This window comes from Kushneria phosphatilytica, from assembly GCF_008247605.1.
GTDB lineage: Bacteria > Pseudomonadota > Gammaproteobacteria > Pseudomonadales > Halomonadaceae > Kushneria > Kushneria phosphatilytica.
The window spans coordinates 2811348-2869018 of the sequence record NZ_CP043420.1; the positions used below are offsets into that span (position 1 = coordinate 2811348).

Here is a 57671-nt window from a genome sequence, read left to right on the forward strand (position 1 = left end):
TTCAGCCTCAGCTGGTGCTGTTGCAGAAAACCCTGCTGAACATCGAGGGGCTGGGGCGCACGCTCTACCCCGAGCTGGATCTGTGGCATACCGCCAAGCCCTATCTGGAACGCTGGATGCATGAACGCGCTGGCCCAAAGGGATTCTGGGAAGAGCTCAAGAAACAGGCACCCGAACTGGTGCAACGGGTGCCCCAGTTACCAGTACTTGCCCATCAGGCAATGTCACAGATCGAGACCGAGCGTCGCCAGCGTCGCGAGCAGACCGCCGCCCTGAGTACGCTGCGAGACACGCTCAACGGTCTGCGTCGGGGCACTCATCGATTCCGACTGGGACTGATGTTCATTGCACTGGCATTTGTCTGGCAGCCGCTCTGGGGATGGCTGAGCCACCAGCCCTGGCCAGTACTGGTGGCTGCCGGCATCGGCCTGGTATTGATTGTCTGGCGCTGAACCGTTTGCCGAACAACGAAGGTCCGGAAGTGCATCGACAGCCGGCCAGGCTGGGTGTTATAAGCGATTCAACGACGCCCGTCAGGCGTCAGGGGAAGAACAGCATGAGCAGCGATATACTCGATCAGCTGGCCGAAGTGCTCGCCAGCCGCCGCCACGGTGATGCTGACAGCTCTTATGTGGCCGGGCTGCACCAGCGAGGGCTCAACAGGATTCTCGAGAAGGTCGGTGAAGAGTCTACCGAAACCCTGCTGGCGGCACGTGACGCCGAATCGGGAGGTGAGGCCGAGCGTCAGGCGCTGATCAACGAGACCGCCGATCTGTGGTTTCACAGTCTGGTCATGCTGTCACACCTCGATATCGATCATCGGGCAGTACTCGAAGAACTGGCGCGCCGTTTCGGTGTGTCCGGACTCGACGAAAAGGCCGCCCGCAACGCTTCCTGATCCCGCTTTCACGCGGAACACGATCAATTGAGTGGTAATGGAGAACGCTTATGTTGGGTGGCATCAGTATCTGGCAGCTTCTGATCGTACTGGGCATCATCATTCTGATCTTCGGTACCAAGAAACTGCGCAATATTGGCGGTGACCTCGGCGGCGCCATCAAGGGCTTCAAGCAGGCCGTCAACGATGGCGAGGATGAGGCCGACAAAAAACAGAACGTCCAGACACGTCAGGTCGAAGACCAGACGACACAGGGGAGCGTTCATGAAACGCCGGCAGAGAAGCGGGAGAACGTGACAACGCACGCTCCTGACGATCATGACAAAGAGTCCCGGAACTCATAAGCGATGTTTGACGTCAGCTTTCTGGAACTGGCGGTCATTGCAGTCATTGCGTTGATCGTGCTTGGTCCCGAGCGGCTTCCTACTGCCGCCCGGGCTGCCGGTCTCTGGATCGGACGCATTCGTCGCACCATTGGCAATGTTCAGCGGGAAATTTCCAGCCAGCTTGAAACCGAAGAGCTGCAGCGTCAGATGAAACAGAAGCGCGACCGGGTCGATCAGGGGCTGTCGAAGGTGCGTCGTGAAGTTGAAGGGCTGGGCGACAACTCGCGCCAATCCGATCCTTCTACACCTCGTGATGAAAAGGACGAGGCCGCCAGCGACGCGTCGAGCCAGCACGCTTCGCCAGAAGATACCGGCCCGATCTCTTCTGCCACCGACGATAATCGGGCTACTGCCGCCCCGGACGCCGACAGGAACGATACCCCCCGATGAGTCAGTCGCAGGATCCCGACGAACAGCAAACGCCACTGGTCGAGCATCTGATTGAGCTGCGCTCACGTCTGCTCAAGGCCATTATTGCCGTGGTCGTCGTGTTTGCAGCGCTGTATGCCTTCTCCAATCAGCTCTACGAGTTCGTGGCGCATCCATTGATGGCGCTGTTGCCCGAAGGGTCGCAGATGATTGCCACGGAAGTGGCCTCCCCCTTCCTGGCGCCGTTCAAGCTGACACTGATCGTGGCCCTGTTCGTGGCCATCCCCTTCGTGCTCTATCAGGCCTGGGCGTTCATCGCGCCGGGGCTTTACGTGCACGAGAAGCGGCTGGCGATTCCGATTCTGGCCTCCAGCGTGGCACTGTTTTACTGCGGCGCTGCTTTTGCCTATTACGTCGTCTTTCCGCTGTTGTTCAAGTTTTTCACCAACACCGCGCCCGAGGGTGTTCAGGTGATGACCGATATCAACGCCTATCTCTCCTTTGTGCTGAAGCTGTTCTTCGCCTTCGGCCTGGCATTCGAGATCCCGGTCGCCACCTTCCTGCTGATCCTGACCGGTGCGGTGACAGTCCAGTCTCTCTCCAGCAAGCGCCCGTATGTCGTCATCGGCTGCTTTGTCGTAGGCATGCTACTGACACCTCCCGATATTATCTCGCAGACGCTACTGGCAGGCCCGATGTGGCTACTGTTCGAGGTCGGCATCCTGTTCGGACGGCTGGTCCGTCACCCACGTGGTGGCCGTGATGAAAGTCGCCAGGAACAGGACGATGATAGCGCCTGACAAACAGCTGCCGATCAGACGCCAGTTGGCATCAGCGGTAGCGCTCATCCGCCGCCATGTCGATCAGGCGGTCCACCAGCCGGAAAACGCCGGTAGAGACCGTCTCCATGTTATCCGAAAGCAATGAAGCCGGCGTACTGAGCACCCGATGGACCGGATCAACGACGATCTCGTCCACGCTGCAGCTCTTGTGCAGGCCACCCATGGCGCTGATGGCACCGCTCAACTCGGCATCATGGCCTACCGTTACCGGAATGGCCTGCTCAAACAGACGTGGAATCAGTAGAGAGGCCATGCCCATCAGCGCGATTGGCCGATAGTCAGAAAAGAACGAATGCAGGCAGAGGGCCAGTTCTTCCTGCACACTCATGCCAATACCTTCACGCGCATAAGTCGACAACTGGCGGCTTATGCCGCCGCCCCCCGGAATGAGAATACCGGCATGGGCCTTCGGATCGAGCGCGCCAAGCGGCGCGACATCCCGGCTCACCAGACGCTTCGACTCTGTCAGCAGCGTCGTCTGCTCGTGTCCGTCATCATCACGAAAGGAGTTCGCATTCTGCTGATCGATCTCAGGCGCAAAACCATGCCAGGCGATACCACGCTGATCGAGTCGCCACAGTGCCAGTAGCGTATCCACGGGATCCGATCCATCTACACGCCCACAACCGGCCAGAACCACCGCAATCGGTTTTTTCATCTCATTGTCTCCTTCGCCACTCAACCGGCTTCCGCGCTATTGCTGGTGCTCGTTACGCCGTTTCCAACGTCGCAGCACGGGGACTGTTATACTGCCTGTCACCTGTCAATGCTGATCAAGTGGAGCGTTTTCGTGCCACACATGACCTTTCGTCAATTCCCTGCCACCCGCATGCGGCGCATGCGCAAGGATGATTTCTCGCGGCGCATGATGCGCGAAACCACCCTCACCGTGGACGATCTGATTCTGCCGATGTTCGTTCAGGAAGGCGAACAGCGACGTGATGCCATTCCTTCCATGCCGGGGGTTGAACGGCTCTCCCTCGATCTGCTGCTGGAAGAAGCCGCCGAGCTGAGTGAGCTGGGTATTCCCGCCATCGCTCTGTTTCCCGTGATTGATGCCGAGGGCAAGACCCTGCATGCCGAGGAATCCTACAATGCCAACGGGCTGATTCAGCGCAGTGTGCGCGCACTCAAGCAGGCCCATCCCGAGCTGGGCATTATTACAGATGTGGCACTGGACCCCTATACCAGCCACGGGCAGGACGGCATCCTCGATGATGAGGGCTATGTGCTCAACGAGCGCACCGTCGAAACCCTGATCAAGCAGGGTCTGTCTCATGCCGAGGCCGGTGCCGATTTCATCGCGCCCTCCGACATGATGGATGGCCGAATCGGTTCAATCCGGGAGGTACTCGAGCGCGAGGGCCTGATCAACACCCGCATCATGGCATACTCTGCCAAATATGCCTCACGCTACTATGGTCCCTTCCGTGATGCCGTGGGCTCTACGGCCAATCTCGGCAAGGCAGACAAGTCCACCTATCAGATGGACCCGGCCAACAGCGACGAAGCCATACACGAAGTGGCCATGGATATCAGCGAAGGTGCCGATGCTGTCATGGTCAAACCCGGCATGCCCTATCTTGATGTGCTGCACCGCGTCCGCAATGAATTGCAGGTGCCCACCTTCGTTTATCAGGTCAGTGGTGAATACGCCATGCATATGGCTGCCTTCGAGCGTGGCTGGCTCGATGAACGCCAGGTCATCATGGAATCACTGGCGTGCTTCAAGCGGGCCGGCGCCGATGGCATTCTGACCTATTTTGCCAAGCGTGCAGCCCAGTGGCTCAAGCAAGCGTGACCGGCCGTGCATGAGCCGGAGAGTGTCATCAGTTCGTCATCCGGCTCATGCAGACTGACCGCCTCGTTGTGCGCCCGGAATTAATCCGGGGGCAGGCTTATCGCCAGATCAATGGAGAGACAGCGTCATGGCAGCCAGTTCGGCCAATGAAACGGATTATCAGGGCGAAGCCGGGGAAAGCACCACGACGGGGCTGCGCATCAATCGCAGCAAGACCGGGGTACGCGCTTCGACGCCATCTGACAATATTCCCGAGCTTGATGATCCGCGGCTGTACTTCAATCGCGAACTCTCCACCCTGCAGTTTCATATCCGTGTCCTGGAACAGGCGCTCGACGAGAGCCACCCCCTGCTGGACCGACTGATGTTCCTGCTGATTTTTTCCTCGAATCTCGATGAGTTCTTCGAGATTCGTGTGGCCGGGCTCAAGCACCGGATTGCATTCGGTCACGAGGAACCCAGTGTCGATGGCCACTCCCCCTCATCGGTCTTTGCCGAAATCGCACGCCTGGCGCACGAGCAGGTCGAGCGCCAGTACCATATTCTCAACAATCACCTGATACCGGCGCTCGCAGATCAGGGCATTCATTTTCTGCGCCGTACTCAATGGACCAAAGCGCAGCAGGCGTGGGTGCATGAATATTTCGACGATGAGATCATGCCAGTGGTCAGTCCCATCGGGCTCGATCCCTCTCATCCGTTTCCACGACTGGTCAACAAGAGCCTCAACTTCATTGTCGAACTCGAGGGGCACGATGCCTTCGGCCGCACCGGTGGCATGGCCATCATTCCCGCGCCGCGCTCGTTGCCACGCCTGATCCGCGTACCCGACTCGCTGGGTCGCGAAGGATGTCAGGAATATGTCTTTCTCTCGTCAATGATTCATGCGCATGCCAGCAAGCTGTTCCCCGGCATGACCATCCGTGGCTGCTACCAGTTCCGCCTCACGCGCAACGCTGATCTCAGCGTGGACACCGAAGATGTTTCCGACCTGGCCTCGGCGCTCAAGGGGGAACTGCTGGCCAGACGCTATGGCGATGGTGTGCGCCTGGAGGTCGCCAACAACTGCCCCGAGCATCTCAGTGACTTCCTGCTCGCTCAGTTTCGGCTGGATCGTCGTGATCTCTATCTGGTCGACGGACCGGTCAATCTCAGCCGCCTGATGTCGATGATCGGTGACAGCGATCGCCATGACCTGCGCTATACCCCCTTCACGCCGGGCCTGCCGAAGGTTCTGAAAAGCGATGAAAGCCTGTTCGATATCATTACTCGCGAGGATGTCCTGCTGCTGCACCCGTGGGAGTCGTTCAGTGTTATCGAGAACTGGCTCGCAGAAGCGGCACGCGATCCCAATGTACTGGCCATCAAGCAGACGCTCTATCGCACCGGAGCCGACTCGGGCGTAGTCAATGCCCTGGTCGATGCGGCACGTAACGGCAAGGAGGTCACGGTCGTTATCGAACTGCGTGCACGCTTTGATGAGGCCGACAACATCGCACTGGCATCACGGTTGCAGGAAGCCGGTGCCAATGTCATCTATGGGGTGATGGCCTACAAGACCCACGCCAAGATGCTGCATATCGTGCGTCGTGAATCCGGCCAGATCCGACACTACGCCCACATGGGCACCGGCAACTATCATGCCAAGACAGCACGACTGTATACCGATTACAGCCTGATGACGGCACGCGAAGCGCTCTGTGAAGATGTGCATCACGTCTTTCAGCAGCTTTCGGGAATGGGCGAACCCCGCCATACCGAGCACATTCTGCATGCGCCCTTTATTCTGCACAGCCGCCTGATCGAGATGATTGATCGTGAGGCGCGCAATGCGCACAAGGGGCGCAAGAGCCACCTCATCATCAAGTGCAACTCGCTGACCGAGCCACAGCTGATCCGAGCGCTTTATCGGGCCTCGCAGGCCGGAGTGCAGTGCGATCTGATCATTCGTGGCACCTGTTGCCTGCGACCCGGCGTTGCCGGCGTATCGGAAAACATCACGGTGCGTTCGATCGTGGGCCGTTTCCTCGAACATACCCGGGTCTATCACTTTCATAATGCCGGGAAGCCGGAGACCTGGTGTTCGAGTGCCGATTTCATGGAGCGCAACATGTTCAATCGGGTCGAGACCTGCTTTCCCCTGCTGGATCGACGTATCGCCAAACGCGTTCGCAAGGATCTCGATACCTACATGCTGGATAACTGTCAAAGCTGGCAGTTACAGAGCGATGGGCATTACGAGAAACGCCAACCGGGTGAAGGAGAAGCGGCCATCAGCGCCCAGGAGACCCTGCTCTACGCTTACTCGGCCCGCGCCTGAAGACATGGGGCGGGCAAAACGCCCAGCCCCTGTCTCGCAACACTTTTTCAATCCATCCGGGCACATTCGCCTGACAGCCCACGCTGCTCGGTAGCGCTTGACAGTGCTCATCACCTGCCACCCGGCCGGGTGGCAGGTGTCTGACGGCCCTAAACGCCGACCGGTCCACCATCTTCCTTCTGGATCACTACTGTCGCAGCCCGAGGACGCACCTGCCCCTTGGTCACCTGTGTGGCATCGTCACTGGCCGGCCAGTTGCCCGGATGCTGAATGTTGATGAACAGCGCCGTTCGATCCGGCGTCGCAAAGATCCCGGTCACCTCACAGGCATTGGGGCCCACGGCAAATCGCCTGAGCTGCTGGCCTGTCTGACGGGTGTCGCCGCGCGCCAGGGCCCCCGGCACGATCGCCAGTACCTGGTCATTGGTGGCCTGAGCCACGGCATTGTCGCGCCCCTTGTCGATGCCATTGTCGGTTTCGATCCAGAGGATACCTTCACCATTCTCCCCGCGCTCATCGAACCAGAGTCCATCGGGGCTGGCGAACTCATTGGCCTCGGTCAATCCGGAGCGATTGATCTCATTACCTGCGCCGGCCGGAGCACCGAACAGGAAGACTTCCCACTCAAAGCGATTCGCCCTGTCCGTTTCACGCCAGCGCATGACCTGCCCGAAATTGTTGTCCGGGCGCGGATTGGCAGCATTGACCGGCGCCGTATCAAAACCGGCACCGAGGGCTCCGAGCCCGGCAGCGCCATCGGTAAAGGTCGGCTCGGTGTCCTGGGCGGTACGATCCGAGTTATTGGTCAATGACATGTAGACATCGCCGGAGCCCGGATCGACGGTTCCCCACTCGGGTCGGTCCATGGGCGTCGCGCCCAGCAGATCGGCGGCATCGCAGGTATTGATAATGATGCCGGCCTGATCGCCGAACACCTCTCCCAGGGTGCGCTCGCCATTGGGGCCACCCCCGGGGATCTCACTCTCCGGCGTCAGGGCCAGCCAGTCGCCGCTGCCATCCTCGTTGAAACGCGCTACATGAAGCGTCCCTTCATCCAGATAGCTGGCACCGATGCTCTGACGGTCGTAGTGCTCGCCCGGACGGTTGGCATCACGCGCATCCCAGCGCTTTTTCGAGACAAACTTGTAGATGTACTCGTTGCGAGCGTCATGACCGGTATAAAAGGCCAGTGGCTCGCCTTCGACGACCCGTCCGGGCCAGCAGCCCTCATGCCGGAAACGTCCCAGAGCGGTCCGCTTGTAAGCCCGGCTATCGCTGTCGTAGGGATCAATTTCCACCACATAACCGAAAGCCCGCGCTTCGTTGCGATAATCCTCCCGGGCACTGGCGCCACGAGGCGTATTGTCGAAGCGGCTGAACTCACCCTCCTGCCCCTGTTCAGCGGTCTCCCAGCCATAGCGCCCGCGCCCGGTGGGCATCCCGAGGCGCTTCTGATCGGCCGTTCGCTCACCGCTGTTGGTAAAGACCTCGGGCCAGTTTTCCTCGCAGGTCAGATAGGTCCCCCAGGGCGTATGGCCACAGGCACAGTTGTTGTTGGTACCACGCACCCGAGTGCCATCCGGCGACCAGGCGGTCATCACCATCTCGCTGCCACGGACCGGACCGGCCAGTTCCATGGACGTCGCCGAGGTAAACCGCCGATTGTGTCGATCCCCGGTGACCGGCGCCCAGTGTCCATCGGCATCGCGTCGAATGCGTACCACGCTGACACCATGGGCATTGATCTCGGTACGGACTTCATCAGCCGGCCGCGCCCCCTGTTTGGGGTTGGTGGCACCATTGCTCGGTGCCCACAGGGCGCTCTGATCGATGTACTCGTGATTGACGACCAGCAGGAAATCGCTCGAGGCCTGTTCAGGGTCCAGAGGGAAATGGTACATGCCATCGTGGTGCATGCCCGTTGCCCGGGCCTGAAGCTCGGGTGTCAGTGAGAGATCGGGCGACCAGGCGGTGCCGTCAGTGGTCAGCGGTGTCCCCCAGGGGATCAGGACCTGAGCGCGATAGCCCGGTGGTACCACCACGGCATCGGTCATCGAACCGGGAATCGATTCGAAACCCAGACTCAGCGATTGCCCGCTGGCCGCCGCGGTTGCTGCACGCACGGCACCTGGCAGGCCAAAACCGGCGAACAGGGTTGCCGCAGCAACGCCAAGGCCTCCCTGCATGACCCGGCGGCGGGACATGCGGCGATCCAGAATGGTGGAAAACGGCGTGTTCCGACTGAGATTATGGTTATCGTGATTCTCGATTTCGGCACTCATGGGTACTCCCCGGCGATAGTGTGGATAACACGGTCCTGATCCACCTACGCTAGGCGCGAGGCATGACATTCTGGTGACGCCGCCATGCCGAGCCGGGTGCTCACCGCTCGGCATGGCCATGTCTCAGGCCGGTACTCCCGCCGTTGTCGAGCCGCTCAACGATGCTTTCGCCAAGCGTTCTGCGGCATCCAGCAGCACGCTTCGGGTCTGGGCCCAACCCAGGCAGCCATCGGTGATCGATACGCCATGCTGGAGTTCGTCACTCAACGCCTGTCGACCGGCTTCCAGATGGCTCTCGATCATGACACCCGTCAGCGCCTGCTGCCCTGCCAGACGCTGCTCGATCACCTGCTCGAGCACTTCGGGTTGACGAAAGGGATCCTTGCCGCAATTGGCATGCGAACAGTCGACCATCAGCGAGGGGCGATGGCCGGCCAACTCGAGCGCCCGACAGGCTGCTTCGACACTTTGAGCGTCACAATTGGGTCCCTGGCGACCTCCCCGTAGTACCGGATGGGTATCGGGGTTGCCGGCTGTCTCGATCACTGCCGGGCCGCCCTGCTCATCGACACCGAAGAATCGATGACCGTGCGCGCTGGCGGTCATGGCATCCAGCGCCACACCCAGGCCACCATCAGTGCCGTTCTTGAAGCCCAGCGGAGCCGGAAAACCACTGGCCAGTTCCCGATGTACTTGTGACTCCGTCGTACGTGCCCCGATTGCCGCCCAGCTCACCAGGTCATCGATGTAGGCCGCTGTCATCGGCTGAAGCAGTTCGGTGGCAATCGGCACGCCGAGCGCAGCAATATCGCGCATCAGTCGTCGTGCACGCCACAGTCCGGCCGCCATGTCATCGCGACCGTCGAGATCAGGATCGTACGCAAACCCCTTCCATCCCACCGTCGTCCGCGGCTTTTCGATATAGACGCGCATCACCAGCAGTAATTGCTCGCCGACCTGGTCGTTCAGATCCTTCAGATGATGGGCATACTCCATCGCCGCATGTTCATCGTGAATCGAACAGGGCCCCGTGACGACCAGCAGACGGGTGTCGCTACCATGAATGATGCGACGAATGGCATGCCGTTGCCGGGCGATTTCACGAGTGGTGGCAGTCGTTAGCGGTAGCTCGCGCTTCAATTCAGCACTGGAGGGCAAGGCTGCCCGGGCAGTACGAGCGGAACAGGTGGATTCAACGGGAGTAGCAAGAGTCGACATCAGGGCGCTCCGATATGTCAGGCGCCGTTGTGATTCAGCACAACGACGCGAGGATTCGTGGTTGCAGTGGACAGGCAGGGCTTACGCGCCCGAAAGAGCGCCAGGTGACAAACGACCAGCGAAACAGGCGGTTGAAGGCTGGGTTGTAATAACGCATGGCTCTCGCTCCGTAATGGCCTTGAAGGGCGTGATACAAAAAACCCCCGGTGGCTGGCTGCCGACCGGGGGTTTTCCTTGAGGTGGGCAGCCTGATCGCTTTCAGGCACACCCGATTGACTCAGGCGTGCCTGATACCAAACCAATAGCTGCCAAAATAACCGACATGATCCGTACACGCCGCCCATCGCCTGCCAGTAGAGGCCAGGGATTCGGGATGGGTAGCTGAATGTTGCGACATGATCATGTTCCTGCTGCGAAATTCACGTTCATTACTGCGTGCTCAAGGCATTCAAAACTTGAGGATGCCATTACCGTCACTGAAAGTATTACAGCTCATGCCAGAGGAACAAACCCGGCAGGGCTGCCAGCAGCGCCACCATGACCAGCGCCACGACCATCAGTACGGCAAGCAGTTTCTCGTGGCGCTCACAGCGCCGGTGAAGACGGCGAAACAGGGACATTCGTGAACTCATGAGTTCATCTCCGTTTGATACATCCATGCTTCTTCAGCAGTCACCGAGCACTGCCCGAGCGTTACCTGTTATTACCTTTACTGCACATGACGCCCGCCGTCAACGGGTAGAACGGCACCAGTCATGTAAGCATTGTCCAACAGGTAGCGTACACTCTGCCAGATCACACCGGGCCCGGGCGGTGTCGGCATCAATGATCCGCTCCGAAGCGGCACCGATCCCCCGGACACCTCACTCTCGTCGTGCATGATGGCTGCCGGCGCGATGGCATTGACCTTGATGTCGGCACCAAACAGTGCGGCAAATGATCGTGTCAGGCTTTCCAGGCCAGCCTTGGTCGCGGCATAGGCGACGTGCCGGCTTGCCCCTCGGGTTGCGACGAAATCGGTCATGTGGATGATATCGCGCATCGGCTCGCTACAGGCCATCAGCAGTGACTGCACATGCAGATTGATCAGGTAGGGGGCCTGCATGTGGAGATGAAACATGCGCTCGAAGGCGGCACCGGCCTGCTCATCGAAGCGGTCGGCTTCCCTGAGCGAAGCATTGTGAATCACGGCTCTCAGCCGCGGAGTATGCGCCTTCAGAGCATCAATAAACGCCATGATGCCGGCTTCGCTGGAGAAATCTGCTGGTAGCGCCGTGACACCACGACGACGCAGCGCTGCTACCGCTTCGCGCTCACGCCGGTAGGTGATAATGACCGGATGACCATCATCCTGCAGTCGTTCGGCACAGTAGCGCCCCAGCCGCTGGGCACCTCCGGTAATCAGAATCGGGGCCTGACTCATGCCTGACCACCCTGATCGGGCTGACGGGGCGCATAGCTGAAGACATCAGAGAAGACGCGCTCGGTCAGCGGCTCCAGCGCTTCGAGTGTATCTACCACGGCATAGACCATGCCGGGTGATCCGGCGATGAAGATGTTCGCTTCTCGCGTACTGCCGACCCGCTCATGCAGGGCACGGTCGATACGCTCCACGACCCCATCGAAATCCTCTTCGCCCGGCAGTTCCACAACTGGCGTAAAACGTACGTTCGGATAAGTCTCGACCCATTGGCGCGCCAGCGATTCGAGATAGAGTTCGTCACGTCGGCGACCAGCCCACCAGAGGTGGATATCGTGATCCGGATCGTGGGCCAGTGCCGCCTCAATGATCGACTTCATCTGGGCAAAACCGGTGCCGGCCGCAATCAGCAGCAGGGGCCGTGGATCTCCAAGCTCGAAGCTGCACTCTCCACCCGGCAGCCGCGCACGAATCGTCTCACCGACTCGCAATCGCTTGAACAGGGCGCAGGAGTTCTCGCTGGCGGCCACATATTGCACATGCAATTCGAGCATGCCCTCACGATCAGGCGGATTGGCAATGGAATACGGCAGCCAGGCACGACCACTATCGAGTTCCAGATATTGACCCGGTGCATGTATCACCGAGGGTTGGTTGCTGCGCATGAAGACGCGGTATACATCGCCGCTCAGGGTTTCGATGGTTTCGATTCGACACGTGACCGTGTTCACCCGGCAACCTCCGTCGCTCTCACTGCTGTTCCTCTCATGAACGCTGCTCCGGGTTCGTCAAGCCCAACTCCTCCCAGCGTGCGCTGACCCGCTCACGCACCGTCTCATCCATCATGATCGGCCGGCCCCATTCACGATCGGTTTCCCCGGGCCACTTGTCAGTCGCGTCCAGGCCCATCTTCGATCCCAGACCACTGACCGGAGACGCAAAATCAAGATAATCGATCGGCGAATTATCGACCATGACCGTGTCGCGACTCGGATCCATGCGGGTCGTCACCGCCCAGATCACATCCTTCCAGTCACGTGCATTGATATCGGCATCGGTCACGATGACGAACTTGGTGTACATGAACTGCCGCAGGAAACTCCACACCCCCATCATTACCCGCTTGGCATGGCCCGGATACTGCTTGTTCATGGTCACCACGGCCAGCCGGTAGGAGCACCCCTCCGGTGGCAGATAGAAATCGACGATTTCCGGAAACTGTCGCCGCAGGATAGGCACAAACACTTCATTAAGCGCCACACCCAGTACTGCCGGCTCGTCCGGAGGCCGCCCCGTATAGGTGGAATGATAGATGGGATCACGGCGGTGGGTGATGCGCTCGACGGTAAACACCGGGAAAGTGTCCACCTCGTTGTAGTAACCGGTGTGATCCCCAAAAGGCCCTTCAGGCGCCATGTCATCAGGGTAGATAAACCCCTCGAGAATGATCTCGCTGGAGGCGGGCACTTCCAGCTCGGCATGACCACAGCTCACCAGTTCGGTTTTCGAACCCCGCAGCAGACCCGCAAAGGCGTACTCCGACAGCGTATCCGGCACCGGCGTCACCGCCCCCAGAATCGTCGCCGGGTCGGCACCGAGTGCCACGGCAATCGGGAACGGCTCACCGGGATGCGTTTCGCACCAGTCACGAAAGTCCAGTGCCCCACCGCGATGAGAGAGCCAGCGCATGATCAGCCTATTGCGGCCGATTTTCTGCTGACGATAGATCCCCAGATTCTGGCGCTCCTTGTGTGGCCCCTTCGTCACCACCAGCGGCCAGGTCACCAGCGGCCCGGCGTCTCCCGGCCAGCAGTGCTGAATCGGCAGACGGTCGAGATCGACCTCCTCTCCTTCGAGCACCACTTCCTGGCAGGCCGCCTTTTTCACCCGACGCGGCCCCATGCTCATGACCTGGCGGAAAATCGGCATCTTCTGCCAGGCATCACGAAAACCCTTCGGCGGCTCCGGCTCCTTGAGAAAGGCCAGTAGTTCACCCACTTCACGCAGCGCCTCGACGCTATCCTGCCCCATCCCCAGTGCCACACGCCGAGGTGTCCCGAACAGGTTACCCAGCAGCGGCATATCGCTGCCCTTCACATTCTCGAACAGCAACGCCGGGCCACCCTCACGCAGAACCCGATCGCAGATCTCGGTAATTTCCAGATGAGGATCGACCTCGGCGGTAACCCGCTTCAGCTCACCCATCTCCTCGAGCCGGGTGATGAACTCCCGCAGATCGCGATACTGCATGATTGGTCCTGTCCAGAAATGCAAAGGGGCAGCATAGCATGCCGCCCCGGTAGCTGTTGCCAGCACTCTTCCCGTGTATTTTCGAACCAGGAAAGCCCGTTAAACATCACGAGCACACACATCTCAGGCGCGAATGGAGCGCAGGAACCGGAGCATACTGAAGTATGTGCAGGTTTCGAGCACCGCTCGCGCCCGGGATGTGGAGCGCAGCAGTTTTCTACCGCCGTTTCATGGCCTCGAAGAACTCCAGATTGGTCTTGGTATCCTTGAGTCGATCGATCATGAACTCGGTTGCTGCCACGTCCTCCATTGGATTGAGCAGCTTGCGCAGAATCCACATACGCTGGATCTCGTCCTCGGAGCAGAGCAGATCTTCACGCCGGGTGCCGGAGCGGCGGATATTGAGCGCCGGGAAGACTCGCTTTTCGGCCAGCTTGCGATCGAGATGGACTTCCATGTTACCGGTGCCCTTGAACTCCTCGAAGATCACTTCGTCCATCTTCGAGCCGGTGTCCACCAGCGCCGTGGCCAGGATCGTCAGGCTGCCGCCCTCCTCGATGTTTCGTGCAGCGCCAAAGAATCGCTTGGGCTTCTCCAGCGCGTGAGCATCGACACCACCGGTCAGCACCTTGCCGGAAGAAGGCACGACGGTATTGTAGGCACGGGCCAGGCGCGTAATGGAGTCAAGCAGTACCACTACATCCTTCTTGTGCTCGACCAGCCGCTTGGCCTTCTCGATCACCATCTCGGCTACCTGAACATGGCGTGCCGGCGGCTCATCGAAAGTGGACGCTACTACCTCGCCACGCACCGTACGCGTCATCTCGGTCACTTCCTCGGGCCGCTCATCGATCAGCAGCACGATCATGTAACACTCGGGATTGTTGCGCGTAATGGAGTTGGCGATGTTCTGCAGGATCATCGTCTTGCCGGCCTTGGGCGGCGAAACGATCAGACCACGCTGGCCCTTGCCGATCGGTGAAGTGAGATCGATGACCCGCGAGGTAATGTCCTCGGTCGCGCCATTACCGATCTCCATGGTCAGGCGTTCCTGCGGGAAGAGCGGCGTCAGGTTCTCGAACAGAATCTTGTGACGGGCGTTTTCAGGACGCTCGAAATTGATCTGACTGACCTTCAGCAGCGCGAAATAGCGCTCCCCCTCCTTGGGCGGGCGAATCTTGCCGGAGATGGAATCACCCTTGCGCAGATTGAAACGCCGAATCTGCGAGGGAGAGACATAGATATCATCCGGACCGGCCAGGTAGGAGCTGTCGGCACTGCGCAGGAAACCGAAGCCATCCTGCAGGATTTCCAGCACGCCATCACCGTAGATGTCTTCACCGCTTTTGGCGTGCTTCTTGAGAATGGCGAAAATGATGTCCTGCTTGCGCGAGCGGGCAAGGTTGTCGATACCCATTTCCTGGGCAACTTCCAGCAGCTCGGGGACAGACTTTTGCTTGAGTTCGGTAAGATTCATCGGCTTTGTTCGGAATCGCTCTTGTCGATATGACAACGGCAGTGCTGCCAGGAACAGGCGGCGGCTGGCGAATCGGGGACCCGCCGGCGAATTAAGGTGCCCACTGAACGGAAGCACTCGACAGGCGGGCTCGATCAGACGGGCTCATGAGTAGAGCACGACTATTACGAGTCTCGTGTTGAGGAAGGTCACCCTGGATTGAAACCTGATACTTCGTTTCGCCTGAACGCTTTTCGGTTCGACCGACACGTATACAGTGGAATGCCTGATCGAATGAAAAGGAAGATGCGGGCTGACCGGCGCAGGGGGGACCACATGAACCATGCGGTCAGAAGCCTTCTGAAGCAGGCGAACATCGTGATGGTAGATCAGCCATATTGTACAATGCAACCCCTGATAAAAATTTGATGATCAGATGCGCTATCCCGATCGTTCCGCCTACGGTAACGCAGAGCAAGATGCGCGCCACGAGCCGGGCCGGTTTCGGCCGGTGAGTCACTCTGGCAGGGCAATTGACAACTTCCGGGCGGCTGCGCACTCTGCCAGTCATGAAAGAACGGACTCTCACTCACTGAAAGGTATATTCAGCCCATGGTGGCGTCATCCCCGCATCCTACGCCCCGGCGACTGGCAGCAGTCGACCTGGGCTCCAACAGTTTTCATCTGCTGATCGCCGATTATGTCGATGGTCGCCTGCGTGTCCTCGACCGGCGTAGCGACAAGGTCCAGTTGGCGGCCGGGCTCGATGACGAAGGATATCTCGGTGAGGAGGCCATCGAACGCGCCCTGGCCTGTCTTGAGCGTTTCAGCACACTGCTTTCCGGTATTGCTGCACGCGACATGCGTATTGTTGGCACCAATGCCCTGCGCAGCGCCAGCAACAGTGATCAGTTCATTGACCAGGCACAACAACGGCTTGGTCATACCATCGAAATCATCGCCGGCCGCGAGGAAGCTCGCCTGATCTATCTGGGCGCAGCGCATGCCCTGGCGGAAGTCCACGGACGTCGACTGATCGTCGATATCGGCGGAGGATCAACCGAGCTCATTATCGGTGAGGATTTCGATCCGCTGGCGCTGGAGAGCCTTACCATGGGGTGCGTCTCCTATACCCGACGCTTCTTCGGCGATGGTCGGATCAGCGAGCAGAGCATGCGCCGCGCCGAGAAGGAGGCGCTTTCCGAGCTCGGCAACATCCAGCAGCCCTATCGGCGGCTCGGCTGGGAGGATCCCATCGGCACTTCAGGAACCATCAAGGCCATTGCGGCTGTCATCGAAGCCGACGATCCCAACAGCCGCGGCATGATCACCCGCAAGGGGCTCGGCAAACTCCGCCAGCGCCTGGTGGACTGCGCCTCGCTGGAGCAGGTCCGCATGAAGGGGCTCAAGGACGATCGGGCTCGTATTTTTCCTGCCGGTGTCGCCATCCTGAGCGCGGTTTTCGAAGCGCTCGATATTGACCGCATGCGTTACGCCAGTGGCGCTCTGCGCGACGGCGTACTGCTTGATTTCATCGGCCGCGACACCCCGCATGACTCACGGCGACTGAGCGTATCGCAGCTGGAAAATCGCTTCAGCGTTGATGCCCGTCAGGCTGACAACGTATCGCAAACGGTCAATCAGCTGTTCGAACAACTGCGCACGCCCTGGGGGCTGGAGGAAGAGCACGCTACCTTTTTGCACTGGGGGGCCCGCCTGCATGAGCTCGGCCTGACCATCGCCCACAGCCATTTTCATAAACATGGCGCTTATCTGGTCGAACACAGCGATCTGGCAGGTTTTTCAACCCCCGAGCAGCGATTGCTGGCCTGGTTGGTACGAGCCCATCGAAGACGCTTTCCCACCAGAGAACTGGAACGTTTCCCGAAAGCCGAACGTTGCAGGGCCGCACGACTGGCACGGCTGCTACGACTGGCGGTAGTGCTCAATCACGGCCGCCCTGACACGCCACCGCCGTCGGTCACCCTGAGCGCCGAAGACGAGCGCCTGCATCTGACGCTCGATGCCAGCCGTTACAGCGCGCTCGTGATTGATGACCTCGGCCGTGAACAGTCCTTCCAGAAGAGCGGTGGTTTCGAACTTGAGGTGACCGTCACCGGAACGGAATGAGATCGCTCAGGTGCCAGCCCGCAACAGCCGCCAACCATCTGCCGCCAGCGCCAGGTCGGCTCCGATCAGCGCAACGGCTTCGTCGCCCTGCCAGGCGATAACCAGTCGATCCCGTCGCCAGGGGGGGACTGCTGCCTCCTGAAGGAGCTGCTTGACGCGCCGATGGCGGCCACCATATTGCAACCGCTCTCCTCCCCGGCGCGGCTTCAGGCGAACGCTCACCGGTTTTCCATCTTCTCGCACCAGTCGCCAGTACAATGCACCCACCGGAGTATCGAGGCCAACCTCACCCTGCCAACAGCACTGCCACTCACCCGACATGGTGTCAGTCGGTGTCTGAAGATAGAGCGCGCCCCGCCACACCCGGGCTTCGGCACCGGGCCAGCCCACGTGCACCCTGCCATCGCGGCGAGCTTCGGCACACTGATCCAGCAATGTTTCCAGTCGAGCCCGGGGCGGCAGTGGTAGCCCCAGCCGACCCAGACAACTGCGAATCAACAGCCGCTGACGCGCCCGCGACAACTCAAGCAAAGGCACCAGCGGCAAGCGACCGGGATCATGGCCAAGGCGCTCGAGATCGATTGCAGCCAACTCACCCAGCAATTCACCGGCCTCACGCAGATGATTGGCGCTATCTACCAGCTGCGCCTCTGCCGTCCAGCGTTCGTTCAGTGCCGGCATCACCCGGTGCCGAACATGATTGCGGTCGAACCGCTCATCCTGATTGGTTGGGTCTTCCCGCCATGGCAGATCATGCTGTCTGGCATAGTCGGCAATCTCCGTGCTACCTGCCGCCAGTAGCGGTCGCATCAGCAGACCCCGTCCCAGCGAGCGCTGATATGGCATACCGGCGAGACCAGCGACCCCGGCCCCACGCATCAACCGCAATAGCAGAGTTTCTGCCTGATCACCGCGATGATGGGCCATCCAGAGTACATCGCCACATGCCAGTTGCTCGGTAAAGGCCGCATAACGCGCCCGGCGAGCCCCAGCCTCGAGGCCATCAAATGCGTCAACCGTAACCGGTATCACGCGTAACGGTATGGCCCACTGGTGACAGAGGGTACGGCAGAAGTGCACGAATTCGATTGCGGCAGGCTGAAGTGCGTGATCGATATGAAGGGCTGCAAGAGAGGGTCGTCGCTCTGGGGCGAGACGCTGTCGGGCGCAAAGCGCCAGGTGCAACAGCACCACGCTGTCTCGCCCACCGGAAAGAGCGACATGCAGGGTTGCCCCGGCCGGTACTTCGCCCAGCGCCCTATCCACGGCGCGCTCCAGAGCGATGCTTCCGGCCATGGGCAAAAGACCTACTCGAAGGCGCCGTAGCTCATCAGACGATTGTAACGACGCTCGATCAGCGCCTCCTCGTCATGAGCGTCAAGGCGCTCGAGAGAAGCCAGCAGCGCCTTGCGAATGCGATCGGCAGTCTCCTGGACATGGCGATGGGCGCCGCCCAGCGGCTCATCAATCAGGGAATCGACGAAACCGAGCTCCTTCAGCCGGGTGGCCGTAATCCCCATGGCCTGAGCGGCCTCTGAGGCCTTGTCGGCACTCTTCCAGAGAATCGAGGCACACCCTTCGGGAGAGATCACCGAGTAGGTGGAATACTGCAGCATGGCCAGTTCATCACAAACGCCGATGGCCAGCGCCCCACCGGAACCACCCTCGCCAATGACGGTGGAGAGAATGGGTGTTTTCAACCGCGACATGACAGCCAGATTGTGAGCAATAGCCTCGCTCTGCCCACGCTCCTCGGCATCAATACCGGGGTAGGCGCCGGGCGTATCAATAAAGGTCAGTACCGGGATCTGGAAGCGCTCGGCCATCTCCATCAGGCGGCATGCCTTGCGATATCCTTCAGGACGGGGCATGCCGAAGTTGCGACGCACCTTGTCCTTGACGCTGCGCCCCTTCTGGTGACCGATCACCATGACCGGACGCCCTTCCAGTCGGGCAATACCACCGACCAGTGCAGCATCATCAGCAAAATGACGATCACCATGCAGCTCATCGAAATCGGTGAAGATGGCGTCGATATAGTCCAGCGTATAGGGCCGCTGGGGGTGACGCGAGAGCTGGGAGACCTGCCAGGGGGTCAGGTCACGGAAGATCTGCTCGGTCAGCTTGCGACTCTTGTCCTCCAGCTTGGCGATCTCGTCGTGGATGCTGATCTGGCTATCATTGCCCACCAGACGCAATTCCTCGATTTTCGCCTCAAGCTCGGCGACCGGCTGTTCAAAGTCCAGATAATTCGGATTCATAGGGCAGCTTCACAGGGCTCTTGTCATCTCGGACCGCCTGGGCCCGGAGCGCAGGGGCCAATAAATGGCGCATTATCGCATGGCACATGATGCGTGCAACCGCACCATGGTGGTTCAGGTCTGGCGATAGGCCAGGGTCACGTCGGGATGTCCCTCCACTTCCGCCAGCGCCATCAGCAGATCATCGCAGGGCAGCACCCGCCAGTCATTGCCCAGTTCAAAGCAACCACTGGCCTGCTCATTGCGGTAGTTCAGCCTTACGGGAAGGCCACTCTCATCCAGATGACGCGATAATTGCTCACGCAGGCCGGAAGAGAAACGACCATTGAGGCGACTGCCATCGATACTGAGCTCGATGGCCTCGCCAAAGCGGGCTCTGGCGGCTGCCATGGGCGTCACTTCCTTGCCACGCAAACGCAGTCCGCCGGAATAGTCATCGAGACTGACCTCGCCTTCCAGGATAATGACCTGATCGGGTGCCAGCTGATGGCGCACCTGATCATAAAGCTCTCCGAACAGCGAGGCTTCGATACGTCCGGTACGATCATCCAGTGTCACGAAAGCAATGGTATCGCCACGCTTCGATTTCATGGTACGCATCGCCACGATCAGTCCGGCAACCCGCTGTGGCTCCCGGGCAGGTTTGAGATCGACGATACGCGTCGATACAAAACGCTTGAGTTCAGCCTCGTACTCATCGATCGGGTGACCGGTCAGGTAGAGTCCGAGCGTCTCCTTCTCGCCTGCCAGTCGATCACGATCCGACCAGTCCCGCACGCTGCGGTAATCAGCGTAACAGTCGCTGTCATCGGAAGCCGAAGTTGTATCAAAAGCCTCACCGAACATGTCGATCATACCGAGACTGGCATTGGCATGACTCTGGGAAGCCGCTCGCAGGGCGTCCTCCAGCGCACCAGCCAATACCGCCCGTGAAGGCCCGAGCTGATCCAGCGCACCGGAACGAATCAATGCTTCGATGGTGCGCTTGTTGATTCTGCCGGCATCGATACGACGACAGAAATCGAACAGATCACGGAAGGGGCCGCCCGCTTCGCGAGCCTCGACGATCGCCCCGATCGGTCCTTCGCCGACACCGCGAATGGCACCCAGCCCATAAACCACGTGATTCTGTTCATCAACACTGAAACGGTAGGCGCCGATGTTGACGTTGGGCGGCGTTACCGTCAGTCCCATGCGTCGGCACTCTTCAATCAGCGGCACCGCCTTGTCGAGATTATCCATCTCGGTTGAAAGCACCGCCGCCATGAACGGTGCCGGATAGTGCGCTTTCAGCCAGGCAGTCTGATAGGAGACCAGGCCATAGGCGGCCGAGTGTGATTTATTGAAGCCGTAGCCGGCGAACTTCTCCACCAGATCGAAGAGGTTGCCAGCCAGATCCTCGTCGATGCCGTTTTCCTTGCACCCATCCAGAAAACCGACACGCTGCTTGGCCATTTCCTCGGGCTTCTTCTTGCCCATGGCACGGCGCAGCATATCGGCCTGCCCCAGGCTGTAACCCGCCAGCACCTGGGCGATCTGCATCACCTGCTCCTGATAGAGGATGACGCCGTAGGTGGGCTCCAGGACCGATTTCAGCCATTCATGCTGGTAATCCGGGTGTGGATAAGCGAGTTCGGCACGGCCATGCTTGCGGTTGATAAAGTCATCCACCATGCCGGATTGCAGCGGCCCGGGGCGGAACAGCGCCACAAGGGCAATCATGTCCTCCAGCGAGTCCGGCTGGAGCCGCTTGATCAGCTCCTTCATGCCGCGCGATTCAAGCTGGAAGACCGCCGTGGTTTCGGCTTTCTTGAGCATCTCGAAGGTGGGCACATCATCGAGCGGAATAGTGCCGATATCCAGCGGGCCCTGCCCTTCCCTGGCGCGTACGTCATCGACCATTTCCAGCGCCCAGTCGATAATGGTCAGCGTGCGCAGACCAAGGAAGTCGAACTTGACCAGCCCGGCCTCCTCGATATCGTTCTTGTCGAACTGCACCATCAGGCCACTGCCATCATCATCACAAAGCAGTGGCGCGAAATCGGTGAGTTTCGTCGGCGCGATCACCACCCCGCCGGCGTGCTTGCCGGTACCACGGGTGATACCTTCCAACCTGAGCGCCATGTCCCAGATTTCCTGGGCATCCTCATCCGCTTCAAGAAATTCGCGCAGCGCACTCTCCTGGCCGTACGCCTTCTCCAGGGTCATGCCAACTTCGAAGGGAATCAGCTTGGAGAGCTTGTCCCCCAGCGAGTACGGCTTGCCCTGGGCGCGCGCCACATCCCGCACCACAGCCTTGGCGGCCATGGTGCCGAAGGTTACGATCTGGGAAACGGCATCACGACCGTAACGGTCGGCAACATAATCGATTACCCGGTCGCGTTTCTCCATGCAGAAGTCAACGTCGAAGTCGGGCATCGAGACACGCTCGGGATTGAGAAAGCGCTCGAACAGCAGATCATATTCCAGTGGATCGAGATCGGTAATCTCCAGCGCATAGGCCACCAGTGACCCAGCCCCCGAGCCACGACCGGGTCCAACCGGGACATCGTTGTCCTTGGCCCAGCGGATAAAGTCCATCACGATCAGGAAGTAACCGGGAAACCCCATCCGGTTGATGATATCGAGCTCGAAGTCGAGTCGCTCACGATAGGACGGTTCATGTTCGGCGCGCTCACGCCCGGGGTAGATCGGATGCGACCCCTCGAACAGGACTTCCAGTCGTTTTATCAGACCATCGTGGGCAAGCTCACGGAAGAACTGCTCCATCGATTGCCCTTCCGGTACCGGGTATTCCGGCAGAAAGATCTCGCCCAGACGAACGTCGACGTTACAGCGAGCCGCGATCATGACCGTATTTTCGATCGCCTCGGGGATGTCGGAGAACAGCTCCGCCATTTCCTCGCCACTACGGAAATACTGATCTTCGCTATAGCGCCGCTCGCGCCTTGGGTCATCGAGTGCCCGACCTTCGCCGATTGCCACCCGGGTCTCATGGGCCCAGTAGTCCTCGCGGTCGAGAAAGCGTACATCATTGGTCGCCACTACCGGCGTATCGGTCGCTGCCGCCAGAGCCACGCTGGCATGCAGGCACTCTTCATCAAGCGCACGTCCGGTACGCTGCAGTTCGAGATAGAAGCGATCCGGGAAGAAACGCTGCCACTCTTTCAACAGCGACTCGGCGGTTTCCCGGTGTTCAGCCAGCAGGAATCGACCGATTTCCCCTTCCCGGGCACCCGAGAGCGCAATCAGACCATCACTGCGCTCAAGTACCCATTCCTTGCGCAGCACCGCGCGACCCTGGACCTGCCCTTCCTGCCAACCCCGTGAAATCAGTTCGGTGAGATTACGATAACCGTCATTGTTCATCGCCAGCAGCGTCAACCGCCAGGGATGTGCCTCATCGAAAGGGTTTTGCAGCCAGACATCACTGCCAATAATCGGCTTGAGGCCGGCTGCCCGCGCGCTCTTGTAGGATTTGACCAAAGCAAAAAGATTGGTCTCATCGGTAATCGCCAGGGCTGGCTGACCGACTTCGCTGGCCCGGGCGATCAACGGCTTGAGCCGGATCAGCCCATCAGCAAGGGAGTATTCACTGTGCAGGCGCAGATGGACAAAAGGTGTTGTCATGGTACCACTCATGGTTCACCGCTCGGCCCGGAAAGGCCCCGTCAGGGTCCATCCGTGGCAGCCGAGCCAATGGTCGTGTTCGCGGTCGACGTCAGGACGCGATGCTGAAGACGCCGTACCGGTGCAAAGGAGCAGCGATGTTCGGCCAGTGGCCCCAGCCGCTCGAGTGCCTCGAGATGTGCCCGGGTCGGATAGCCCTTGTGGGCTGCGAAACCATACTCCGGATAACGAGCATCGAGGGCTACCATCTGGGCATCGCGGGCCACCTTGGCGACAATCGAGGCCGCAGCGATCGATTCGACCCGGGCATCCCCGCGGACCACAGCCTCTCCCGGAACATGATGCCCCGGTAGGCGATGACCGTCCACCAACAGGTATTCGGGCGAGACCGACAAGCCATCGATCGCACGACGCATCGCCAGATGAGTCGCATGATGGATGTTGAGCGTATCAATCTCGGTGCTCGACGCTTCGCCCAGCGACACTGCCAGCGCCTGCTCGCGGATCAGTCGATCCAGCTCGTTACGACGCGCAGCACTCAGTTTCTTGGAGTCCGCCAAACCGGTAATCGGCCGTTGCGGATCCAGCATGACAGCTGCAGCGACCACCGACCCTACCAGCGGGCCGCGTCCGACCTCATCCACGCCGGCAACTTTCCAGCCCTTGTAAGCGATGACCACGGGGGGATCATCATCCACTCGCCTGCGGCGGGTGCCTGTCATGTCGTATCTTCCTGATGCCTGTTGGACAAGGAGGTGCCATTTTCGGGGCGCACCATGGTCAGAACCGCCTCTGCTGCCCGGGCACTGGCATTGCGCTGCAAGGTCCGGTGCATGGCAACAAAACGCTGGCGTAACGCCTGACTGCTATCGGGATCAGCCAGCCAGCCCAACAGCGCTTCACTGATCGCCTCGGGCGTGGCCTGCTGCTGAATCAGCTCCGGTACCAGCGTTTCGCGCGCAATCAGGTTGGGCAGTGAAATCCAGGGGGTTTTGACCATGTAGCGAGCGATGCGATGTGTCATGGGCGCCATGCGATAGGCCACGACCATCGGCCGATGGCAGAGCATCGCCTCCAGTGCCGATGTTCCGGAAGTCAGCAGGACGGCATCACTGGCTGTCATCGCCATCCAGGCCTGACCATCGATCAGCCGGATACCGTGCTCAGCCACGCCCAGCGCTTCAAGCTCCGTGCGGCGTGCCGGCGTAGCGGCCGGCATGATCACCTCAAGCTCGGGCAGCTGCCGACGCAGTTGCGCCACAGCGGCCAGGAAGGTTTCACCGAGATAACGGATTTCACTGCCACGCGACCCCGGCAGTACGGCCAGCAGCGGCGAATCGGACGCAGGATCGAGTCCCAGGTGGTGACGAGCTGCCGCCCGGTCATCGGCCAACGGCATCTCCTCAGCCAGCGGATGACCGACAAAGGTGACCGGCACCTCGTGCTCACGGTAGAAATCCGCCTCGAAGGGAAGCAGGGTCAACATGCGATCGACCGCTTTCCGAATCGTTTTGATCCTGCCCTGACGCCATGCCCAGACCGAGGGGCTGACGTAATGTACGGTGGTCACGCCCTGCTGACGCAACTGACGCTCCAGACCCAGATTGAAATCCGGCGCATCAATACCGATCATTACATCTGCTCGCCAGGACAGCGCCTCACGACGGAGCTGTCGGCGAACATCAATGAGTCCCGGCAAGTGCCGCAACACCTCCACCAGCCCCATGATGGACAGGGTTTCCAGCGGATAGAGACTCTCCAGCCCCTGCGCGATCATGCGCGGTCCGCCGATACCACGAAATTCGATGGTTCCGTGACGACGGCGGAGTTCCTGCATCAGCGTAGCGCCCAGCAGATCACCGGAGAGCTCGCCGGCTACCATGAATACCCGCAGGCTCATGTCCGATCTCCGGCTAGCGTGTCAGGCCCCGTTTGGCAGCCTTCAACGAATCAACGAACTGCTGCATCGTCGGCGACAATGACTGCTGGTCGAACTCTTCAAGCACCTCGGCAAGGGTACGGCGACTGCGAAAAACCTCACGGTAGGCGCGACGCAGCTCGCTGATACTCTCGCTTTCAAAGCCACGACGCTTGAGACCTTCAGCGTTGAGCCCGTGAGTCCGCGCCGGATTGCCGGTCACCATGACGAAGGCGGCGATGTCCTTGGTAACAATCGAACCGCCACCACACATGGAGTGGGCGCCGACATGGCAGAACTGATGCACGGCAGCCAGACCACCAAGAATGACATGATCACCCAGAGTGACATGGCCTCCCAGAGTCGCCTGATTGGCCATGATGACATGATCGCCGATGACGCAATCATGCGCCACATGCGCATATGCCATGAACCAGCCATGATCTCCAATGGTGGTCTCACCCCGATCCTGAATGGTGCCCCGGTGCACGGTCACACCTTCACGGAAGACATTATTATCTCCGACGACCAGGCGGGTCGGTTCACCGTGGTACTTCTTGTCCTGACACTCTTCGCCCAGCGAGGCAAACTGGAACACTCGATTGTTGCAGCCCAGCGTCGTCGGCCCCTTGATGACGACATGAGAACCGATAACACAACCACTCCCGATCTCGACATCGGCACCGATCACGGAAAACGGCCCCACCTCGACATCGTCAGCCAGTCGTGCGCCGGGATCGATGATGGCGGTTGGATGAATCAAGCGACCTTCCTCTCGGCACAGATGATATCGGCCTCACAGACGACCTCACCTTCGACGTGCGCCCGGCATGCGAATTTCCAGATCCCACGCCGTGCCTTGAGCATTCGCGCTTCAAGCGTCAGGCGATCACCCGGAAAAACCGGCCGTTTGAAGCGTACATTGTCGCTCCCGACATAATAATAGATGTAACCGTCGGCCGGTCGCTTGTCGACGGTCTTGAAACCCAGGATACCGGCCGCCTGAGCCAGTGCCTCGATGATCAGAACGCCCGGCATGATGGGATGCCCGGGAAAGTGGCCGTTGAAGAAATGCTCGTTGTAACTGACATTCTTCCAGGCCGTAATGCATTCACCCAGCTCAATCTCGGCCACCCTGTCGACCAGCAGAAACGGATAACGGTGGGGGAGATATTCCTGGATCTCGTTGATGTCCATGACCATTGGCACGCAACCTCTGAAATAACGAAATGCCTGCCGGACTGGCAGGCATGCGATGGGCGACCGCAAGGGTCGGCCATTGTACACGGGTCTCGAGGCGTCGGCAGCCGCCGCCTGTCGAAGACGCTACTGCGACGTTCCCCTGTCCCTGTCACGCTCCAGCCGAGTCAGGCGACGCGCCATCTGATCGAGCTGCTTGAAGCGCACAGCGTTACGACGCCATAAATCATTGGGCATCGAACCGGTTCCCGAAGAGTAAACACCGGGCTCATGAATGGAGTTGGTGACCAGGCTCATGCCGGTAATCTGAACACCATCACAGAGTTCGAGATGACCGGCCAGACCGACCCCGCCACCCAGTTGGCAGTGCCGCCCCACTCGGGTGGAACCGGCAATACCGACACAGCCGGCCAGCGCGCAGTGCTCACCGATGTGCACGTTATGTGCAATCTGCACCTGGGAATCGATTTTCACGCCATCTCCGATGACGGTATCACCCAGCGCGCCACGATCGATGCTCGAGCAACTGCCGATCTCGACATCATCACCGACCACTACGCCACCGATCTGAGCAATCTTGTGCCAGGCCGAGCCGTCATGGGCGAACCCGAAACCGTCCCCACCAACCACGGCACCACTGTGGATAATCGCCCGTTGTCCGACAATCACGCCGTGGTACAGCGTGACATTGGCGTGCAGCAGCGAATCAGAGCCGATCGAACAGGCTTCACCGACCGAGCAACCGGCACCGATGACGGTACGCTCACCGATGACGGCGTGCTCGCCAATCACGACATTGGGACCGATCGAGACGTCCTTTCCCAGCACCGCGCTTTCCGCAACGCAGGCGCTGGCATGAACACCAGGACGATGGCCGGCCAGTGGAGGCGCAAACAGATGGGAAAGGTGCGCATAACCAAGGTAGGGATTGTCGAGCGCCAGCGCTGATACCGGACACTCCGATACCAGATCGGGAGGAAGCAGCACGGCTGCTGCCCGGGTTTCTCCCAGAAAGCGCTGATAAGCACGATTGGCGAGAAAGGCGATATCGTCGGGTCCGGCATCGCTGAGCGTGGCCAGCCCACTGACCCGCTGCGCACCATCACCGTGCAGGGTTGCCCCCAGCGTTCGGGTCAGCTCCTCGAGGGTATAGGTCTGGCTAGTCATCATCTTCATTGGGTGGAAGGCAACGCCACCTTACTGGAGCGAATTGAAGGTGTTGGTAACTTCCTTGGTCAGATCGAGCGAGTCATCCGAATAGATGACACTCTGACGATCCACCAGCACCTGAACGTGATGACGCTGCACCACCTGCTCGATGGCCTTGTCCAGCTTGGGCTTGGCCTGCTTGAGGAAAGACTGCTCGGCCTGCTGACGCTGCTGTTCGAGCTGCTGGCGTTGCTGCTGGAACTGGGTGCCCTTCTGGCGCAGCTGCTGCGCCAGATTCTGACGCTCATTGTCTGACATGACATCGCCATTCTGCTGCAAGCGCTTCTGAAGCTGCTGAACCTGTTGGCCCAGTTGTTTGACCTGCTGCGGTTTATTACCCAGCTGATTCTTGAGCTGATTCATCGAATGCTGCGCGGCCGTGGTATTCATCAGGGCCTCACGCCAGTCGAGCACAGCGACATCGGCAGCCTGAGCGGCCATGGAAAGAGTTCCCAGAATGCTGGCCAAACAGAGGGCTGCAATCTTGCGCATATCAAAGCTCCTTGTGGTTCAATGCTTTTCGACCGGACACGTAGTGTCCGGCACTGCCATCAGAATGTCTGGCCCAGCGAGAACTGGAAGAACTGGGTATCGTCACCGTTCTTGTCCTTGATCGGCTTGGCCACCGAGAAGGTCAACGGTCCCACCGGAGTCAGCCAGGAAAGCCCGATACCTGCCGAGACCCGCAGATCATTGAGATCGACACCGGACGAACACTGAGAGTTGTAACCATCCTCGACCGGCAGACAATCCGACAGGTAGGTGTTACCGGAGTCGATAAAGAACGATGTCTGTACCTGACGATGATCCTCGATGAACGGTGTCGGGAAGATCAGCTCAGCCGACCCCTCCAGCAGGATGTTGCCGCCGAGGGTATCATCATCACCGTCGGCTCGCTCGGTTGTCGGCTGGCCCAGGGTATTGCTCTCAAAGCCACGTACCGATCCCAGCCCGCCGGAATAGAAGTTCTCGAAGAACGGATAGGTATCGGTTTTGCCATAACTGTCGGCATAACCCAGTTCGGTACGGAACTTGAGCGCCCACTCTTCGGTTTGGATCGGGAACAGCTTCTGCCCCTGATAACGCAGCTTGTAATATTCGGCGTCGCTGCCCGGTCCGGTTACCTCGGCACTTGCCTTCTGATAGCTGCCTGCAGTCGGCAGAATACCGCGGTTGAGGTTGTTGCGGGTCCAGGCAGTGGTCAGCTTGTAGTTGTTGAAGGTCTTTCCTTCGTCATCCACATAGCGGGCAATCTCCGAGGGAGAGTCATCGTAGTCCTTGACCGTCAGGTGTTCGCCGCCCAGACCGAAATTCAGTCGCGACAGCTCACTGATCGGATACCCGAAATTGACCCCGCCACCCACGGCATCGGTGGAATAGGTCGAGATATCGGCATCCTTGTAGTCCGTCGAGCGGTAGTAGAGGTTGAAACCGCGGGAGATGCCATCAAGTGTCCAGTAGGGATTGGTATAACTGAAGTTCAGATTGGTGTAGTAATCACTCTTCTGCGCACCGATATCAACCCGGTTACCGGTCCCCAGGAAGTTGCGCTGAGAAAGCGAAGCCCCATAGATCAGCCCCTCTGACTGGGCATAGCCGAGACTGGCAGAAATACTGCCGGAGGGCTGTTCCTGTACGTTATAGGTCACATCAAGCTGGTCGGGCTCGCCCGCGACACGCTGGGTATTAACGTCCACCTGCTTGAAGAAGCCGAGACGCTGCAGGCGCTGCTGAGAGGTCTTGATATCATCGGTCGATGCCGGAGCACCCTCGAGCTGCACCATCTCGCGGCGCAGCACCTCATCGGCGGTAGTGGTATTGCCCTTGAAGTTGATGCGACGAACATAGGCACGGCGCCCGGGCTGAACATTGAAGTCTACATCCACGGTATCGCCATCACTGTTGATCTTCGGGACGGCATTGACCTGAGCAAAGGCAAAACCACGCGCCCCCAGCGCCTTGCGCAGGGCCTCACTGGAAGCTGTCAGCTTCGACTGTGAGAAGATATCCCCGGATTCGGCAGTGACCAGCGAGCGCGCCTTGTCCTTATCCATCTTCAGATCACCGGAAAAACCGATGTCACCGATCCGGTAACGCTTGCCCTCGTCGACATTGACCGTCACGTAAATGGTCGACTTGTCGGGGCTGATCGACACCTGAGTAGAGTCAATCGTGAAATTCACATAGCCCCGATCCAGATAGTACGAGCGCAGTCGATCCAGATCGCCCTGGAGCTTTTCACGAGAGTACTGATCACTTGAGAACCAGCCGAAAAACCAGCCGGGCTTGTCTTCGAGCTCGAACTGATCACGCAGGGTATCGTCGCTGAAGGCCTGGTTACCGACAATATTGATCTGACGAATCCTCGCCACCGCCCCTTCGTTGATATTGATATCAACCTGTACGCGGTTACGGCTGAGTTGCTCGACCTTCGTGTTGATGCGAGCGCTGTAACGCCCCTGCTGCTGATAAACCTGCTCCAGCTGACGCTGCATCTCTTCCAGGGTAGAGCGCTGTAGTACCTGCCCCTCGGACAGGCCGGCATCGCGCAGCCCCTTGCGCAGATCATCCTCGGAGATCTTGGAGTTGCCATTGATCTCGATTTTCGCAATCGAGGGCCGCTCCCTGACATCGACCACCAGCACATTGCCATCCCGGCCGAGGCTGACATCATCGAACAGACCGGTGCTGAACAGCGATTTGCCTACTCGGGAGAGCGCATCGTCATTAACGGTATCGGAGGCAGAAATCGGCATCGCATTAAAGACGGTGCCCGCTGAAACGCGTTGCAGCCCCTCGACGCGAATATCCGAAACCTTGAAGGGAGAAATAGCGAATGCCGCCTGTGAAGGAGCCAGCAAACACACCATCAGACCAATGGTTTTAATCTTCATGCCGTCATTTCGCTTTTACTGAATTCCGCCCGCTCGGGGCCCGCTTCTCGTGCCGATAGCAACGCGCGATCCGGCTGGCGTCGTTGTATTCGGATACCCGCCATGTCACCGCTGAAAGCCTGCTGGGATACGACAGGTAACACGCGCTCATCGAAGGGGTCGAGATCGTGAACACGCACCTTATACACATCGCCGCCATCCTGACAAGCACCGCCGCCTTTCGCCCGTAATCCCACGCTAGAGTCTCATCAGGTCGAAATAGAAGGCCATGATCATCAACGCAGCCACCAGCGCCGCGCCGATTCTGAGCCCCATGGCCTGTGCTCGGTCCGACAGCGGACGCCCTCGCACAGCCTCAATGGCGTAAAACAACAGATGCCCGCCGTCCAGCACCGGGATGGGAAGCAGATTCAACACGCCCAGGCTGATCGACAGATAGGCCAGAAAGCCGATAAAGGTCTCCAGACCGGAACGCGCCGATTCGCCCGCAACCCGGGCGATGGTGATCGGGCCGGAAAGATTCGAAGGAGAAATCAGACCGGTCAGCATCTTCCGGATCGACCCCACGGTCAGCGCCGTCATCGAGGCCGTACGATGCAACGCACGTCCGACCGCTTCCAGTGGGCCATAGCGCAACTCCCGTCGATACTGCGCCGGCCACTGCCCCGGTTCAGCAGCTGCACCGATATAGCCGACACTGCGGCCATCATCGAGCTGATGAGGGCGAGGCTTCAGCGTCACCGGACGGGTTTGACCATTACGGCTTACCTGTAGCTCAAGCGTCCGGTTGGCCGAGGCCTGCACCTGGTTCACCAGCTCCGACCAGTCATCGATATGAACACCGCCGATCGAAATGATCCGATCCCCGGCCTGTAGCCCGGCAGCGGCCGCTGCCCCCTCCGGCAGCACTCGACCGATAACCGGAGGCGTTGCCGGGCGCCATGGTACAAATCCCAGCGTTTCCAAGGGCCGTGGCGGGTCCTGCTGCGCCATATAGCTTGAGACATTCAGGGTATGCTGTTGTAGTGCACCCCCCTCATTGCGAGTCTCGAAATGCAATCGATCACGACCAATGGCGCCAATCAGGGCAAGATTGACCTCTTCCCAGGAGCGGGTACGCTCCCCCTCTATACGGACAATCTCCTGACCACGTTCAAGCCCACCCCCGGCGGCCGGCGAATCAGGTGACACCGCCCCTACCATGGGAGTTACCGTGGTCGTCCCCACCATGAACATCAGCCAGTAGGCCACCAGCGCCAGCAAAAAATTGGCCAGTGGACCGGCAGACACCACGGCGATACGTTTCCAGACCGATTGACGATTGAAGGCAAGATGCTGCTCAGCGGGATCAACAGGAGCTTCGCGCTCATCAAGCATCCTGACGTAGCCACCCAGCGGAATCGCCGCGAGCGCAAATTCCGTACCATGCCGATCAACGCGCATCAGCAGCGGCCGCCCGAAGCCAACCGAAAAACGCAGCACCCGGATGCCACAGCGACGAGCAACCCAGAAATGGCCAAACTCGTGGATGGTGATCAGGACCCCCAGCACCACGATAACGGCCAGGATATTCTGGAGAATACCCATCACCCGCTCCGCTCCCGGCGCTCGAGCTCGACAGTCGCCATGTCACGAGCTTGACGATCCATGTCAAGAATATGTTCAAGGCTGTCAGCCGGTACGTGCGCCAGCTGTTCGAGCACCCGCTCCACTATTATCGGGATGGTCATGAAGGGAATACGCTCGGCCAGAAAGGCAGCCACCGCTACTTCATTGGCGGCATTCAATGCGGCTGGCGCTGTACCACCGATCATCATCGCCTCGCGCGCCAGCCTCAGGCAGGGGAAACGAGTCACATCCGGTGCTTCGAAATCGAGCCTACCGGTGGCAAACAGATCCAGCGGCGCTACCCCTGTTTCGATCCGCTCCGGCCATGCCAGACCATGAGCAATCGGTGTCCGCATGTCCGGGTTGCCCATCTGGGCGATGACCGAGCCATCTATGTAGGCTGCCATGGAGTGAATCACGCTTTGTGGATGCACCACCACCTCGACCTGCTCGTGTGTAGCATCGAACAGCCAGCACGCCTCGATCAGCTCAAGTCCCTTGTTCATCAGAGAGGCACTATCCACCGAGATCTTGCGCCCCATCGACCAGTTGGGGTGGGCACAGGCCTGATCCGGTGTTACCCGAGCCAGTCGAGTCATATCCCATTCACGAAAAGGACCGCCGGAAGCAGTCAGGAGAAGGCGATTGACACCGCAGCGGGAGAGGCCACCACGGTGATGATGAGGCAGGCACTGGAAGATGGCATTGTGCTCGGAGTCGATCGGAAGCAGGACCGCACCGCTTTCGGCCACCTCACGCATGAATAGCGCCCCGCTCATGACCAACGCTTCCTTGTTGGCCAACAATACCCGTCGTCCGGCGCGCACGGCCGCCAGGGTCGGCGTCAGCGCCGCAGCACCAACGATGGCCGACATGACGATATCGGCGGCTGCGGCCACTTCACACAGCGCGGTTTCTCCATAAGCGACCCGGGTAGGCAAATCGCTATCGGCCAGCGCCCGGGTCAGCCAGTGCGCATCCTCGGCGCCTGATAACACAGCCACTTCGGGGCGGTGCACGCGACACAGCTCCAATAGTGCCTGACAGCTGCTCTGGGCGGTAAGTGCATGAACGCGATAGCGTTCAGGGTGGCGGGCAATGACATCAAGGGTACTGGTACCGATCGAACCAGTGGCACCCAGTACTGTAACGGTCTGCGTCATGATGGGCTCCAGAGGCCGCAAGCGACATCAGCCAACCCAGGGGGCCAGCAAGGCGAACAGCGGGATCGCAGCGGTAAGACTGTCGATGCGATCGAGCAGTCCACCATGACCCGGCAACAGCTGTCCGGAATCCTTGATGCCACGATGGCGCTTGAGCATGCTTTCACACAGATCTCCCAGAACCGAGGCAGCAGTAACGATTGCTGTCACGACCAGCAGCACCACACCACGCATGATGCCGAAATCCTGCCACCAGGCCATCAGCAGTGCCAGTACTGCCGACCCCGCCAGCGCGCCGTAGACACCTGCCCAGGACTTGCCGGGACTGACCCGGGGAGCCAGTTTGCGATTACCAAAGGCTCGCCCGGCAAAGTAGGCAGCAATATCGGCGCCCCAGACGACAAACAGTACATAAAGCAGCCAGATCGGCTGCTCACGCAACACTAGAAAACCGATCCAGCATGGCAGCAGAATCCAGACCCCCATGGCCAGGCGCATGCCAACACTTTCCCACTGATCGGTCGCCTGCGGATAGCGGATAACCCAGTAAAGACAGACCAGCCAACCCAACAGCCCCACCCATAAGGGCCAACTCTGAAAAGCGATACCACTCGACCATGCCAGCGCCATGGCGGATAACATGGACAGGGCAAACAATGCCTTGTCGCGAGGCGCTTCACGTCCGGCGAGATTCGACCATTCCCAGGCGGCAGCCACCACCAGCAAGCCGATGAAAGCGGCGTACCAGCCACCGCTGAGCAAAAACAGCAGTACCAGTGACGCCGGTCCGATCACCAGCGCAGTCAGAACCCGTTGCTTAAGCACCCTGCTGCACCTCGACCTGTTCGTCCGTCATGCCGAAGCGGCGCTTGCGCCTGGCAAAGGTATCCAGCGCCTCATCAAAGGCGTCGGCCCCAAAATCCGGCCAGTACAGGGACGAGAAATAGAACTCGGCATAGGCCAGCTGCCATAGCAGAAAATTACTGATGCGCTGTTCACCACTGGTGCGAATGCAAAGATCCACATCCGGAACACCATTATGCCGGATCTCGCTGTCCAGCAGTGTCTCATCAATATCACGAGCACCAATTTCGCCGGACTCGATACGCTCACCCAGGCGCCGGGCCGCACCAGCAATATCCCAGCGTCCACCATAATTGGCCGCCACGATCAGATGCAGACCGGTGTTCCCCTGCGTCAGACGCTCGGCACGATCGATCGCGCGGTTGAGCGAATGAGGCAACCGGGAGCGCTCCCCAACGATGGAAATACGAATATTGTTCTTGTGCAGACGCGCCACTTCACGGCGCAGTACCAGCACAAACAGCTCCATCAGCGCGCCAACTTCCTGAGCCGGACGCTTCCAGTTCTCGCTGGAAAAGGCGAACAGGGTGATGGCCTCGAGCTCCCGCTCAACGGCACGCTGAATGACCGCACGTACCGACTCGACGCCGGCATGATGGCCGCGAATGCCGGACAACCCATGGGCCCTTGCCCAGCGATTGTTGCCATCCATGATGATCGCCACATGACGGAGTCCGGAGTGTGGCGGGTTGGGCAAAGACGTATCGGGCATGAGTACTCGCATCGGTACGCGATCATCCGCATCGCATACATCGGTCGGGATCCGGCAGTGTCAGACCTGCATCAGGTCCTTTTCCTTCTGCTCAAGCAACTGATCGATATCGGCAATCGCCCGATCGGTCAGCTTCTGAATGGCTTCCTCGGCCTGACGCTCCTCGTCTTCCGAGATATCCTTCTGCTTGAGCAGCGCCTTGACATCATTGTTGGCATCACGACGCACATTACGCACTGCCACACGTCCCTGCTCGGCCTCCTGACGCGCCTGACGGATATACCCCTTGCGCGTCTCCTCGGTGAGCGGCGGCATGGGCACACGAATGACCGTACCGGCGGTATTGGGATTGAGTCCAAGGTCAGCCATCAGAATGGCCTTTTCAATCCTGGGCACCATCGATTTTTCCCATGGCACTACAGTAAGCGTGCGGGCATCCTCGACATTGACGTTGGCTGCCTGACTGATGGGCAGCTCGGTGCCGTAATAGTCGACGCGAACCGCATCAAGCACGCTGGGGTGCGCACGACCGGTCCGAATCTTGGAAAACGCCGATTGGAGCGCTTCTACACTCTTGCGCATACGCGCTTCGGCGTCCTGCTGGATATCGTTGATCACGATGTTCAACCTCTGACTTATTGATCTTCATCCCTGGCCACGTCGATCAGCGTGCCTTCACGGCCGCCCACCACCAGATTCAGCAGTGCACCAGGGCGCGTCATGTCGAAGACGCGGACCGGCATGTCATGGTCACGTACCAGACAGATTGCGGTCAAATCCATTACACCCAGCTTCTGTGATAACACCTGATCGTAATCCAGATGCTCGTATTTCACCGCATCGGGATGATTGACCGGGTCCTTGTCGTAGACGCCGTCTACCTTGGTCGCCTTGAGCACCACATCGGCATCGATCTCGATACCTCGCAGACAGGCGGCACTATCGGTGGTAAAGAACGGATTACCGGTACCGGCAGAGAAGATCACGACATCACCCGATGTCAGGTAGCGGATGGCGGTGCGGCGATCATAGTGCTCGACCACGCCACTCATCTGAATGGCTGACATGACACGCGAACGGATACTGGAGCGCTCAAGCGCATCGCGCATGGCGAGTGCGTTCATCACGGTCGCCAGCATCCCCATATGATCACCGGTCACCCGCTCCATGCCGGCGGCGTGCAAAGCCGCCCCGCGGAACAGGTTGCCACCACCGATCACGATGCCCACCTGGACCCCGATGCCAACCAGCTGACCGATTTCCAGCGCCATGCGATCCAGCACCTTGGGATCGATGCCGAAATCATGATCGCCCGTCAGGGCCTCGCCGGAAAGTTTGAGCAGGATACGCTTGTACTTGACGCTACGATCTGGGGCGGGGGGCATGACTCATCTCTCCTGAACGGGACGTGCTCTGACAGTATTACAGCCGCGCGGGCAGGCGGCACATACACATTGGCGTGCGCAAGCGCACGCCAATGTGGAGTCGCTGATTTCGCGACGAGGACTATCATATCGCGAAATCAACACGGCGACTTAGCTGCGTCGCGCCTGCTCCATGACTTCCTTGGCAAAGTCGACTTCTTCCTTCTCGATGCCCTCGCCGACCTCAAAGCGCACAAAGCTTGCCACTTCACCGCCGGACTGCTTGACGTAATCCGCAACGGTGAGGTTCTGATCCTTGACGAAAGGCTGGTTGATCAGGCTGTTCTCGGAGAGATACTTCTTGAGACGACCCTGCACCATCTTTTCGGCGATTTCGGCGGGTTTTCCTGCCATATCCGGCTGCGCCAGAATGATCGCCTTTTCCTTGTCGAGCTCTTCCTGGGGCATCTTCTCGGGATGCGAGACGGAAGGATTGATGGCAGCCACGTGCATGGCCACATCACGGGCCGCTTCAACGGTACCGCCCGTCAGCACCACGATGGCGCCGATGCGATCGCCATGCACATAGGCACCGACCACACCGCCGGCAGGCGCTTCAACCACCGAGGCACGACGCACGGTGACATTCTCGCCGATCTTCTGCACCAGCTGAACACGAGCCTCTTCCAGCTCGCCATCCATCAGGGCAGCCACATCTTCACTGCGAGTATCCAGCACCTTGTTGACGACTTCATTGGCGAAGCTGCGGAAGTTGTCATCACGCGCCACAAAGTCGGTCTCGGAATTGACCTCGAGCATCACGGCGGTCTGGCCGTCATCGGAGACGCGCGTCAGGATGGCGCCTTCGGCGGCCACACGGCCGGCCTTCTTGGCGGATTTGAGGCCGGCGTTCTTGCGCAGGTTTTCGATTGCCTGCTCGATGTCGCCATCGGCTTCGCCAAGTGCCTTCTTGCACTCCATCATGCCGAGCCCGGTGCGCTCGCGCAGTTCCTTGACCAGAGATGCGCTGATAGCTGCCATGTCATGAACCTCTGTTGGATCGGGTAAGTACCGAATGTGCGCTCGTGTGCGCATTCGGCTGCATGTTCTGTTGCTCGCCACCGGCGAGCAGGGTCATGTCTCCAAAAAAGGGGGCCGCAGCCCCCTTTCCTGTCGCGGGACCAGCGCATGCCGCGACTGATCCCGATGACCGCTTACTCGGAAGCAGTCTGTTCGGAGGCAGTGTCCTGGGGCGCTTCACCGCCTTCTTCAACCTCGACGAACTCGTCCGGGTTACCTTCCTTCGCCTTCGCGCAGGCATCCGCCACGGCAGACACGTAAATCTGAATGGCACGAATGGAGTCGTCATTACCCGGAATGATGTAATCCACGCCATCCGGATCGGAGTTGGAATCGACCACACCAATGACCGGAATGCCCAGCTTGTTGGCTTCGTTGATGGCAATGCGCTCGTGATCCACATCAATCACGAACAATGCATCGGGCAGACCGCCCATGTCCTTGATCCCGCCGATGGAACGCTCGAGCTTCTCCTGCTCGCGGGTCACCATCAGGACTTCCTTCTTGGTCAGCTTCTCGAAGGTGCCATCTTCATGCATCGTCTCGATGTCACGCAGACGCTTGATCGACTGACGGATCGTCTTGAAGTTGGTCAGCATGCCCCCGAGCCAGCGATGATTGACATACGGCTGACTGACACGGCTTGCCTGCTCGCGCACGATCTTGCTGGCGGCGCGTTTGGTGCCAACAAACAGAATCTTGTTGTTGTTGGCAGCCATCCGCTCGACCACCTTCAGGGTGTCGTTCAGCGCCGGCAGGGTGTGCTCGAGGTTGATGATGTGAATCTTGTTGCGTGCACCAAAGATGTACTTGCCCATCTTCGGGTTCCAGTAACGGGTCTGGTGACCGAAGTGAGCGCCTGCCTTGAGCAGGTCACGCATGGTAACGGACATGAAAACTCTCCTGAGTCGGGTTAGGCCTCCACGCATCCCATGGGTCCGACCGCATTGGCGGCACCCGGGACCATGTGTCGATGCGTGTGTGGGTTCACGTTTTATCGCGTCTCCTGCAACGGCCGGCTGGCAAGATTGCAGGAAATCGCGCGGCTTTATACCATATCAGGCCTGCAAGATGAAGCCGCCACCTGCTCGAACGCTATCCCCAGGGCCCGCCATCATCCCCGACAGGCTGCCTGCAACCCATGACTATCGAGTGACATGAACATCCCCATTTATACTGCCGAAGACATCGAAGGCCTGCGCATCGCCGGCCGCCTGGCCGCCAGCGTACTGGAGATGATCGAGTCGTATATCGAACCCGGCATCTCCACCGGTGAGCTTGATCGCATCTGCCAGAATTACATCGAGCAAGAGCTCAACTGTACCTCGGCAACCATCGGCTATCACGGCTACCGGCACGCCACCTGCATCTCGCTCAACCATGTGGTGTGTCACGGCATCCCCGATTTCGACAAGAAAATCAAAAAGGGAGACATCTTCAATATTGATGTCACGCTGATCAAAAACGGTTACTACGGTGACACCAGTCGCATGTTCGTAGTTGGCGAGAACATCAAGGGCGAGCGACTTACCCGCATTACCCAGCAGTGCCTCTATGAAGCCATGAAGATCATGGGGCCGGGTGTCTGGCTCTCGGAGATCGGCCGCACGATTCAGCACCATGCCGAGTCCAATGGTTACAGCGTGGTGCGTGACTTCTGCGGTCACGGCATTGGCACCCAGTTTCATCATGACCCACAGGTACTGCATTATGACGGTTATGACCGGAACAACGATGCCCGCCTCGAGCCCGGTATGTGTCTGACCATCGAGCCCATGATCAATGCCGGCAAGTGGCAAACCCGGGTATTACGCGATGGATGGACGGCCGTGACCCGTGACAAGAGCCTGTCGGCCCAGTGGGAACACATGATGGTCGTTACCGACAACGGGATCGAAGTCATGACCGAACGTCACGACGAGGACTTATCCTTCCTGACACCGCACAAGAGCTGAGCCGATAGCCCAACGGGCGCGGCCCTGTCGCATCGGGAGCACGCATGCTGCTGCATCATTACCGTTTCACGCCCGATGAGTCGCTGCTTGATGTGGCAGCCCTGCGCCACGAACTAAAGGCGGGTGACTCGTCCATTGAGCCGCTGCGACACTCTCTTGCTGATATCCGCGAGCGACTGGATGCACGCTTTCGCAACGGCGCCGATATCCGCGATCTGATCTTCGGTAGGGCCTGGTGCATTGATCAGCTGCTGAGTCTGATCTGGGAGCGCATCGACTGGCCGACAGACAATATCGCGCTGCTGGCCGTCGGCGGCTATGGCCGTGGCGAATTACATCCCCACTCCGACATCGACCTGCTGATACTGCTGGAAGAGAGCGACGATACCCGCTGGCATGAAGCCCTTTCCGCCTTCATCACCCTGCTGTGGGATATCGGACTGGAGATCGGCCATAGCGTTCGTACCCTCGACGAGTGCGAACGCGAAGCCCGAAACGACGTCACTGTCATCACCAACCTGCTCGAAACCCGCACTATTGCCGGCCCGAAACGTTTGCGCGATCGCATGCAAACGCTGACTTCACCGCACAGGATGTGGTCGGATGTCGACTTTTTCGAAGCCAAGTGGCAGGAGCAGCTCGCTCGCCATGAGCGCTTCAACAATTCCGAGCACCACCTCGAACCCAACATCAAGAGTTCACCGGGCGGGCTGCGTGACATCCAGACCGTCAGCTGGATTGCCAAGCGCCATTTCGGCGCACGCGCCATCGAGGAGACGGTGGCGCAGGGATTCATTACTGACAATGAGTTGCGCATCATCAGTCAGGGTCGCGCCTTTCTGTGGCAGATTCGCTATGCCCTGCACCTGCTGGCCGGACGCGCGGAAGATCGATTGTTATTCGATCAGCAACGCGCGATCGCCGAACTGCTGGGCTATCGTGACACGCCCGAGCGGCTGGCCGTGGAACAGTTCATGCGCCGCTACTATCGCATTGTTACCGCCCTGTCCGAGCTCAACGACATGCTGCTGCAGCACTTCGAGGAAGCCATCCTGCAGCAGGGACAACAGCAAGGCACCGTGCAGATTCTCAATCGCCGCTTCGAGGTCATCGGTGGCGACATCCGCATTCGTCATCCGGCCGTGTTCAAGCGCCGCCCCTCCGCCCTGCTGGAAATTTTCCTGTTAATGGCCCAACACCCCGGAATCGAGGGTGTGCGCGCCGAAACCATTCGTGCCATCCGCGATCATCGCCACCTGATTGACGATGCCTTTCGGCGCGACCTGCGTCATCGCAGCCTGTTCATGGAGCTACTGCGCTCCGGCGGCAACGTGCCTCGCCAACTGGGGCTGATGGCGCGCTACGGGGTACTGGGCAAGTACCTGCCCAGCTTCGGACGCATCATCGGGCTGATGCAGCACGACCTTTTTCATGTCTATACCGTCGATGCACACACGCTGCGTCTACTCAGCGTGATCCAGCAGTTTCGCAGTACGGATGGCGAGGAGCACTATCCCCTGTGTGCCCAGCTTACTCATCAGTTGCCTCGGCTTGAGGTATTGTGGATTGCCGGACTGCTGCACGATATCGGCAAGGGACGTGGAGGCGACCACTCGCTGATCGGTGCCGAGGAAGCACAGATCTTCTGTGAGCAGCATGGGTTATCTCGCCGCGACACTCATCTGGTGTGCTGGCTGATCGAGCACCATTTGCTGATGTCTACCACTGCACAGAAGCGCGATATCGCCGATCCTGATGTTATTCGCGAATTTGCCGCCACCATGCACGACGAGCTGCATCTCGATTATCTCTACGTCCTGACCGTCGCCGACATCAATGCCACCAATGCCTCGCTCTGGAATGGCTGGCGCGCTGCCCTGCTGCGTCAGCTGCATGGCGAAACCCGGCGAGTATTGCGCCGCGGGCTGGAAAACCCACCCGATCGTGGCCTATGGATCGAAGAAACACGCGACGAGGCTCGCGCCCTGCTACTCGGCATGGGCAGCGATCCTCAGGCGGTTGAGTCGCTGTGGCAGACCCTGGGTGACGATTACTTTCTCTACTACAGCGCCAGCGAGATTGCCTGGCACACCCAGGGGATTCTGCGCGCCGGTGACAATGTCAATCCTCTGGTTTTGATCAGCGCCCCCACCGACGACATGACCGAAGGGGGCACCAAGGTGTTCATCCACACCCGAGCCGTCAACAACCTGTTCGCCGCCACGGCCGCCGCCATGGAACAGCTCGGACTCTCGATTCACGATGCCCGCATCGCCACCTCCAGCAACGAGTGGACGCTGAACACCTTCATCATACTGGACGAGCATGGCGAGCCCATTCGGGAACGTGGGCAATTGGCCGCCATCCATTACCATCTGGTCGAAGAGCTCGACGACCCCGACGACTATCCACGTATCGTGTCACGCCACACGCCGCGCCAGCTCAAGCACTTCAGGGTTCCGACTCGTGTCACCATCGAGCAGGACGACACCAACGCTCGTACCATGCTCGAAGTCATTGCCGCCGACCGGCCCGGGCTCCTTGCCCGGGTAGGCAGGATTTTCATGGAGTGTGGTGTTTCGTTGACCGCGGCCAAGATCGCCACGCTCGGAGAGCGGGTCGAGGACGTCTTCTTCATTACCGACACCGAAGGCCAACCGCTGACCGATCCGGCGCAGCAGCACCAGCTCCATGCGCGACTGTGTGAAGTACTGGATGCCCAGGCCGGCGTCACCTGATAGCGCACCGGCGTTTGAGCCGCCCAGGTGAACCCGCCTATAATCGCCCTCTTGTCCATTTTTCAGCCCACATTATCGGATTGAGCAATGCTGACACTCTACGGTCTGCACAACTGCGATAGCTGCCGCCGAGCGCAGCGCGCGCTGGAAGCGGCCGGATGCACGGTCGATTTCGTCGATCTGAAGCAGCGAAGTGCGGAGCAGGGCCTCGATGACGCCCTGCTCGACCGTCTGCTGGAAGGCGCTGACTGGCGCACCCTGCTCAATCGTCGAAGTCGCACCTGGCGCGAACTCGGAGAGGAAGAGCGCAGCGATCTGGATGAAGACAGTGCCCGGGCGCTGATGAAAAGTCGACCAACGCTGATCAAGCGACCGGTAGTGGATGACGGCACGACCCTGATCATCGGTCATGACCCGGATGGCTGGCGTAGCCTGATCGATCAGTGAACAGCTGCCAGAGTCCCCTGCCCACCACCGTATCAATGGAGCACCCCCATGCTGAGTCTTGCACTGGGTATTGGCCATCAGAACAGCCGCGGCGAGTGGCTGGATGTCTATTATCCTGCCCCGCTACACCAGCCTGACAGCGCGCTGGTCGAGGCGGCGCGACAAAGTCTTGAAGCGCCTGCCGGCAACACCGCCGTCAGCTTTCTGCCCGAGCACTGCACTGCGCTGGCCGATGCCCTGAGCGCTGCCGGCGATGAACATCAGGCTGATATTGCCCGCGCCATGGTCGACAGCCAGCGCCCACTGGTCGCGATGTTTCTCGAGGAAGACCGAACCCCGGAAAGCGTGCCCGAGGTCTATCTCAAGCTTCACCTGCTGTCGCACCGTCTGGTCAGGCCGCATAGCATCAAACTCGATGGCATGTTTGCCCTGTTGAAAAACATCGCCTGGACCAGCGAGGGTCCGATTGACGTTGAGGAACTGGATAACAGGCAGCTCAAGGCGCGTCTCGCCGGCCGCCCGCTATCGGTGGACAGTGTCGACAAATTCCCGAAGATGACCGACTACGTCATGCCTGCCGGCGTACGTATCGCCGATACCGCCCGCGTTCGCCTTGGGGCGTATCTGGGCGAAGGCACTACGGTAATGCACGAAGGCTTTTGCAACTTCAATGCCGGTACCGAAGGCCCGGGGATGGTCGAAGGCCGTATCGCAGCCGGCGTCATGCTCGGCAGCGGTTCCGATCTTGGTGGCGGTGCCTCGACCATGGGTACCCTCTCCGGTGGTGGCAATATCGTCATCCGCACCGGCGAGAACTGCCTGATTGGCGCCAATGCCGGCCTGGGTATCCCGCTCGGCGATCGCTGCACCATCGAAGCCGGGCTTTACATCACGGCCGGAGCCAAGGTCACCGTCCTTGATGATCAGGGGCAGGAAGTGCGCACCGTGGCCGCCCGCGAACTGGCCGGGCAGGATGATCTGCTGTTCATCCGTCATTCGGTGACCGGACGGCTCGAATGCCGCACCAACAAGAGTGCCATTGCGCTCAACGATGTCCTGCACGCCCACAACTGATCCACGGTGGCCGATCGTTGCGACCGGCCACCCCATGACTACCGGACCCTCCATGCCATCAGGCCACAGCGACACCCTTGCACTGGCAATCGAGCTTCTGTCACGCCGCTCGCTGACGCCTGAAGATGCCGGTTGCCAGGCACTGCTGGGTGAACGGCTCGTACGCCTCGGTTTTACTCTCGAAGCCATGGATCAGGGGGGCGTCACCAATCTCTGGGCAACCCGAGGCTCAGGTGACACCCTGATACTGGCCGGCCATACCGACGTCGTACCCACCGGCCCCGAACAGCAGTGGGAATCCCCGCCCTTCGAGCCGACCCTCAATGCCGAAGGCGATCTATGCGCTCGTGGTGCGGCCGACATGAAAGGCAGTCTGGCAGCCATGGTGACTGCCGTGGAGCGTTTCGTTACCGCCCACCCGGATCATCACGGCCGCCTGGCGCTACTGATTACCAGTGATGAGGAAGGGCCAGCCGTAGACGGCACACGCGCCGTAGTCGAACAGCTGCGTCAGCGCGGCGAACGGGCACAATGGTGTATCGTGGGTGAACCGTCATCGAGCGAATATCTCGGTGATACCATCAAGAACGGTCGACGCGGTTCACTGGGGGGACAGCTGACGATCCATGGCATCCAGGGACACGTCGCCTATCCGCAGTCGACTCGCAACCCGATCCATCAGGCAGCACCCGCCCTGGCAGCCCTGGTGGCTGAACAATGGGATGTTGGCAACGAGCACTTCCCGGCGACCAGTTTCCAGATTTCCAACATGCATGCCGGAACCGGTGCCACCAATGTTGTCCCAGGCGAGCTGGAAGTCATTTTCAACTTTCGCTTTTCCACCGAAGTCACTGCCGACGCTCTCAGACAGCGCACCCAGGCCATTCTCGATGCGCACGGACTGGACTACACCCTCGACTGGACACTATTCGGCGAGCCCTTCCTGACTCATGAGGGCCAGCTGCTGGAAGCAGTCGTCTCGGCACTCGAGTCGGTCACCGGACGCCTCCCTCGACTCTCTACTGCCGGGGGCACCTCGGATGGTCGATTCATCGCCGCCGGACTTGAAGCACAGGTGGTCGAGCTTGGCCCCTGTAACGCCACCATCCACAAGGTGAACGAGAGGGTACGCGCCAGCGATCTGGACACGCTGAGCCAGGCATTCGAGACCATCATGCAACGCCTGCTGGGGTAATCATGGAGCGCTATCCGGACATCGAAATCTATCTGCAATGCCATGATATTGACACTATTGCCCGTTGGTTGAGCGAAGCGCTCGGCGGTCCGGTCGATTTCCGACCGGCGGGCCGCAATCGCTGGCGATGCCGGATAAGCAGTCAGGATACGACCATTCCGGTACTGCTGATCGACAATGCCACCGAGGATTTTGCCAGCCTGTGGTTCGACAGCGATGCCACCCCCTGGCCACGTGATGTCGATTGTGCCCGGCAAGCCAGCCAGGCGCTGAATTGTAAGGTGCGCTGTTCATTGGGGAGCTGGCAACCGGGCGACGATCCGGATCGCTTTTTGCAGGTCAACGCTGATGGTGAGGAGCATGTTATCGACTGGCCCGATTCCGGCCAGTAGCGGCATGCTGATACGACAACGCCCCGCACATGGCGGGGCGTACCGAATGGATCGAGCATGGTGATTCAGGTAATGACGGTCACATCCTCGGCTTGCAGACCGCGTTCATTCTGTACTGCGTGATAACGTACCTTCTGGCCTTCTGCCAGGGTCCGGTGCCCCTTGCCACGAATGGCACGAAAGTGCACGAAGACATCCTCCCCGCCATCACGAGTGATGAAGCCATAGCCCTTGTTGACATTGAACCACTTGACCACACCGATTTCGCGGTCATCGTTTTCCACATCGGCGATATTGGCCAGCTTCGGGGTCAGGACATGGACGGCAAGTGTGGCAATCTCCAGCATGATGAACGCAGCCAGCGCCGCCAGAATATAAGCTGTAAGGTAACCGCCGGCGGCCACGGTATCGCCGAAGACACCAGCAAAATGATCACCGCCGAGCATGATCAGAAATGCCGTCAGCAAGGGTGTCGGAAGCGCAAGCAACAGACTGATCAGGGTACAACGCAACAGTGTTTTGGCACTCATGGATAGCAGACTCTGACTCTTATCGGATTATTGAAGTATCCAGACCCCAAAGGGGTCGATGACGTCTCGGCGCCACCCGCCTCTCCAGCTTCCCGAACCGGATTGAACGGGACGCAACAGACCGCACGGAGGAAACGCTGATGAATACGCCCCCGCGACCGGATGATTCTAACATGCACACTGATGACCCGCTTGAAGCGGCCCTGACACGTCTTGAAGCCCTAGAGAATCGACTGACCTGGCAGGAAGACTGGCTGGAACGTCTCGACGAAGCACTCAACCGTCAATCCGCCTCACTGGATAGACTCGAGCGTCTCTGCGGCCTGATGCAGACTCGCCTGCGCGAACAGCGCAGCACACTGGACGATATGCGTTACGAACAGGGCCATGACGAGCGCCCACCTCACTACTGAGCTCTCTTCCAATACGAGGATGGCGGCCATGGGCCCACCATCCTTCGACGGAACAGTTACCAGGCCGAATGCGGCACCGACGGATCCAGCCCATCGAGATAACGTTCGGCATCCAGTGCTGCCATGCAACCACTGCCGGCCGAGGTAATGGCCTGCCGGTAAACATGATCGGCAACATCCCCGGCGGCGAAGACACCAGGCACACTGGTCGCAGTCGCATTACCTTCCAGCCCAGACTTGACCACGATATAGCCATCACGCATTTCCAACTGCCCCCGGAAGAGGTCGGTATTGGGCTTGTGCCCGATAGCGACAAACAGCCCCGGCGCCATCAGTTCACGCGTCGACCCATCTTCGGTGGATTTCAGCCGTACCCCGGTCACCCCGGAGTCATCACCCAACACTTCTTCTACCACGCTATTCCAGGCGATCGACATATTGCCGTTCTCGACACGCTCAAACAGCTTTTGCTGCATGATCTTCTCGGCACGCAGGCTGTCACGGCGATGCACCAGCGTCACCTTCGAGGCAATGTTGGAGAGATAGAGCGCCTCTTCGACGGCGGTGTTACCACCACCGACCACCACGACTTCCTTGTTGCGATAGAAGAACCCGTCGCAGGTAGCACAGGCGGAGACGCCCTGCCCCTTGTAGCGATCTTCCGACTCCAGTCCCAGATAGAGGGCGCTGGCCCCGGTCGCAACGATCAAGGAGTCACAGGTATAGGTACCACTCCCCCCCTTGAGTACATAAGGACGCTGACCGAGATCGACCTCTTCAATATGATCGAGCTGGATTTCGGTATCAAAACGCTCGGCGTGGCGACGCATGCGCTCCATCAGCTCTGGACCCTGGACCCCGCTGTCATCACCCGGCCAGTTGTCGACATCCGTAGTCGTCGTCAACTGACCCCCCATCTCCATGCCGGTAATCAGCAGTGGCTTGAGATTGGCGCGCGCGGCGTAGACCGCTGCGGAATAGCCGGCCGGACCGGAACCGAGAATGATCAGGGCATGATGCCGCGTCTCGCTCATGGAATCCTCGCTTGCTCGAATCGAAATCGTCATGACCGACAGACTGATGTCAGTCTGCCGATCGTATTCTGGCGCACAGCTTAACGGTTGCTGCTGCACACGCCCAGCCATCGCCATCAATGGATATCATCAACGTCATCGATAGCCGTCTTCATGTCTATTCGTCACTACCATCCTCTCGGGAAAGCGTGACACTCTCCAGACCGCCATCCATCGCGGAAACCGCGACAGTGACGACAATCGGGGCACAACACCAATGACAGTCGTGAACGGTTTCATGACTGCCTTCACCGGGGTCGATCATCATTTCGAAACCGGCCCCGCACCAGGGGCACGTCACTTCCTGCGGAATCAGCTCCCACATGCCAAATCTCCCGGTCATCGCCGTGCCATCAAAATGGGTCCATTATTCGAATGAGGTCATCGCATTATGCTTTCAACCTGATACCATTCGAGTGTCGATATGCCTCGCATTTGTGTCGACAATCCGGCAGGCGATGCAGACTCGCCCCAGCCAGAAATGATGCCCGTTTCATTCATGGCTGGTACAGCGACTGACCGATTGCACGTCCGGGGCGTTGCGTCTGCAGCACCCGGCGTCGTTTCATGACCCGTGGACCCATGACTGGCGGGCCCGATCCGGAATCGCGGAGATGATTCCGATAATCGCTGCCCCAAGAAGAGAGGAGCAGGTGCATGAGCACTGAAGATGCCCAGAATACACTCTCCGAACTGACCGTCGGTGACAGGACGTATCACTATTACAGCCTGTCAAAAGCGGCCCAGCAGTTCGGAGACATCAGCCGGCTGCCCTTCACGCTGAAGGTGCTGCTGGAAAACCAGCTTCGCTTCCAGGATGGCGAGACCGCCACCGGCGAAGATATTCAGGCGCTGGTCGACTGGCAGAAGGAAGGCCGCTCGACCCGCGAAATCGGCTATCGTCCGGCCCGCGTCCTGATGCAGGACTTCACCGGTGTACCCGGTGTAGTCGATCTGGCGGCCATGCGTGATGCCGTCGCCAAACTCGGCGAGAAACCTTCGCGAATCAATCCGCTCTCTCCGGTCGACCTGGTCATCGACCACTCGGTGATGGTCGATCACTACGGCGACCCGAAGTCCTTCGAGGACAACGTCAAAATCGAGATGGAGCGTAATCGCGAACGCTACGAGTTCCTGCGCTGGGGCCAGCAGGCGTTCGACAACTTCAGCGTAGTGCCGCCGGGCACCGGGATCTGCCACCAGGTCAATCTGGAGTACCTGGGCCAGGCAGTCTGGACAAAGGAAGAGGACGGTCGCACCTATGCCTTCCCCGACACACTGGTAGGTACCGACTCGCACACCACCATGATCAATGGCCTGGGCGTGCTCGGCTGGGGTGTTGGTGGCATCGAAGCGGAAGCTGCCATGCTGGGTCAGCCGGTATCGATGCTGATCCCCGAGGTGGTGGGCTTCAAGCTTGAAGGCAAGCTGCGTGAGGGCATCACCGCCACCGACCTGGTACTGACGGTCACCCAGATGCTGCGTCAGCGCGGTGTGGTCGGCAAGTTCGTCGAATTCTACGGCGACGGCCTCAAGGACCTGCCGCTGGCCGACCGGGCCACCATCGCCAATATGGCGCCCGAGTACGGCGCTACCTGTGGTTTCTTCCCGCTCGACGATGAAACCCTGACCTACATGAAGCTCACCGGTCGCTCCCAGCAGCAGATCGAGCTGGTGAAGCAGTATGCCCAGGAACAGGGGCTGTGGCGCGAACCCGGCCACGAGCCGATCTTCTCTGACACCCTCTATCTCGACATGAACGAGGTCGAGGCCAGCCTCGCCGGTCCCAAGCGGCCTCAGGATCGTGTCGCCCTGACCGACATGAAGTCGACCTTCGAGAAGCTGCTCGCCGATCAGGCCGGCAATGTGCCGAAAACCGAGGATGGTCGCTGGAAGGACGAGGGGGGAACAACCGCACCCTTCGTAGCCAACAGCTTCCGCGAGAATCCCAACGTCGAACTCAACGGCGAGAAGTTCCGCATCGATGATGGCGCAGTGGTGATTGCGGCCATTACTTCCTGCACCAACACCTCCAATCCGAGCGTGCTGATGGCCGCCGGCCTGCTGGCGAAGAAGGCGGTCGACAAGGGTCTCAAGACCAAGCCCTGGGTCAAGACCTCGCTCGCACCGGGCTCCAAGGTGGTCACCGACTATCTGGCGACTGCCGGCTTCCAGCAGCCGCTCGATCAGCTCGGCTTCAACCTCGTGGGTTATGGGTGCACCACCTGCATCGGTAACTCCGGCCCGCTGCCCGAGCCCATCGATCAGGCCATTCAGAGTGAAAACCTGACCGTCGCGTCAGTGCTGTCGGGCAACCGCAACTTCGAAGGCCGTATCCACCCGCTGGTCAAGACCAACTGGTTGGCCTCGCCGCCCCTCGTCGTCGCTTATGCACTGGCTGGTAACACCCGGGTTGATCTGACCGAGGAACCGCTGGGGCAGGATGCCAGCGGCAACGATGTCTATCTGAAGGATATCTGGCCGAGCCAGCGCGAGATCGCCGAGGCGGTCGAACGGGTGCGTACCGACATGTATCGCAAGGAGTACGCCGAAGTCTTCAACGGCGACGAAACCTGGCAGTCGATCGACGTCACCCCGAGCGAAGTCTACGAATGGTCGAAGGATTCCACCTACATTCAGCATCCGCCCTTCTTCGAAGGCATGGGCCGCGAGCCGGCGCCCATCGAGGATGTGCATGATGCACGGGTACTGGCCATGCTGGGCGACTCGGTCACGACCGACCATATCTCTCCGGCCGGGGCGATAAAGCCCGACAGTCCGGCGGGCCGTTATCTCCAGGAGAACGGCGTGGCGGTCAAGGATTTCAACTCCTACGGCTCACGGCGCGGCAATCACGAAGTGATGATGCGTGGCACCTTCGCCAACGTGCGTATCCGTAACGAAATGCTCGATGGCGTTGAAGGCGGCTACACCCGCCATGTGCCCTCCGGCGAACAGATGGCGATCTATGACGCCGCCATGAAGTACGCCGAGGACAGCACACCGCTGGTGGTCGTCGCCGGCAAGGAGTACGGTACCGGCTCCTCGCGTGACTGGGCAGCCAAGGGCACTCGACTGCTGGGCGTGCGTGCCGTATTGGCCGAGTCCTATGAGCGCATCCACCGCTCCAACCTGATCGGCATGGGTGTTCTGCCACTGCAGTTCCCCGAAGGTGAAGACCGCAACTCGCTGGGCATGACCGGCGATGAGCAGATCAGCATCGAGGGGCTCGGTGACCTTATCCCCGGCGGCAACGTGAAAGTGCGCATCACCATGGGCGATGGCAGTGAGAAGACACTGGACGCGCTCTGCCGCATCGATACCGCCAACGAGATGGAATACTATCGCCATGGCGGCATCCTGCACTATGTGCTGCGCAGCATGCTGAAGTAAGTCACTCGGTCTTCAGACCCGAGATGATAAAGGCGCCCCGTGGGGCGCCTTTTTTCGTGCCGAGATCATACAGTGCGACTCAGACACCGCTGACGGCCGGCTTCTTCGGTTGACGGAAGAAAAAGGGCCGCAGTTTCACTCCCAGCATATTGCCGGCAAAGGCACAGACCAGCCACAGCCAGCCATGCAGGCTACCGGAGGCAATACCGCTGAAATAGGCACCTATGTTGCAGCCAAAGGCGATACGCGCCCCATAACCCAGCAGGATACCGCCGATCGCTGCAGCCACCAGCGAGCGCAACGGAATATCGAACTTCGGCGCAAAACGGCCCGCCAGCGCAGCGGCCAGCATGGCGCCGGCAATAACGCCGAAATCCATTACTGTGGTCACGTCATGCCAGATGCTTTCGGAGAGCGCTTTAGCGTTCCCCGGCTGCTGCCAATAAGCCCATTGGCCAGGCTCAACACCCAACAGCTGGGAGAGCTTGGCGCCCCACAGGGCGAAGGCCGACGTAATTCCCCAGGGACGCCCGGCAATCGCCAGCGTCATGAAGTTCAGCACCGCCAGTGCCACGGCCCCGAACAGCAAGGGCCAGGGGCCACGCAGCCAGCGGGAACCGTGCTGCTGACGCGGCTTCGCTGCGCGCTCGAGACTGCCATGACGACGCTTCTCCAGCCAGACCGTGACAGCGGCAATGGCGCCGAAAAGCAGCAGACTGAGCACGACGCCGCCACTGGATCCCAGAGTCGTCGCCAGGGAAACCGGCTGAAACGCCGGCAGCGAGGTCCACCAGTCGAAGTTGATCGTGGCAAGTACCGAGCCAATGATGAAAAACACCAGTGTCACGACCATGCGGGTATTGCCGCCACCAGCAGTAAACAGCGTACCCGAGGCACAACCGCCTCCAAGCTGCATGCCCAGGCCAAACATGAAAGCACCCGCCACCACGGATAACCCGATTGGCGCGACAAAGCCATGCACCGAGTGGCCGAACAGAGTGCCGGCGGCCAGAGGTGGGAAGAACAGAACAACTGCGACAGCCAGCAGCAGCATCTGGGCACGCAGGCCGCGTCCGCGACGATCAACAATAAATACCCGCCAGGCTGAGGTAAAGCCGAAGGCCGCATGATAAAGCACTGCCCCCAGCGCGCCACCGACCAGCAGCAGTGCGCCCTGACTCGGCGAAATGGTGCCGACAAGCACCATGGCGCCAAGTGCCAGAACAACAACCGCCACGATGCCGGCGATCAGTGAACTGCGCGGCAAGGTGCCATTGCCGCGTCCGGATGGCACCAGAGTGGGTCCTGCCATTAGAACCTCCCGCTTCAAAAAATATTCCAAGTATTGCCAATAATTCTAAACCGAAAGCCCTCTGTTCCCCAATCAGGGTGATCAACAAAGCTGATTGAATCTCTCTACGAGCTCGCTTGCGATTCAACCGGAGCGCCCGCACTGTGAAGGACATGATGTGTCATCAATCCTCAACCGGGAGTTTCAAGTCATGCGACGGATGTTCACCCCTGTCACTGCCATGTGCGCGGGTACTGCCGATGGCGGCGGCGCGGCCACCAGCCACAATGAAGTTCCTCTGATCGAACGTGAACGTCTGTTTGGCAACCCCCATCGTGCACAGGGACGACTCAGCCCCGATGGTCGCTGGCTGGCGTGGATCGCCCCTCTCGAGGGTGTTCTGAACCTCTGGGTAGCCCCCATTGATCATCCCGATCAGGGCCGAGCCATGACTGCCGAACAGGTGCGGCCGATCCGTAGCTACTTCTGGAGTCCCGACAGCCAGGCGCTGCTCTATGTCAATGACACCGGGGGGGACGAGAACTTCCGCTTGTTCGGGGTGAATATCGACAGTGGCGAGACACGCACGCTGACGCCCTTCAAGGAAACCCGGGTGCAAATTATCGGCATCAGCCGCCTGGTGCGTGACCGTCTCCTGGTAGGCATCAATAATCGCGATCCACGCTGGCACGATGTCTACAGCCTCGATCTGGCGAGCGGTGAGCTCACCCTGGTACTTGAAAATGAAGGCTATGCCGGTTTCATTGCCGATGAACACCTCGAACTGCGGCTGGCCGCCCAGCCCCGCGAGGATGGTGGTGAAACCTACTTTCGTATCACGGCGAACGGCATCGAAGACGAACCGTTTGCCACCATCGGATTCGAGGACAGCGCCAATACCGGCCCGATCGGCTTCACCCGTGATGGCAACACGGTTTACTGGATCGACAGTCGCGAACGCGATACTGCAGCACTGATGGCCCAGGACTGGCATAGTGGCGAATTGCGCCTTATCGGCCACTCACCGCGGGCAGATGTTACCGGCATCCTGCTCGATCCAGTCAGTGATGAAGTCCAGGCCTGGGCGATCGATTATCTGCGCACCGAGTGGACCGCCCTCGATGACACCATAGCCGCAGATCTCGCATTTCTGGAGGGAGAGCTCAAGGGTGATATCAGTGTGACATCCCGCACCGACGACGACCGCCGCTGGACGGTCGTCAACGACCCTGTCACAGCGCCGGCAGAAACCTGGCTCTATGATCGCGACACCCGCACACTGACATCGTTGTATATCAGCCGACCGGAACTTTCAGGGGAGCAGCTGGCCGGCATGACACCGCTGGAAATCACTGCGCGGGATGGCAAAACGCTGGTCTCCTATCTCACCCTCCCCGAGGGCAGCGATGCCGATGGCTTTCGTCGGCCAACCTCACCACTGCCGATGGTACTGCTGGTGCATGGTGGCCCCTGGGCACGCGATAGTTACGGCAGCAACGCCTATCACCAGTGGTTGGCCAATCGAGGCTACGCCGTACTATCAGTGAACTACCGTGGCTCAACCGGTTTCGGCAAGCGCTTTACCGGTGCCGGCGACGGCGAATGGGCCGGCGCCATGCACAACGATCTGCTCGATGCCGTCGCCTGGGCAGTCGAGGCGGGGATCGCCGATGCCGAGCGCGTAGCCATCATGGGCGGATCCTATGGCGGTTACGCCGCTCTGGTCGGGCTGACCTTCACGCCGGAGCAATTCGCCTGCGGCGTGGATATTGTCGGCCCCTCCAACCTGGAGACCCTGCTTTCCACCATTCCGCCCTACTGGGAAGCCGGCAAGCGACAGATGTATCGACGCATGGCTGATCCGGAGACCGAGGAAGGCGCAGCCTGGCTCAAGGAGCGTTCCCCTCTCACCCATGCCGGGCAAATCAGCCAACCACTGCTGATCGGTCAGGGCGCCAACGACCCCAGGGTCAAACAGGCAGAGAGTGATCAGATCGTCGATGCCATGAAGGCCAACGGCATTCCGGTGACCTACGTGCTGTTCCCGGATGAGGGCCACGGTTTTGCCCGACCGGTCAACAACATTGCCTTTAATGCAGTGACGGAAGCTTTCCTGGCCGAAACCCTGGGAGGACGGTTCGAACCGATCGGGGAGGCGCTGAAGACCTCATCCATTCAGGTCCCTCATGGGGTCGAGTACACGCCCGGACTTGATGAAGCCCTGAACGGCTGACCCCTGCAAAGGCCCGGCGACATGGCTCATGAGCCGGGCCCTGCCTGCCTTGTTCCTGCCGGATCGGCCATGAACTCAGCGTGAAGATGTATCGTCCTCGTCATCAAGCGCTGCCGCGCTTGTATCTTCAGGAAGATCATCCTCCAGGAGGCCGGTCTGCCAGGCATCGGCCGACGCCTGTCTGGTGTGGTCTGCCGGCGCAGCATCAAACAGCTCCTCGAGCAGCGGATTGGCGGGGTTCATGTCAACCGTTCCCTGGAACTCGGCCCCTTCCTCGATTACCAGCCCGGGAGAGTGAATTTCCCCACTGACGTGGGCGCCGGCCAATACCCGCACATTACCCGAAACGATCAGGCGGCCGCGGATGGTACCCCCGACAGTCAGCGATTGCGCCACTACATCCCCCTCAACCGACCCATCGATGCCGATGCTGACGGCATGGCGTCTGAACGTAACGCAGCCGACGATACGACCCTCGATATGCAGATCCTCCTCACCTGTCATATCACCCGTCACGCGAGTCGCCGAACCGATCAGTGCCCGCTTGCCCATGCGTGTTGAGCGGGCGCCCGCTTCAGCGGGCTCGGAAGACGTTACGGCGTTTGAAGCGATGTCACGATCGCCGGTTTCGTCCACGCCTTTTGTCCTGTGAAACATATCGATCTCCGCTGGCTATGCACTGCCACCCTCATCAGGGGTCTCTGGTACTGTAATCGAAAAGTGTGATACCTCTCTAACATCGGCAGCGCATCATCAATCCTTCATATCCGGGGATAAAGAATGACGATGAAATGCCGATAGGGTTGCTCTGATCATGTCCAGCGGACACTCGCCACATACAGCAGGTACCAATCTGCGAACGTGGCTTTCACGTTTCGGGATGACACCATGGATACAATGGGATGGCTGCTGATACCGGGGATCGTGGCAATACTGCTGATTCTGTATGACGGTCAGCGACGTGTACGCAAGGTGCAACTCAGGGAGAAGGAGTGCGCTGGAGCGCCTTCTGAAGTGCTGACACCTTCGTCATCGCCTGCTGTCATCAACAGGGTTGAAGATGCGCCGATTCCGGCTTCTCGGCCCTCTTCCGACGCGGCCGCCTGGCATCAGCAACGACATGGTCCTGTCTTTGATGGACCCCTTCATACCGGCAGCTTCATCGGCCCGAGCATGCATGTCGCAGGGCATATCGAAGCCACTCAGCCACTGACCGTCGCCGGACGAATCGAAGGAGAAATTACGCTGCACGATCACGGCGTTGCCATTCTTGCCGGTGGTGAGGCAGGTCCCATCGTGCGGGCCCGACAGCTGGTCGTCGATGGACGTCTGAATGGCGCGGTACAAACGACGGATAGCGCCATCTTCCATGCTGCTGCCCACTTCGAGGGGGAGTTGAGGGCGGGACGGTTACGCTGTGTAGAGGGTGCTACGCTCTCGGGGCAATTCAGCATCGGGTAATCTCCCAAGCAGGCGTTATCGCGGCTGAAGCCGCTCCTACAAGGATAACCACCGGTGCTGCAGTCGCGATCGATTACCGGGAGCCCCACCACGCTACGCAACTGATCCAGCAGCGCCGTCGCTTCCTCACGAGCACGATCGGCACCCTGCTGGAGCACCGTTGGCATGTTTCCGGGTGCCTCGAGTTATCGCGGCCAAACCACGCTTACAGCAATAACCACCGGTGCTGTAGGAGCGACTTCAGTCGCGATCGATTACCGGGAGCGTCAGATAAATCTTCCCAGTCCCACCACGCTACGCAACTGATCCAGCAGCGCCGTCGCTTCCTCACGGGCACGATCGGCACCCTGCTGAAGCACCGTCTCGATGTGCCCCGGGTCCTCGAGCAGCGCCTGATAACGCTCACGAGGTTCGGCAAGTTGCGCATTGAGATATTCAAACAGCTCGTTCTTGGCCTCACCCCAGCCGATGCCCTCAGCGTAACGCTGGCGCATATCGGCACTCTCACTCTCGGAGGCGAAGGCCGAATAGATCTGGAACAGGGTGCATCCCTCCGGATCCTTGGGCTCACCGGGTTCCAGCGAATTGGTTTTGATCTTGCGGATCAGCTTGAGCAGTTTCTTCTCGGAGACAAACAGCGGGATGGTATTGTCGTAGCTCTTCGACATCTTGCGGCCATCGAGCCCGTTAAGCACCTGTACCCGCTCGTCGACCACCGCCTCGGGCAGAGTAAAATACTCACCCTTGTAAATATGATTGAAGCGCCCGGCCATGTCGCGCGCCATCTCGATATGCTGAACCTGATCACGCCCCACCGGCACCCGATTGGCATTGAACATCAGAATGTCGGCGGCCATCAGCACCGGATAGCTGTAAAGCCCCATGGTGACGCCACGATCAGGATCGGTAACGCCCTTCTCCTCATTTTCCGCCACGGCCGCCTTGTAGGCATGGGCCCGGTTCATCAACCCCTTGGCGCAGACACAGGAAAGCAGCCAGGCCAGCTCGGGGATTTCCGGAATATCGGACTGGCGGTAGAAGACCGCATTGTCGGTATCCAGTCCCAGCGCCAGCCAGGTCGCGGCAATTTCCAGGCGCGACTGCTGCATTCGTTTGGGATCATTGGACTTGATCAGGGCATGCAGGTCGGCCAGAAAATAGTACGACTGGACGTCGGGGTCCTGACTGGCGGCAATGGCGGGGCGAATGGCACCGACATAGTTGCCCAGGTGGGGGGTGCCGGTGGTTGTAATGCCGGTGAGAACTCGAGTGCTGGTCATGAACGCAATACTTGCTCCGGAAAAACGGGATGCCAGCGCCCGAGCGGACCGGACGCTGCAAGTGCGCTCATCTTAACGCGGACGCCGGCCACGAGCGACCGGCAATCCATCTTATCCCCCCAGCAGACGGGCAACGGGCTCGAAGGGCAGGTCAAACGCCTCGGCTACGGCCGGATGGGTCAGCTGCCCCTCTGCCGTATTGAGACCATGCTGAAAATGGCCATCGTTCTTCAGCGCTTCGCGCCAGCCCCGGTCGGCCAGTTTCAGTACATAGGGCAGCGTCGCGCTGGTCAACGCCTGGGTCGAAGTACGCGCCACAGCGCCGGGCATATTGGCCACACAATAGTGCACGATGCCGTCCACGGTGTAGATGGGCTCGGCATGGGTAGTCGGGTGGCTGGTTTCAAAACACCCGCCCTGATCAATCGCCACATCGACCAGCACACTGCCTGGCTTCATGGTCGACAACATCTGCCGGGTAATCAGTTTGGGGGCAGCAGCGCCGGGGATCAGTACTGCGCCGATCACCAGATCGGACTGACGTACTGCTGCCTCCACGGCATCGACTGTCGAATAGACGGTACGCAGGCGTCCCTGATAGCGATGATCAAGTGCTTCCAGGCGCGTCAGCGATCGATCCAGCACGGTGACATCGGCCCCCAGCCCCAGTGCCATACGGGCAGCATTTTCACCGACCACACCACCACCAATCACGGTCACGGTCGCTGGCGGTACACCGGGCACCCCCGGCAGCAGCACACCCGAACCGCCCTGGGCCTTTTCCAGCGCATGCGCTCCAGCCTGCACTGCCATGCGACCGGCCACACTGCTCATGGGCGCCAGGAGCGGTAATCCGCCTCGCTCATCGGTGATGGTCTCGTAAGCGATGCAGGTGGCACCGGTCCCCATGAGCGAACGCGT

52 protein-coding genes (2 of these 52 cut by a window edge) are annotated in these 57671 nt (G+C 59.8%); 18 read left to right on the plus strand and 34 right to left on the minus strand.

The features are described 5' to 3' along the window. From ubiB to tatC, 5 genes are all read left to right on the plus strand, one after another. On the plus strand, window positions 1-452 hold the 3' portion of the coding sequence (gene ubiB, locus FY550_RS12920; RefSeq protein ID WP_070978808.1) for a ubiquinone biosynthesis regulatory protein kinase UbiB. The gene continues 1174 nt to the left of window position 1, outside the view; the window shows 452 of its 1626 coding nt (coding positions 1175-1626); its start codon lies beyond the left edge, outside the window; the stop codon is at window positions 450-452. Between the two features lie 104 nt (window positions 453-556). Further along, the gene (locus FY550_RS12925; protein ID WP_070978496.1) at window positions 557-898 is read left to right on the plus strand and encodes a phosphoribosyl-ATP diphosphatase; all 342 of its coding nucleotides are present in this window, start codon (window positions 557-559) and stop codon (window positions 896-898) included. Between the two features lie 50 nt (window positions 899-948). Then, window positions 949-1242, plus strand: coding sequence for a Sec-independent protein translocase subunit TatA (gene tatA / locus FY550_RS12930; protein WP_070978493.1), 294 nt, complete (start codon window positions 949-951; stop codon window positions 1240-1242). 3 nt (window positions 1243-1245) lie between these two features. Then, window positions 1246-1674 carry a Sec-independent protein translocase protein TatB gene (tatB, locus tag FY550_RS12935; RefSeq protein WP_070978491.1) on the plus strand — a complete coding sequence of 143 codons (429 nt, stop codon included), beginning with the start codon at window positions 1246-1248 and terminating at the stop codon, window positions 1672-1674. After that, complete coding sequence (gene tatC, locus FY550_RS12940) at window positions 1671-2453, plus strand: twin-arginine translocase subunit TatC (protein WP_070978489.1); 783 nt, start codon at window positions 1671-1673, stop codon at window positions 2451-2453. Before tatB ends, tatC begins: the two co-directional genes overlap by 4 nt. Window positions 2454-2484: 31 nt before the next feature. On the opposite strand, the gene FY550_RS12945 is transcribed toward tatC, so the two are convergent. Continuing rightward, complete coding sequence (locus FY550_RS12945) at window positions 2485-3153, minus strand: type 1 glutamine amidotransferase family protein (RefSeq protein WP_070978487.1); 669 nt, start codon at window positions 3151-3153, stop codon at window positions 2485-2487. A gap of 141 nt (window positions 3154-3294) precedes the next feature. Here FY550_RS12945 and hemB point away from each other — a divergent pair, with 141 nt between their 5' ends. Then, a complete protein-coding gene (hemB, locus tag FY550_RS12950) occupies window positions 3295-4296 on the plus strand; it encodes a porphobilinogen synthase (RefSeq protein WP_070978805.1) in 1002 nt (333 codons plus the stop codon). A gap of 127 nt (window positions 4297-4423) precedes the next feature. Beyond that, window positions 4424-6616 (plus strand): polyphosphate kinase 1, encoded by a 2193-nt coding sequence (gene ppk1 / locus FY550_RS12955; RefSeq protein WP_070978484.1) that lies wholly within the window; start codon window positions 4424-4426, stop codon window positions 6614-6616. 149 nt (window positions 6617-6765) lie between these two features. Here the strand turns inward: ppk1 and FY550_RS12960 are convergent, their stop codons facing one another. From FY550_RS12960 to rho, 7 genes are all read right to left on the minus strand, one after another. Continuing rightward, complete coding sequence (locus tag FY550_RS12960) at window positions 6766-8898, minus strand: PhoX family protein (protein WP_070978482.1); 2133 nt, start codon at window positions 8896-8898, stop codon at window positions 6766-6768. 123 nt (window positions 8899-9021) lie between these two features. Then, the gene (locus FY550_RS12965) at window positions 9022-10116 is read right to left on the minus strand and encodes a 3-deoxy-7-phosphoheptulonate synthase (protein ID WP_149054579.1); all 1095 of its coding nucleotides are present in this window, start codon (window positions 10114-10116) and stop codon (window positions 9022-9024) included. Between the two features lie 485 nt (window positions 10117-10601). Continuing rightward, a complete protein-coding gene (locus tag FY550_RS16910; protein ID WP_168169320.1) occupies window positions 10602-10748 on the minus strand; it encodes a hypothetical protein in 147 nt (48 codons plus the stop codon). 77 nt (window positions 10749-10825) lie between these two features. Continuing rightward, window positions 10826-11539: a dihydromonapterin reductase gene (folM, locus tag FY550_RS12970; RefSeq protein WP_070978478.1), complete on the minus strand. Its 714-nt coding sequence runs from the start codon at window positions 11537-11539 to the stop codon at window positions 10826-10828. Continuing rightward, window positions 11536-12267, minus strand: coding sequence for an FAD-binding oxidoreductase (locus FY550_RS12975; protein WP_149054580.1), 732 nt, complete (start codon window positions 12265-12267; stop codon window positions 11536-11538). Before FY550_RS12975 ends, folM begins: the two co-directional genes overlap by 4 nt. Before the next feature lie 34 nt (window positions 12268-12301). After that, entirely contained in the window at window positions 12302-13786 is a 1485-nt protein-coding gene (gene ubiD, locus FY550_RS12980; protein ID WP_070978477.1) for a 4-hydroxy-3-polyprenylbenzoate decarboxylase, read from the minus strand. A 217-nt stretch (window positions 13787-14003) separates the two neighbouring features. Beyond that, on the minus strand, window positions 14004-15263 hold the full coding sequence (gene rho / locus FY550_RS12985) for a transcription termination factor Rho (protein ID WP_070978475.1): 1260 nt from the start codon (window positions 15261-15263) through the stop codon (window positions 14004-14006). Window positions 15264-15854: 591 nt separating this feature from the next. On the opposite strand from rho, the gene ppx reads away from it, so the two are divergent. Next, window positions 15855-17372 (plus strand): exopolyphosphatase, encoded by a 1518-nt coding sequence (gene ppx, locus FY550_RS12990; RefSeq protein ID WP_070978473.1) that lies wholly within the window; start codon window positions 15855-15857, stop codon window positions 17370-17372. A gap of 6 nt (window positions 17373-17378) precedes the next feature. Here ppx and tilS read toward each other — a convergent pair whose 3' ends face one another. From tilS to rpsB, 19 genes are all read right to left on the minus strand, one after another. Further along, window positions 17379-18668, minus strand: coding sequence for a tRNA lysidine(34) synthetase TilS (tilS, locus tag FY550_RS12995; protein ID WP_070978468.1), 1290 nt, complete (start codon window positions 18666-18668; stop codon window positions 17379-17381). 11 nt (window positions 18669-18679) lie between these two features. After that, on the minus strand, window positions 18680-19633 hold the full coding sequence (gene accA, locus FY550_RS13000) for an acetyl-CoA carboxylase carboxyl transferase subunit alpha (protein WP_070978466.1): 954 nt from the start codon (window positions 19631-19633) through the stop codon (window positions 18680-18682). Between the two features lie 114 nt (window positions 19634-19747). After that, complete coding sequence (gene dnaE, locus FY550_RS13005) at window positions 19748-23263, minus strand: DNA polymerase III subunit alpha (protein WP_070978464.1); 3516 nt, start codon at window positions 23261-23263, stop codon at window positions 19748-19750. A gap of 41 nt (window positions 23264-23304) precedes the next feature. Continuing rightward, window positions 23305-23985, minus strand: a complete 681-nt coding sequence (rnhB, locus tag FY550_RS13010; RefSeq protein WP_070978461.1) for a ribonuclease HII — start codon at window positions 23983-23985, stop codon at window positions 23305-23307. After that, a complete protein-coding gene (lpxB, locus tag FY550_RS13015; RefSeq protein WP_084388100.1) occupies window positions 23982-25163 on the minus strand; it encodes a lipid-A-disaccharide synthase in 1182 nt (393 codons plus the stop codon). Before lpxB ends, rnhB begins: the two co-directional genes overlap by 4 nt. A 13-nt stretch (window positions 25164-25176) precedes the next feature. Next, on the minus strand, window positions 25177-25944 hold the full coding sequence (gene lpxA / locus FY550_RS13020) for an acyl-ACP--UDP-N-acetylglucosamine O-acyltransferase (protein WP_070978456.1): 768 nt from the start codon (window positions 25942-25944) through the stop codon (window positions 25177-25179). Beyond that, window positions 25941-26384, minus strand: a complete 444-nt coding sequence (fabZ, locus tag FY550_RS13025) for a 3-hydroxyacyl-ACP dehydratase FabZ (protein WP_070978453.1) — start codon at window positions 26382-26384, stop codon at window positions 25941-25943. The genes lpxA and fabZ overlap by 4 nt, the downstream gene beginning before the upstream one ends. A 123-nt stretch (window positions 26385-26507) precedes the next feature. Continuing rightward, window positions 26508-27557, minus strand: coding sequence for a UDP-3-O-(3-hydroxymyristoyl)glucosamine N-acyltransferase (gene lpxD, locus FY550_RS13030; protein ID WP_070978451.1), 1050 nt, complete (start codon window positions 27555-27557; stop codon window positions 26508-26510). A gap of 21 nt (window positions 27558-27578) precedes the next feature. Further along, window positions 27579-28082 carry an OmpH family outer membrane protein gene (locus FY550_RS13035; RefSeq protein ID WP_070978449.1) on the minus strand — a complete coding sequence of 168 codons (504 nt, stop codon included), beginning with the start codon at window positions 28080-28082 and terminating at the stop codon, window positions 27579-27581. Between the two features lie 59 nt (window positions 28083-28141). Further along, window positions 28142-30484 (minus strand): outer membrane protein assembly factor BamA, encoded by a 2343-nt coding sequence (bamA, locus tag FY550_RS13040; protein WP_139148695.1) that lies wholly within the window; start codon window positions 30482-30484, stop codon window positions 28142-28144. Further along, window positions 30481-30672, minus strand: a complete 192-nt coding sequence (locus tag FY550_RS13045; protein ID WP_139148694.1) for a hypothetical protein — start codon at window positions 30670-30672, stop codon at window positions 30481-30483. Before FY550_RS13045 ends, bamA begins: the two co-directional genes overlap by 4 nt. Before the next feature lie 49 nt (window positions 30673-30721). Next, complete coding sequence (rseP, locus tag FY550_RS13050; protein ID WP_070978444.1) at window positions 30722-32071, minus strand: RIP metalloprotease RseP; 1350 nt, start codon at window positions 32069-32071, stop codon at window positions 30722-30724. Continuing rightward, on the minus strand, window positions 32071-33255 hold the full coding sequence (gene ispC, locus FY550_RS13055) for a 1-deoxy-D-xylulose-5-phosphate reductoisomerase (protein ID WP_070978441.1): 1185 nt from the start codon (window positions 33253-33255) through the stop codon (window positions 32071-32073). Before ispC ends, rseP begins: the two co-directional genes overlap by 1 nt. 27 nt (window positions 33256-33282) lie before the next feature. Next, the gene (locus FY550_RS13060; RefSeq protein ID WP_070978439.1) at window positions 33283-34080 is read right to left on the minus strand and encodes a phosphatidate cytidylyltransferase; all 798 of its coding nucleotides are present in this window, start codon (window positions 34078-34080) and stop codon (window positions 33283-33285) included. After that, window positions 34073-34831, minus strand: coding sequence for a polyprenyl diphosphate synthase (gene uppS / locus FY550_RS13065; RefSeq protein ID WP_070978797.1), 759 nt, complete (start codon window positions 34829-34831; stop codon window positions 34073-34075). The genes FY550_RS13060 and uppS overlap by 8 nt, the downstream gene beginning before the upstream one ends. 60 nt (window positions 34832-34891) lie before the next feature. Continuing rightward, on the minus strand, window positions 34892-35449 hold the full coding sequence (gene frr / locus FY550_RS13070; RefSeq protein ID WP_149054581.1) for a ribosome recycling factor: 558 nt from the start codon (window positions 35447-35449) through the stop codon (window positions 34892-34894). A gap of 17 nt (window positions 35450-35466) precedes the next feature. Beyond that, window positions 35467-36216, minus strand: coding sequence for a UMP kinase (gene pyrH, locus FY550_RS13075; protein ID WP_070978436.1), 750 nt, complete (start codon window positions 36214-36216; stop codon window positions 35467-35469). 150 nt (window positions 36217-36366) lie between these two features. Further along, the gene (gene tsf, locus FY550_RS13080) at window positions 36367-37236 is read right to left on the minus strand and encodes a translation elongation factor Ts (protein ID WP_070978434.1); all 870 of its coding nucleotides are present in this window, start codon (window positions 37234-37236) and stop codon (window positions 36367-36369) included. Window positions 37237-37409: 173 nt separating this feature from the next. Further along, complete coding sequence (gene rpsB, locus FY550_RS13085; protein WP_070978431.1) at window positions 37410-38168, minus strand: 30S ribosomal protein S2; 759 nt, start codon at window positions 38166-38168, stop codon at window positions 37410-37412. 264 nt (window positions 38169-38432) lie between these two features. Between rpsB and map the strand changes: the two genes are divergently transcribed. The 6 genes from map (at window position 38433) to FY550_RS13115 (ending at window position 45076) form a co-directional block, all read left to right on the plus strand. Continuing rightward, complete coding sequence (map, locus tag FY550_RS13090) at window positions 38433-39230, plus strand: type I methionyl aminopeptidase (protein WP_070978429.1); 798 nt, start codon at window positions 38433-38435, stop codon at window positions 39228-39230. 44 nt (window positions 39231-39274) lie between these two features. Then, window positions 39275-41968, plus strand: a complete 2694-nt coding sequence (locus FY550_RS13095) for a [protein-PII] uridylyltransferase (RefSeq protein ID WP_070978427.1) — start codon at window positions 39275-39277, stop codon at window positions 41966-41968. Window positions 41969-42055: 87 nt separating this feature from the next. After that, window positions 42056-42415, plus strand: a complete 360-nt coding sequence (locus tag FY550_RS13100) for an ArsC/Spx/MgsR family protein (protein ID WP_070978425.1) — start codon at window positions 42056-42058, stop codon at window positions 42413-42415. 48 nt (window positions 42416-42463) lie between these two features. After that, on the plus strand, window positions 42464-43489 hold the full coding sequence (gene dapD, locus FY550_RS13105; protein WP_149054582.1) for a 2,3,4,5-tetrahydropyridine-2,6-dicarboxylate N-succinyltransferase: 1026 nt from the start codon (window positions 42464-42466) through the stop codon (window positions 43487-43489). A 52-nt stretch (window positions 43490-43541) separates the two neighbouring features. Further along, on the plus strand, window positions 43542-44684 hold the full coding sequence (gene dapE, locus FY550_RS13110) for a succinyl-diaminopimelate desuccinylase (protein ID WP_149054583.1): 1143 nt from the start codon (window positions 43542-43544) through the stop codon (window positions 44682-44684). 2 nt (window positions 44685-44686) lie between these two features. Continuing rightward, window positions 44687-45076 carry a hypothetical protein gene (locus FY550_RS13115; protein WP_199287812.1) on the plus strand — a complete coding sequence of 130 codons (390 nt, stop codon included), beginning with the start codon at window positions 44687-44689 and terminating at the stop codon, window positions 45074-45076. A 65-nt stretch (window positions 45077-45141) separates the two neighbouring features. Here FY550_RS13115 and FY550_RS17185 read toward each other — a convergent pair whose 3' ends face one another. After that, window positions 45142-45606: a cold-shock protein gene (locus FY550_RS17185; RefSeq protein WP_070978416.1), complete on the minus strand. Its 465-nt coding sequence runs from the start codon at window positions 45604-45606 to the stop codon at window positions 45142-45144. Window positions 45607-45779: 173 nt separating this feature from the next. On the opposite strand from FY550_RS17185, the gene FY550_RS13125 reads away from it, so the two are divergent. After that, window positions 45780-46019 carry a SlyX family protein gene (locus tag FY550_RS13125; RefSeq protein WP_070978414.1) on the plus strand — a complete coding sequence of 80 codons (240 nt, stop codon included), beginning with the start codon at window positions 45780-45782 and terminating at the stop codon, window positions 46017-46019. A gap of 56 nt (window positions 46020-46075) precedes the next feature. Here the strand turns inward: FY550_RS13125 and trxB are convergent, their stop codons facing one another. Beyond that, a complete protein-coding gene (trxB, locus tag FY550_RS13130) occupies window positions 46076-47053 on the minus strand; it encodes a thioredoxin-disulfide reductase (protein ID WP_149054584.1) in 978 nt (325 codons plus the stop codon). Window positions 47054-47210: 157 nt separating this feature from the next. Then, complete coding sequence (locus FY550_RS13135) at window positions 47211-47417, minus strand: CPXCG motif-containing cysteine-rich protein (RefSeq protein ID WP_070978411.1); 207 nt, start codon at window positions 47415-47417, stop codon at window positions 47211-47213. A 332-nt stretch (window positions 47418-47749) separates the two neighbouring features. Between FY550_RS13135 and acnA the strand changes: the two genes are divergently transcribed. Then, window positions 47750-50485 (plus strand): aconitate hydratase AcnA, encoded by a 2736-nt coding sequence (acnA, locus tag FY550_RS13140; protein WP_149054585.1) that lies wholly within the window; start codon window positions 47750-47752, stop codon window positions 50483-50485. A gap of 79 nt (window positions 50486-50564) precedes the next feature. Here the strand turns inward: acnA and FY550_RS13145 are convergent, their stop codons facing one another. Then, entirely contained in the window at window positions 50565-51797 is a 1233-nt protein-coding gene (locus tag FY550_RS13145; protein WP_149054586.1) for a YeeE/YedE family protein, read from the minus strand. A 190-nt stretch (window positions 51798-51987) separates the two neighbouring features. Here FY550_RS13145 and FY550_RS13150 point away from each other — a divergent pair, with 190 nt between their 5' ends. Then, the gene (locus tag FY550_RS13150; protein WP_149054587.1) at window positions 51988-54009 is read left to right on the plus strand and encodes a S9 family peptidase; all 2022 of its coding nucleotides are present in this window, start codon (window positions 51988-51990) and stop codon (window positions 54007-54009) included. Between the two features lie 75 nt (window positions 54010-54084). Here FY550_RS13150 and FY550_RS13155 read toward each other — a convergent pair whose 3' ends face one another. Next, window positions 54085-54666 (minus strand): bactofilin family protein, encoded by a 582-nt coding sequence (locus FY550_RS13155; protein WP_084388097.1) that lies wholly within the window; start codon window positions 54664-54666, stop codon window positions 54085-54087. 231 nt (window positions 54667-54897) lie between these two features. On the opposite strand from FY550_RS13155, the gene FY550_RS13160 reads away from it, so the two are divergent. Next, window positions 54898-55470, plus strand: a complete 573-nt coding sequence (locus FY550_RS13160; protein WP_070978405.1) for a bactofilin family protein — start codon at window positions 54898-54900, stop codon at window positions 55468-55470. Window positions 55471-55736: 266 nt separating this feature from the next. Here FY550_RS13160 and FY550_RS13165 read toward each other — a convergent pair whose 3' ends face one another. After that, window positions 55737-56750, minus strand: coding sequence for a tryptophan--tRNA ligase (locus FY550_RS13165; RefSeq protein ID WP_149054588.1), 1014 nt, complete (start codon window positions 56748-56750; stop codon window positions 55737-55739). Window positions 56751-56861: 111 nt separating this feature from the next. Further along, window positions 56862-57671: the 3' portion of an alanine dehydrogenase gene (ald, locus tag FY550_RS13170; RefSeq protein ID WP_070978386.1), read on the minus strand. It continues 309 nt past the right edge of the window; the window shows 810 of its 1119 coding nt (coding positions 310-1119); its start codon lies off the right edge, out of view — the gene reads right to left on this strand; it ends in the stop codon at window positions 56862-56864.

Coding starts and splice junctions, on each gene's coding strand:
- FY550_RS12925 (WP_070978496.1), top strand. CDS start 557: ATGAGCAGCGATATACTCGATCAGCTGGCCGAAGTGCTCGCCAGCCGC.
- tatA (WP_070978493.1), top strand. CDS start 949: ATGTTGGGTGGCATCAGTATCTGGCAGCTTCTGATCGTACTGGGCATC.
- tatB (WP_070978491.1), top strand. CDS start 1,246: ATGTTTGACGTCAGCTTTCTGGAACTGGCGGTCATTGCAGTCATTGCG.
- tatC (WP_070978489.1), top strand. CDS start 1,671: ATGAGTCAGTCGCAGGATCCCGACGAACAGCAAACGCCACTGGTCGAG.
- FY550_RS12945 (WP_070978487.1), bottom strand. CDS start 3,153: ATGAAAAAACCGATTGCGGTGGTTCTGGCCGGTTGTGGGCGTGTAGAT.
- hemB (WP_070978805.1), top strand. CDS start 3,295: ATGACCTTTCGTCAATTCCCTGCCACCCGCATGCGGCGCATGCGCAAG.
- ppk1 (WP_070978484.1), top strand. CDS start 4,424: ATGGCAGCCAGTTCGGCCAATGAAACGGATTATCAGGGCGAAGCCGGG.
- FY550_RS12960 (WP_070978482.1), bottom strand. CDS start 8,898: ATGAGTGCCGAAATCGAGAATCACGATAACCATAATCTCAGTCGGAAC.
- FY550_RS12965 (WP_149054579.1), bottom strand. CDS start 10,116: ATGTCGACTCTTGCTACTCCCGTTGAATCCACCTGTTCCGCTCGTACT.
- FY550_RS16910 (WP_168169320.1), bottom strand. CDS start 10,748: ATGAGTTCACGAATGTCCCTGTTTCGCCGTCTTCACCGGCGCTGTGAG.
- folM (WP_070978478.1), bottom strand. CDS start 11,539: ATGAGTCAGGCCCCGATTCTGATTACCGGAGGTGCCCAGCGGCTGGGG.
- ubiD (WP_070978477.1), bottom strand. CDS start 13,786: ATGCAGTATCGCGATCTGCGGGAGTTCATCACCCGGCTCGAGGAGATG.
- rho (WP_070978475.1), bottom strand. CDS start 15,263: ATGAATCTTACCGAACTCAAGCAAAAGTCTGTCCCCGAGCTGCTGGAA.
- ppx (WP_070978473.1), top strand. CDS start 15,855: ATGGTGGCGTCATCCCCGCATCCTACGCCCCGGCGACTGGCAGCAGTC.
- tilS (WP_070978468.1), bottom strand. CDS start 18,668: ATGGCCGGAAGCATCGCTCTGGAGCGCGCCGTGGATAGGGCGCTGGGC.
- accA (WP_070978466.1), bottom strand. CDS start 19,633: ATGAATCCGAATTATCTGGACTTTGAACAGCCGGTCGCCGAGCTTGAG.
- dnaE (WP_070978464.1), bottom strand. CDS start 23,263: ATGACAACACCTTTTGTCCATCTGCGCCTGCACAGTGAATACTCCCTT.
- rnhB (WP_070978461.1), bottom strand. CDS start 23,985: ATGACAGGCACCCGCCGCAGGCGAGTGGATGATGATCCCCCCGTGGTC.
- lpxB (WP_084388100.1), bottom strand. CDS start 25,163: ATGAGCCTGCGGGTATTCATGGTAGCCGGCGAGCTCTCCGGTGATCTG.
- fabZ (WP_070978453.1), bottom strand. CDS start 26,384: ATGGTCATGGACATCAACGAGATCCAGGAATATCTCCCCCACCGTTAT.
- lpxD (WP_070978451.1), bottom strand. CDS start 27,557: ATGAAGATGATGACTAGCCAGACCTATACCCTCGAGGAGCTGACCCGA.
- FY550_RS13035 (WP_070978449.1), bottom strand. CDS start 28,082: ATGCGCAAGATTGCAGCCCTCTGTTTGGCCAGCATTCTGGGAACTCTT.
- bamA (WP_139148695.1), bottom strand. CDS start 30,484: ATGAAGATTAAAACCATTGGTCTGATGGTGTGTTTGCTGGCTCCTTCA.
- rseP (WP_070978444.1), bottom strand. CDS start 32,071: ATGGGTATTCTCCAGAATATCCTGGCCGTTATCGTGGTGCTGGGGGTC.
- ispC (WP_070978441.1), bottom strand. CDS start 33,255: ATGACGCAGACCGTTACAGTACTGGGTGCCACTGGTTCGATCGGTACC.
- uppS (WP_070978797.1), bottom strand. CDS start 34,831: ATGCCCGATACGTCTTTGCCCAACCCGCCACACTCCGGACTCCGTCAT.
- pyrH (WP_070978436.1), bottom strand. CDS start 36,216: ATGCCCCCCGCCCCAGATCGTAGCGTCAAGTACAAGCGTATCCTGCTC.
- tsf (WP_070978434.1), bottom strand. CDS start 37,236: ATGGCAGCTATCAGCGCATCTCTGGTCAAGGAACTGCGCGAGCGCACC.
- rpsB (WP_070978431.1), bottom strand. CDS start 38,168: ATGTCCGTTACCATGCGTGACCTGCTCAAGGCAGGCGCTCACTTCGGT.
- map (WP_070978429.1), top strand. CDS start 38,433: ATGAACATCCCCATTTATACTGCCGAAGACATCGAAGGCCTGCGCATC.
- FY550_RS13095 (WP_070978427.1), top strand. CDS start 39,275: ATGCTGCTGCATCATTACCGTTTCACGCCCGATGAGTCGCTGCTTGAT.
- FY550_RS13100 (WP_070978425.1), top strand. CDS start 42,056: ATGCTGACACTCTACGGTCTGCACAACTGCGATAGCTGCCGCCGAGCG.
- dapD (WP_149054582.1), top strand. CDS start 42,464: ATGCTGAGTCTTGCACTGGGTATTGGCCATCAGAACAGCCGCGGCGAG.
- dapE (WP_149054583.1), top strand. CDS start 43,542: ATGCCATCAGGCCACAGCGACACCCTTGCACTGGCAATCGAGCTTCTG.
- FY550_RS13115 (WP_199287812.1), top strand. CDS start 44,687: ATGGAGCGCTATCCGGACATCGAAATCTATCTGCAATGCCATGATATT.
- FY550_RS17185 (WP_070978416.1), bottom strand. CDS start 45,606: ATGAGTGCCAAAACACTGTTGCGTTGTACCCTGATCAGTCTGTTGCTT.
- FY550_RS13125 (WP_070978414.1), top strand. CDS start 45,780: ATGCACACTGATGACCCGCTTGAAGCGGCCCTGACACGTCTTGAAGCC.
- trxB (WP_149054584.1), bottom strand. CDS start 47,053: ATGAGCGAGACGCGGCATCATGCCCTGATCATTCTCGGTTCCGGTCCG.
- FY550_RS13135 (WP_070978411.1), bottom strand. CDS start 47,417: ATGTGGGAGCTGATTCCGCAGGAAGTGACGTGCCCCTGGTGCGGGGCC.
- acnA (WP_149054585.1), top strand. CDS start 47,750: ATGAGCACTGAAGATGCCCAGAATACACTCTCCGAACTGACCGTCGGT.
- FY550_RS13145 (WP_149054586.1), bottom strand. CDS start 51,797: ATGGCAGGACCCACTCTGGTGCCATCCGGACGCGGCAATGGCACCTTG.
- FY550_RS13150 (WP_149054587.1), top strand. CDS start 51,988: ATGCGACGGATGTTCACCCCTGTCACTGCCATGTGCGCGGGTACTGCC.
- FY550_RS13155 (WP_084388097.1), bottom strand. CDS start 54,666: ATGTTTCACAGGACAAAAGGCGTGGACGAAACCGGCGATCGTGACATC.
- FY550_RS13160 (WP_070978405.1), top strand. CDS start 54,898: ATGGATACAATGGGATGGCTGCTGATACCGGGGATCGTGGCAATACTG.
- FY550_RS13165 (WP_149054588.1), bottom strand. CDS start 56,750: ATGACCAGCACTCGAGTTCTCACCGGCATTACAACCACCGGCACCCCC.